Here is a 52,374-nt window from a genome sequence, read left to right as displayed (position 1 = left end):
TTGACGGCAGAACCCCCGATCAGGCCTACTTCAAACCGCCGGCGTCCGAAGCGGTAGCGGCATAACCAATGCGGAAATCCACTTAGAAAACGCCACGTAGCTGTTCAGACAAACCGAACCACCTCTTTCATCTATCCCGACAACTTCGCGGACCCGCTGGATCACTACCTGAAACTGACCGGACAGCGCACCGAGGACGGGGACGACACCACCAGCAAGCCCGAGACGGCGGGGCGGCTGCATTCCGGCTGGCTGTCGATGATGTATCCAAGGTTGTCACTAGCCCGTCAGTTGCTCAGGGAAGACGGTTTTGTCGTCGTCAGCATTGATGATGATGAATTGCCAAACCTTATACGGCTCATGGATGAGCTTTTTGGCGAAGAGAACCGCGCCGCCGTTCTTGTCTACGACAGAAACCGCAAGAATGATGCAAAGCTCTTCTCAGTCGGCCACGAATACATGGTCGTCTATGCTCGAAATCGAGCATGGCTAAAAGAGAACGACATAATTCTTCGAGCGCCCAAGGAAGGAATCGAAGAAGTCCGAGACCTATTTGAGAAGTCGCGCAAGAAGCACGGTGATGATTGGACGAAGGTGCGGGAAGACATTCTGGCTTTCTATGAAACCTATGAAGAAGACGATCCTAGAAAACCTTTGGCACGGTATCGAAAGGTTGATGAACGAGGCCCGTATAGGGACGACGGCAATATAAATTGGCCGGGCGGCGGAGGGCCACGTTACAGAATATCCCACCCAGTCACACGCAAGCCGGTCAAGTTGCCAACAAGCGGTTGGCGATATCCAACTCGCCGTCGATTTCTCGAAGTTTGCCGCGAAGGAAGGATAGCATTCGGAAAGGATGAAACGACTGTTCCGGGCGTTCGCAGCAACATGTTTGATGCCGACGTGCAGGTGATGCATAGCGTTACCTTTAGCTATGCCCAAACCGCTGCGACGCAATTCGCTGATATTTTTGGCGGCAAGAAGACCTTTGACAATCCAAAGAGCTATACCGATCTCGAACGTCTCGTGGGGTATCTTTCGGAACCCGGGGACACCGTCTTAGATTTCTTCGCCGGGTCTGGCTCTTCTTTTCATGGGCTGTTGCGGACCAATACAGGTGAGCACACGCCACGAAAAATGATTGCGGTTCAGTTTCCCGAGCCTGTGATTGAAGGTGCCGAAGCGGCGAACAATGCACTCAGCATGGGCCTGAACACCATTGCAGATATCGCCAGAGAACGGATGCGACGAGTCTTTCGGCTCCCGGAGCATAAGACTGAACAAGGGTTTCGTGCCTTCAAGCTCACGCAAAGTAATATGATGCGCTGGACTGGTGTCGAGCACAAAGACCCTGACAGCTACGCAGCGCAGCTAGAGGCCTTCACCGATAGCCTCGCGCCCGGCTGGCAACCGAAAGACGTGATCTGGGAGGTTGCCTTGCGCGAAGGCTACAGCCTGACCGCCAAGGTCGAAGAGCTGGACATCAGCACAGGCCCGACCTTCTGGCGCGTGCCGGACGAGGATCGCAGCTTCATTATCTGTCTGGACGAGGCTCTGACCCTCGATGCCGTCGCTCCCTTGGGCCTGACCAAGGACGACATGTTCGTCTGTCGCGACACCGCGCTGGACGACACGCTCGCCGCCAACCTCGCCCTGCAATGCCGGTTGAAGGTGATCTGAGGCCATGAAGTTCAAATTCGACAGCGATCAGGAATATCAGGTCGATGCGGTCGAAAGCGTCGTGGGCCTGTTCGACGGTCAGGCCTTCGTGCGCAATCAATTGACCGTGCCGACCGGCGCGACCTTTCAGGTTGTCCCCAACCGGCTGGACCTGACGCCCGATCAGCTTCTCGCCAACCTGCAAAAGGTGCAGGACGACCGGGGTCTGGACCAAGACGACAAGCTGGAAACACTTACAGCCAAGGTCGATACGCTGCGCGGCGAGGAAGACATCACCTTCCCCAACTTCTCGGTTGAGATGGAGACAGGCACCGGCAAGACCTATGTCTACATCCGAACCGCGCTGCGCCTCTATGAGACCTATGGGCTGCGCAAGTTCATCATCGTCGTGCCATCGGTTGCCGTACGCGAAGGCGTGAAGAAGGCCCTTGAAGTGACCAAGCCCCACTTCGACAAGCTCTTTGGCAAGCCGCCGTATCACTCCACCGTCTACGATTCCGCCCGCAAAAGCCAGGTGGCCGGTTTCGCGCTGTCTGACGGGATTGAGATCATGGTGATGACCATTGACGCTTTCAAACGCGCCGAGACCGTCATTCGCCAGTCACGGGAGGGGCTGGACCCGCCGATATACCAGCTTCAAGAAACGCGCCCTGTTTTGATCTTGGACGAACCGCAGAACATGGAAAGCGATCTGTCGGTTTCCGCGCTGGCCTCGCTCAACCCGATGTGCGCCCTGCGCTACAGCGCTACCCATCGAAATGCCTATAATGTAGTCTATCGGCTAACTCCCTTCGACGCCTACCGCCAAGGGCTGGTAAAACGCATCGAGGTCGCATCGGTCGTACAGCAAGACAACGAGAATCTGCCATTTCTACGGGTTGAAGAGCTGAACGCCACTAAGCGGACCGTGAGCGCCAAACTGAGTGTTCACAAACTGATGGCGACCGGGAAGATTCGAGAGAAGCCCATCAAGGTACGAAGCGGCGATAATCTGGTCGAAAAAACCGGGCGCGCTGAGTACGAAGGTTTCGTCGTGGACGAAATCAATCCCGGATCGGGTTTCATCCGCTTCGCCAACAATCAGGAACTGGCGCTTGGTGGCGAACAAGGCTCCGACCGCGAAGCGGTCTTCGAAGCTCAGATCGCATCGACCATCGAAGAGCACTTCCGCCGTCAGCGTCGGCTGAAGGAACACGGCATCAAGGTCTTGTCCCTGTTCTTCATTGACAAGGTGGACAACTACGCCCCCAACGACGGCAAGCTGAAACTGATGTTCGTGAAGGCTTTTGACGAGATCAAACAGCGGTATGCCGAATGGAAGGACGTTCAAGCCGCGGATGCACAGAAGGCCTATTTTGCAACCAAGACCAAGAAGTCTGGTGAGACCATGGTATTGGACAGCACCGGCAAGACCAAACAAGACGACGAGGCCTTCAACCTCATCATGCGTGAAAAGGAACGCCTTCTCTCTTTTGACGAGCCTGTGGCCTTTATCTTTTCGCATTCCGCGCTGCGCGAAGGTTGGGATAATCCAAATGTCTTCCAAATCTGCACATTGCGCGAAGTTGGCAGCGAGACCGAGCGCCGTCAGCAGGTTGGTCGTGGCGTGCGACTGCCGGTCAATCAGAACGGCGACCGCATTCAAGACGAACAAATCAACGTCCTGACAGTTGTCGCGAGCGAAACTTACGAGCGTTTCGTCGCAGGCCTGCAAAGGGACATCGAGAAAGAATACGGCAAGGACGGCCTGCCGCCGCCGCCTCCGAACCAACGGAAACGAACAACAATCAAGCTGCGCAAGCAATTCATGCTGAAACCCGAGTTCAAAGAGCTTTGGGAGAAAATCAAACATAAGACGCGCTACTCGGTGCAGATCGACACTCCAAAACTCGTCGCCGACACCGTTGCTGAGCTTGATGAAGCGACCATTAGAAAGCCCCGCATCACAGTTTCCAAAGCTAATATCCGCGTCGATGAGGCCGAGGATTTCTTCGAGCCAATCGTTCTTAGCGGTGCCCGAACCGCGGTCGATCTTGCCGGGCGTTATCCTTTACCGAACCTGATCGAGGTGATGGAAAGCCTGATGGCGAACACTTCACCGCCGATGCGGTTGGCCCGACGCACCCTTTTGGAGGTATTCAAGCAGACTGCCAAAAGGGCAGAGGCGACAGAAAATCCGCATGATTTTGCCATCACCGCAGTCGATATTTTAAAGTCTAAACTCGCCGATCAAATGGTGAAAGGGATCAAGTACCAAAAAGATGGCACATGGTACGAACAGACCCAGTTCGCAGAAGAAATACAGACGTGGGCAGATTATGTCGTCCCAAGCGTTGAGACAGGCGGTGTGGGTGGGACCCACATTTACGACGGCGTCCGTTGGGACTCCGAAGGCATCGAAAAGCAGTTTGCTGTCGACCTTGAGCGGCGCGCCGACGTAAAACTATACATCAAGCTCCCGGACTGGTTCACGGTCGATACTCCAATCGGCAGGTACAACCCAGATTGGGCCGTCGTGATGGATGATCCTGCGAACCATGGCGATAGTCTGTACTTGGTACGCGAGACCAAAGGCAGCCTTGATTTGAGCGAGCTGCGACCTGACGAAAGAGCTAAGATCACGTGCGGACAGCGCCATTTCGGAGGTGCACTCGGAGTGAGCTATAAGGTGATCACGAAGTCTGCCGACCTGCCTAATGGAGGTGTCTGAAATGGATATTAGCCCACCGTTCACTTTACGATTATCTTGCAAGCTTTAAAAAATGGAGGCTAGAAGATGTTTAGGAAAGTGAGGCGCTATGTCACTAATGATGTTAGCTCTGACGAGAAGGATATCTCGATTTCCATAGCGAGCCTTCTGTACGATGTCGCACGATTTCATGGCTTAGAAGTCTTGCAAAATGGTAAAGTATTCGCCGTTTATTGGTGGGAAGAAGCAGGCAAAGGGTTAGATATTTCATTCGGATCACCCTCTCCTCGCCAAAGAACGGCGGATGCGCGCACTGTGGCTGTTAGCATTAAGGAGGAACTAAATAAGCTTTTTAGACCTAGTATCATTGAAGAGCTCAAATCTAATTGGAAACCTTTCATTGACGCATGTACTTTCTCTGCACTGTATGGATTTAATAGGGATAGGAGGAAAAACTTGAATCAGCGTTACGAGCTTTTTGAAATACCAAGATTACAGCCCCTGGTAGAGGGTTATTCTCAAGCATTTCGGAATGGGTCCGAGAGTGAAAAGGTGCGGTTGATAACGGAAACAAAAAGAGGCGAAAAACCTCACATATACATGCAGACCGCCCTAACTACTGGCAAAGCCAAGAGAATCGAGAGCGAGTTTGGGGGCGAAGATTTTGATTATCTTGTTGCAACCGGAGGAATGTTTCGCTGACAACCTGTGTGCATGACGGATGATAGGAAAATTCCTTTGAGGAATTCAAGCATTATCCGCCAGAGTCGCTAAGCGGATATTGAGCTAAGAATTGCAGGAAAAGCGAAATAACGTACACGCAAGAAATGTCAGTCCCCTTTCTCTCAATCGCTTGCGACACATGCTCCTTTTCAGGGAGCTCTCTGGTAACCTTCGGTCGCTTTCTTTGGAAATATGAGGGCAAGACCTTCGACTTTAACCGGCAGATGGGGCTTTGCCGATGTTGCCAAAAAATAGTTTCCATGGAACATTTTCCAGAAGCCGAAGTGATGGGGCGCGCGAGAGAGATAAGCGCGACATATACGGGGGACCCTTTGTTCCGATACCTAGAAAAGGATGAGGCAAAGTATCTGGCAAGCCAAGATGGCTTCGATGTTCTGGAGAAGGTTCTTGCGTTAGGCCGCCCACCGGTGTGCCTCGACTGCGGAAGCACTGACATAGAACCTCTAAAAGTGCCCGAAGGCGTTGGGTTCAAAACTGACGTGCCGGTCGATCTGGGTATCGGTCATCCCGGCTGTGACGGGCGGCTCATGGTAGAGGGTTCTGGCGGCATGCGGATTGCGCTGCGACCAAAAACAAAGGTGTATGATATCTATGGGCAGCTTTTAATGACTGTCACAGAATGAAGTGGGCCAGATATTGGTCGCAATAGTGCAGGTAATACAAACACAAAAAGTACAACAGGAGCTTAAAATGAAGAAGGCTTTAACTATCGTCGGATTGTTCCTTGGTTTGAGTGGATGCGGGACGACTTACGTCTTGCCTGACATTGACGACGTTTCCTCCTCGCGCGCGAAATCCATGTTCGCCGAGGCCCAAAACGACAAGAGCCGCAAAAGGGTTTCAGTTGCACAAGCGGAGCGCCGGTTTCATCGCGTTTCTCGCCGTGTAGAGCCGGTCGCAGAAAAGTTCTGCGAGGCGGAAACCGCATCTCTCGACGGCTTCGATTGTGATGTACAACTCGCCATAGACCGTGACGCTAAAGAGCGTAACGCATACTTCACCTACCGCAACGATAAGCCAAAGATTTTCATGACTATGCCGATCCTGCAGGACATGAAAAATGATGACGAGGTCGCCTTTGTTCTGGGGCATGAATACGGTCACTTGGTTGGACAACATATCCAGAAGAAGAAGCAGCAGGCCATGGCTGGAGCTCTCATTTTAGGGGCGCTGACTGCCTATTCCAATGCTCAGGCCGCATCAGCAGGGGTGAGTTATGACCCGGATGCGGTAGGGCGTAATATGGAACTGGGCGCGGCGGTTGGGTCTCGGGCTTATTCCCAAACCTATGAATTGGAAAGCGACACGCTCGGCACGCGCATTGCCAAAGCGTCCGGTTATGATCCGGTAAAAGGGGCGAAATATTTCGCGAGGCCCGAGGACGCGCGCACTGATGCGGGTAACCTCAGTTTTTGGGGAACCCACCCGCCAGATGAAAAGCGCCTCGCCACCGTGCTTGCGGTCAGCGCGCAGATCGAGGCACAACAAGGACTGCAAAGAAAAAAGTGATTCCACTACGTTACTGTTCACAGTTCCCGCTGCAAAATTCCTGCCGACCACAGTGCGAGACGTTGTGAGACGGTTACTTGAGTGGCTCTGGAAAAACCCCGGCTCGCTCTACACGTCCCTCCTAGGCATGGGCGGGGGGTGCCCGGGGGGTGTGTCCCTGTGGGGGGAATCCGGGAATCCGGTTCCCGTTCCTCAAACTTCATGCTGAATGATAAACACCACCAACCACCCCGTGGTTAAATGGGTGGATAAATGGGTACAGGATAAACATACCCACAAGCCATTGAAATAAAAAGAGTTGTGGCGGAGAGACAGGGATTCGAACCCTGGAGACGGTTTCCCGCCTACACGCTTTCCAGGCGTGCGCCTTCGACCACTCGGCCACCTCTCCGTTGCGGCCTTCTAGCCGCAGGTGCGCGGGGTTGGCAAGGGGGCGCGGTGCAGGGTTTCTTGCCGGTGTCACTGCACCGCGCGGATGCGTTTGCGACTGTGGTCTACCATGAAGTCGACGAGGTGACGCACCTTGGGGTCCTGCCAGCGCCGGTGCGGGTAGAGGCAGCCGAAGAGCGAGGGCTGTGGCGGTGTCTGCGGCAGCACCTCGATGAGGCGACCGGCCGCGATATGGTGTGCCACGTCAAAGAGCGGCCTGTTGGCGATGCCATGACCGGCGAGCATCCAGTCGGTCAGCACGTCCGAATCGTCGGCATCGAATTTCCCCGACACGGCGAGCTTGCGCGGCCCGTCGCCGGTTTCCAGTGTCCAGAAATATTCCGGTGAGCGGGGATAGCGCAGCAGCAGGCAGTTGTGCCCGCCATCGAGCAGGTCGGCGGGCCGCCGCGGTGTACCGTGCCGGTCGAGATAGGACGGCGCGGCGCAGAGCACGCGGCGGCAGTTCTCGATCCGCCGCAGCTTGAGGTTCGACTCCTGCGGCTGCCCGACGAAGAAGGCCACGTCAAGCCGCTCGGCGAGGATGTCCACCACCCGATCCGAGAGCCGCATCTGCACCTGAATGTCGGGAAACCGCTCGACGAATGACGGCACCAGCGGCGCGATCATCCGTCGCCCGACGCCAAGCGGCACGGCGATGCGGACCACCCCGCGCGGGGCCGAGGAATAGCTCGCCACCGCCGCCTCGGCGCTCTCGACGGTGTCGAGCACCTTGCGCGCCTCGTCGTAGAACACCCGCCCCACCTCGGTGGGCGAGAGCGTGCGGGTCGTGCGGTTGAACAGCCGCACGCCGAGGCGCGCCTCGAGTTCCTTGATACGCTTGCTCGCCACCGCGGGTGTCATCCGCAGGTCGCGCCCGCCCGAGGTGATGCTGCCAAGCTCGACGACGCGGACGAAGACGCGCAAGCTGTCTATATAGGGCATGGCTTTGCTCCTTGCCGCCCGGGATATGCAGGGAGTGAACACCAGCGCGCGCCTACTTTCAACGTTTTGTTGAAAGTATTTGCCGAATGCCGCCGTATTCATCGAAAGTCGATTGCGTTATCCTGTGGGCTGTCATGAAATCCGGAGGAGGTCGAATGCCGCAGCGAGACGAGATCAGGTTTCTGCTCAACGACCGCGAGGTCGCGTTGGCCGATGTTGCTGCCACGCGCACGCTGCTGGATTTCCTGCGGCTCGACCGGCGGCTCACCGGCACCAAGGAGGGCTGCGCCGAGGGCGATTGCGGGGCCTGCACCGTTCTGGTGGGCCGCTTGGAGTCGGGCGCGCTGCGCTACGAGCCGGTCAATGCCTGCATCCGCTTCCTCGCGTCGGTGGATGGCTGTCACGTGGTGACGGTCGAGCATCTGCGCGGCGAGGGCGGCGCGCTACACCCGGTGCAGCAGGCAATGGTTGCCGAACATGGCAGCCAATGCGGCTTTTGCACGCCGGGGATCGTGATGGCGCTCTACGCGCTCTGGATGAAGACGCCCGAGCCGGACGAGGCCCAGATCGAGACCGCCCTTCAGGGCAATCTGTGCCGCTGCACCGGCTATGCCCCGATCATCCGCGCGGCGCAATCCGCCGCCCGCTACGGCACCCCCGCCGGCGACCGGCTTGTGCAGGAGCGCGACCGCGTCGCGGCCCGGCTGGCGGCGCTGCGCGATGATACGCGGGTGATGACCGGCCCCGAAGAGGACCGCGCCATCCTGCCCGCGGACGTGGACGATTTCGCCGAGGTCTACGCCGATACGCCCGAGGCGACCGTCGTCGCCGGGGCCACGGATGTGGGGCTGTGGGTGACGAAGTTCCTGCGCCCCATCGGCCCGGCCATCTTCATCGGGCATCTCGACGGGCTCCGCCGGATCGAGGTGAACGACAGCGATATCCGCATCGGTGCCGGGGTGAGCTATAGCGATTTCGCCCCGGTCATCGACGCGCATTTCCCCTGCCTTGCAGACTACTGGAGCCGCATCGCCGGGTGGCAGGTGCGCAACATGGGCACCATCGGCGGCAATATCGCAAACGGCTCGCCCATCGGCGACACGCCCCCCGCGCTGATCGCGCTCGGGGCTGGGGTCACCCTGCGCCACCGCGGCGTGCGCCGCACCCTGCCGCTCGAGGCGTTCTTTGTCGATTACGGCAAGCAGGACCGCGCGCCGGGCGAATTCGTCGAGGAAATCCGCATCCCCCGTATCGCACCCGGACAGATCGTGGCGGCCTACAAGGTGTCGAAGCGGCGCGACGAGGATATTTCCTCCGTTGCCGCCGGGTTCTCGGTCACGCTGCAAGAAGGCCGGATCGCCGCCTGTCGCCTCGCCTATGGCGGCATGGCCGCCACGCCGAAGCGCGCCTCCCAAGCCGAGGCGGCGCTCACCGGGCAGCCCTGGGGGGAGGCGGCAATCCGGGCGGCGATGGCCGCGCTGTCCGATGACTTTACCCCGCTCACCGACATGCGCGCATCGAGCGCCTACCGGATACGCGCGGCGCAGAACCTGCTGCTGCGCCTCTATCTCGAACACGAGCACGGCGCAGCGATGCGACTGAGGGCCTGAAGGAGACGCGCGATGAAAGATCAGACCGTAAGCCAAAGCCCGGTGCACCAGCCGCTCGCCCATGACAGCGCCGCCAAGCATGTCACGGGCCGGGCCACTTATACCGACGACATTCCCGAGCCCGCGGGCACGCTGCACGCCTATCTCGGCTGCGCCACCGAGACCCACGCGCATATCCGCGCGATGGACCTTGACGAGGTACGGGCCGCCCCCGGCGTGATCGGCGTTCTGACCGCCGCCGACATTCCGGGCCACAACGACATCAGCCCCACGGGCCGCCATGACGAGCCGGTCTTTCCCACCGACCTTGTGGAATACCACGGTCAACCTCTCTTTGCGGTGGTGGCCGAGACGCGCGACGCTGCCCGCCGCGCGGCGATGCACGCGCGCATCGACTACGAGGTTCTGCCCCATGCGCTCGACCCGGTGGCGGCACAGGACGCGGGATATCCCCATGTTACCGATCCGCTGACGCTGGCGCGCGGCGATGCCGGTGCCGCGCTCGCCACCGCGCCGCACCGCATCGAGGGCCGCATGGCGATCGGCGGCCAGGATCACATGTATCTCGAGGGGCAGATCGCCTTTGCCGTTCCCGGCGAGGACGAGGATGTGACGCTACATTGCTCGACCCAGCATCCCAGCGAGGCGCAGCACATGGTGGCGCATGTCCTTGGCCTGGCGTCCAACGCCGTCACCGTCAATGTCCGGCGCATGGGCGGCGGCTTCGGCGGCAAGGAAAGCCAGATGAACCTGTTTTGCGCCGTTGCCGCGCTGGCCGCGAAAAAATGGAACCGCCCGGTCAAGATTCGCCCCGACCGCGACCAGGACATGACTGCCACCGGCAAGCGGCACGATTTCGTCGTCGATTACGATCTGGGCTTCGACGACGAGGGGCGCATCACAGGCGTCGATGGCACCTTCGCCGCGCGCTGCGGATTCTCCTCGGACCTCTCGGGGCCGGTCACCGACCGGGCGCTGTTTCACGCCGACAACGCCTATTTCTACCCGCATGTGCGGCTGCAAAGCAGACCGATGAAGACCAACACCGTCTCCAACACCGCGTTTCGCGGCTTTGGCGGGCCACAGGGGGTGATCGTCGCCGAGCGCATGATCGAGGAAATCGCCTATGCACTCGGGCGCGACACGCTGGATATCCGCGAGGCGAATTTCTACGGGGATAAGGGGCGCGACGTGACCCCCTATCACCAGACGGTCGCGGACAACATCATCCTTCGCGTGGTCGAGGAACTGGAGGCCAGCGCCGAGTACCGGGCGCGCCGCCGCGCCGTGCTCGACCACAACGCGCGAGAAGGCATCATCCGGCGCGGGATCGCGCTCACCCCGGTGAAGTTTGGCATCTCCTTTACCGCCACGCATTTCAACCAGGCGGGCGCGCTGATCCACGTCTACAATGACGGCTCGATCCACCTCAATCACGGCGGCACCGAGATGGGGCAGGGATTGAACACCAAGGTGGCGCAGGTGGTGGCCGATGCGTTCGGCGTGGACATCGCCCGTATCAAGATCACCCAGACCACCACCGAGAAGGTGCCCAATACCTCGGCCACGGCCGCGTCGAGCGGGTCGGACCTCAACGGGATGGCCGCCCTCGACGCCGCCGATCAGATCAAGGCGCGGCTGGCGGCTTTCGCCGCCGAACGCTGGCAGACCACGCCCGAGGCTGTGCGCTTCGTCGCTGGTGGCGTGCAGGTGGGGGCCGAGATGATCCCCTTCGCCGATCTGGTGCGCGCGGCCTACATGGCGCGCGTGCAGCTCTCGGCCGCCGGGTTCTACAAGACGCCCGACATCCACTGGGACCGCGCCACCGGCAAGGGCCGCCCGTTCTACTACTACGCCTATGGCGCCGCGTGTTCCGAGGTCGAGATCGACACGCTGACCGGCGAATACCGCATCCTGCGTGCCGACGTGCTGCACGACGTGGGCCGCTCGATCAACCCCGCTCTCGACCGCGGACAGGTCGAGGGCGCCTTCGTGCAGGGCGTCGGCTGGCTCACCACCGAGGAACTGTGGTGGGACGAGGCGGGCCGCCTGCGCACCCACGCGCCCTCGACCTACAAGATCCCGCTCGCGTCGGACCGGCCGCGCGTGTTCAACGTCGCGCTCGCCGAGTGGTCGCAGAACCGCGAGCGCACGATCAAGCGCTCCAAGGCCGTGGGCGAGCCGCCCTTCATGCTGGGCATTTCCGTCTTCGAGGCAATCTCGATGGCGGTGGCGAGCGTGGCAGATTATCGCGAATGCCCCCGGCTCGACGCGCCCGCCACACCCGAGCGCGTGCTGATGGCGGTGGAGCGGCTGAAGGAGGGTGCGGCATGAGCCTCTCGGAGTTTCTCGACCGTCACCCCGACGCGGTGGAGGTGCGCCTCGCTCGCGTGCGCGGCTCGGCCCCGCGCGAGGAAGGCGCGGGAATGATCGTGAGCACCACCGCCTGCCACGGCACCATCGGCGGCGGACAGCTTGAATACATGATGATCGACGCGGCGCGCGCAATGCTGGCACAAGGGCAGATACGGCGTGATCTCGATATACCGCTCGGTCCCGAGATCGGGCAGTGCTGCGGTGGACGGGTGGAGGTGACGCTGCGCCTTATGGACGCCCCCGCCCGCCGCGCCGCCCGCGCCGGGGCCGAGGCAGAGGCACAGGCGCGGCCCCATGTCTACGTCATGGGCGCGGGCCATGTGGGCCGGGCGCTGGCGCAGCTGCTGGTGCAGATGCCGGTGCGCACGGTGGTGGTGGACAGCCGCCGCGCCGAGCTTGCGCTCTGCCCCGAGGAGGCAGACCGCCGCGAAAGCGCCCTGCCCGAGGCCGAGATCGACCGCGCGCCCCCCGGCAGCGCCTTCGTCATCCTCACCCACGACCATGCGCTCGATTTTCTGCTCAGCGCCGAGGCGCTGGCGCGGGGCGACGCGGCCTATACCGGCATGATCGGATCGGCCACCAAGCGTGCGCGCCTGGCCACATGGTGCCGGGATCACTGCGACGGCCTGCGTATCGACGCGCTGACCTGCCCAATCGGGGCCGCCACCGGCGGTGACAAGCGCCCCGAGGTGATCGCGGCGGGCGTTCTGGCCGAAGTTATGGCCGCGCTTGCCCGTCACGCCGCAATGCAATCCCGCGCCCTGCACGTGTCAGGCTAGCGCACAACCCCGCCCGGACCGGTCACGGAGGAGAGCACCGCCCGGGCGGCCCATCAGCGAAAGGAGACCTGCACATGCAGGGAGGGAGCTATAGCTACAAACTGTTCGCGCGCCAGGATTTCAGTGCGTTCTGGGCGCTTTTTACCGACAACCTCATCAACCTGATCGTGCTGTCGGGGATTTGCCAGTTCGTGTTCCAGATGCCCGCCGAGATCGTATTCGGCCGCATCGTGCCGGGCGCGGCGGTGGCGATTCTGGCGGGCGTGGGTGTCTATACATGGCTCGCGGCGCGCGTCGCCGCGCGCGAGGGCCGCGACGTGACCGCCCTGCCCTACGGCATTTCGACACCGGTGATGTTCGTCTATCTCTTTGGGGTGATCGGCCCGATCTACTGGTCCACGCAGGACGCGGTGCTGGCCTGGCAGGTGGGGATCGGCGCAGGCTTCATGGGCGGCATCGTTGCTGGACTCGGCGCAATCATAGGCCCGTTTCTGAAGCGGGTGACGCCGCGCGCGGGCATGCTGGGCACGCTGTGTGGCATCGCGCTTGTGTTTATCGGCACGGTGCCGCTGGCCACGGTGTTCGAGGATCCGTTCGTGGGCTTTGCCTCGATGATCATCATTCTTTGGGGGCTGGTCGGTCGGTTCCGGTTGCCCTTCAACATCCCCGCCGGTCTTCTGGCGCTCGTCGTCGGGACGGTGGTGGCCTTCGGCATGGGCAAGGCGTCGATCAGCTTCGAGGGTGTCGGTGTCTACCCGCCGCTGCCCTATTTCGGCGACCTCGTGCTGGGCATCCAGCACTTGTTCGCCAATCCCGAGCTGTTCCTCGTGTTGGTGCCGGTACAGATATACAACTTCATCGAGACCATGAACAACGTCGAGAGCGCCGAGGCAGCGGGCGATTCCTACCCCGTCGCGCTCTGCCAGGTGACCGATGGCGCGGGCACCATGATCGGCGCCGTGTTCGGCTCGCCGTTTCCCACCACCGCCTATATCGGCCACCCGGCCTACAAACGGATGGGGGCGCATGCGGGCTACGTGATCGGGGTGGGCGTCGTGATCCCGGTGGCGGCGATCTTCGGGCTGCTTGCCTTTCTCAACAACCTGATCCCGGTGGCCGCCGCCGCACCGGTGCTGGTCTTTGTCGCACTGAGCCTCATCACCAACACCGCCCACGCGATAAAGCCCGGCCATATGGCCGCCGTCACCATCGCGATGATGCCGCATGTCTCGGCCTTCCTTATGGTCAAGTGGGGCTCGCTCATGGGCGCGCTCGGGGCGAGCGGCGTCGAGGGGCTGCCAGAGCTGGGGGACGAGGCGCTGACCGCCGCCCTGCTCCAGCAGGGCGCACATTTCGAGGGCCATCTCGCGCTCAGCCAGGGGGCGATCCTCACCGGGCTGATCTGGGGGGCGATCGTCGCGAGCGTGATCGACGGGCGGTTCCGCAACGCGGGCGGTTTCGCGCTCGCGGCCTGCGCCATGTCGCTCGTCGGGATCATCCATTCGGCCACCCTGCATTGGCCCGAGCCGAGCGGCGTCAGCATGGGCTATCTCATCGCCGCCGCTTTCCTGCTGGTCTACCCGGTGCTGCACCGCGACGGCATCCGCTCCAACGTGGAGTTGCCGCTTGACGCGCCGGAGACGCTGGCCAGAGACTGAAACCGGGGCTGGTGGCCGGGAAACGCACAGAGTGCCCCGGCCACCGCCCTGAAAAAACCGGGACACCCATGACAGACAAAGTATTGCGCGGACGCCTCCTGACCTTCCATGCCGAGCCGCAGGGACCCGAGGACAGCGACGCCTACAGCTATATCGAGGACGGCGCGCTCCTGGTTGCGGAGGGACGCATCGGCGCGGCGGGGACATATGCGGACATAGCCGCACAGGCACCCGGCCTGCCTGTGACCGACCACCGGCCACACCTGATGATGGCGGGATTCATCGACCCGCATATCCATTTCCCGCAGGTCCAGGTGATCGCGTCCTGGGGCGCGCAGCTTCTTGACTGGCTCAACACGTATACCTTCCCCGAGGAAACCCGCTTTGCCGACCCGGACCATGCCGCGCGCATGGCGGCGCTGTTTCTCGATCAACTGACCGCGCATGGCACCACCACCGCCGTCGCCTATGCCTCGGTCCACCAAGCCTCGGCAGAGGCGCTGTTTTCCGAGGCAGAACGGCGCGACATGCGCATCATCGCGGGAAAGGTGATGATGGACCGCAACGCGCCCGACGGTCTGCGCGACACGGCGCAGGCGGGCTACGACGACAGCAAGGCATTGATCGACCGTTGGCATGGGCGCGGCCGCGCGCTCTACGCGATCACGCCGCGTTTCGCCATCACCTCGACACCGGAACAGCTTGAAATGGCTGGTTCCTTGGTGGCCGAACATCCCGGTTGCTATCTGCAAACGCACCTGTCCGAGAACCACGACGAGATCGCCTATACCGCCAGCCTCTATCCGGATGCGCCGGATTACCTCGGCGTCTACGAGCGCTATGGCCTGCTCTCACCAAAGGCCCTGATGGGGCATTGCCTGCACCTCTCGCCGCGCGAGATCGCGGTGATGCAGGAGACCGGCGCGCGGCCCGTCTTCTGCCCCACCTCGAACCTGTTTCTCGGCAGCGGGCTCTTTGACGATGCCGGGCTGCGGGAGCAGGGCCTTGTCAACGCCATCGCCACCGACGTGGGCGGCGGCACCAGTTATTCGATGCTGCAGACGCTCAACGAAGGCTACAAGGTGCTGCAGCTTCAGGGACAGAAGCTGCACCCGCTGCGCGCCTTTCACTGGATCACGCGGGGCAACGCCGTAGCACTGGGGCTAGAGGATCGCATCGGCACGCTGGAGGCGGGGAGCGAGGCCGATATCGTGGTGCTCGACGCGCGCGCCACCCCGGCGATGGCCTTGCGGATGGAGCAGGCCGAGACCCTTTCGGAAGAGCTGTTCATCCTTCAGATCATGGGCGATGACCGCGCCGTGGCACAGACCTACGTGGCGGGCGCGCCCCAGAAATCTGGCACCGTTTCAATAACATAGGGTGTGTCGAACCAGTGCTCTTCGAGGTTCGGCCCCTCCCCGATCCGGTCCAGCACCACGAACTGCCCCGCCGCGCCCAGCGGGGCCAACACCCCGTGCCAGACCCCGCGCAACAGGTTGACCGACTGCCCCGGCGCGGTGACGAAGGCGCGCGGGCGCACCGGCACGCCGCCGTCGTCATCGGCCACGACCACGAGAAAGCGCGCGCCGCTCACCGGCATGAATGCCTGGCTGCCCTCGGGGTGGCGCTCGACCATGTCAACGACGTGGGGCAGGTGCCGCGCCCCGGCGTCGAACAGGCTCAGCCCCGCGTGCCCGTCGCCGAAATCGAGCCGCGCGAGATCGTGGTGGCGGCCACACATTCCCTGATTGATGAGCCTGTCCGGCGCGCCGCGCGCCTCGATCACGTCGCCCCAGAGCGCGAACGCCTCGGCGGTGAGCGGAGCCACGTCCAGCGGAATCATGGCAGCATGTCCCGCAACCGCAGCTCGGCGATACGCTCCACCTGACGGCACGCCTCGGAAAACTCGGTCTCGTTGTCGTTGTCGATACGCCGCTCCATCGCGGCGCGGATCTGTGCCGTGTCGTGATCCCGCACCGCGATGATGAAGGGAAATCCGTGCTTTTCCATGTAGTTAGCGTTGAGCCTCTGGAATTCTGTGCGCGCCTCGTCGGTCAGGTGATCTAGCCCTGCCCCGGCCTGCTCGGCGGTGCTCTGGGCGGTGAGGCGGCCGGCGGCGGCGAGCTTTCCGGCGAGGTCGGGGTGGGCGGTCAGCACATCGCGGCGCTCGTCGGGGGTGGCGCGGCGGAAGGCGCGGCAGAGCGCATTATGCACCCCCGCCGCGCTATCATGCGCGGGGCCAAGCTCGAGCGCGTGGGCGCGCTCGGCCACCCAGGGCGAATGCTCGAACACACCGCCGAAGCGCGCCACGAAACTGTCGCGGTCCATCTCGCTGGGGCGCTCGCGATCGACAGGCCGGTGAACCCGCGCCCAATGCTCGGCGATGTCGATGCGGCGGGCGCACCACACCCCATCATACCCTTGAAGATGCTCGATGAATTTCCGCAGCCCGGCGATCTTGCCGGGCCGTCCGATCAGGCGGCAATGCAGTCCCACGCTCATCATCTTGGGCGCGCCGTCCTGCCCCTCGGCATAGAGCGTGTCGAAGGCGTCGATCAGGTAGTCGCCAAAGTCGCGGCCCGTGACCCAGCCGGGGGTGGCGGCGAAGCGCATGTCGTTGGCTTCGAGCGTGTAGGGGATCATCAACTGGTCGCGTCCTTCCATCCGCCGCCAGTAGGGCAGATCGTCGTCGTAGCAGTCCGACAGGTAGGCGAACCTCCCGGTTCGCGCCGCCAACCGCACGGTTCGCATGCTGCACCGCCCGGTGTACCAACCCCTTGGCAACTCCCCCGTCACCTCCTCGTGAAGGGCGATGGCCTCGGCGATCTGGCGGGCCTCTTCCTCCTCGGGCATGTCGCGATGCTCGATCCATTTCAGCCCGTGGCAGGCGATCTCCCATTCCGCCGATTTCATCGCCGCGACCTGCTCGGGCGAGCGGGCGAGTGCCGTGGCGACGCCGTAGACCGTGACCGGGATGCCCGCGCCGGTAAAGAGCCGGTGCAGCCGCCAGAACCCGGCGCGCGCGCCGTATTCATAAACCGATTCCATGTTCCAGTGGCGCTGCCCCTCCCACGGGGCGGCACCGGGAATGTCCGACAGGAATGCCTCGGAGGCGGGATCGCCATGCAGCAGGCAATTTTCGCCGCCCTCCTCGTAGTTGAGCACGAATTGCACCGCGATCCGCGCCCCGCCGGGCCATTGCGGATCGGGCGGGTGCGCGCCATAGCCGCGCAGGTCGCGGGGATAACGGGTCATGTCTGTCCTCTCCGGTGATCGGTCGCGTGTTTGGGTTGCCATTCATTTATAAAGCAGAAGAATACGGATGACTTTACGATTTTCGAAGAAAGACCATCTTCGCATCCCGTGCTGGTCCCCGCCGCCGAAACCGGGCAGAAACGGCGGGGTATACGCGCAAAGGACACGGAAAATGACTGGCTACCTGACCACCCATGTTCTCGATACCGCGCGCGGCATGCCGGCGGCGGGGCTGGCGATCGACCTCTACCGGATCGACGGCGAGACCCGCACGCACCTGTGCAGCGTCGTCACCAATGAAGACGGGCGCACCGATGCGCCGATCCTGCCGCAAGCGGAGTTTCGCCCGGGCACCTATGAATTGGTGTTTAACGTCGGGGCGTACCTCGATGCCGTTGGCGTGCCGCCGGAAAGCCCGCGTTTTCTCGATCTCGTGCCGCTACGCTTTGGCATGTCCGAGGCGGCGCATTACCATGTGCCGCTGCTGCTGTCGCCGTTCGGGTATTCGACCTATCGAGGAAGTTGAAGGCAGAGGGCGGGTTTGGCCTGAGGCGGACGTTGGGGATTTGGTGAGGAGCCGCGCAGCGCCCGACCGCCGGGTGGGCGCAGTTCGGGTTGTGTTATGCGATTTATGGCGCAAGATACTTCAATTGTCACAACTATTTGCGACGTCGAAGAGCGCCCGCCCGAGGGGGCGGTCGGGCGCTGCGCGGCGGCGCGTTCCGCGCCTTGATTCCGCGCATTGGCACCAAGACCTGAACATCCACTCAAGGCCAGACATGCCCACGCGCCCCACCCTCAGGACGCGGCGGGCAGCGACTCGCGTATCCGGCGGGTCATGAAGTCGATGAACAGCCTTGCCTTGGGGTCCTGCCGACGGCGGTGGGCATAGAGGCAAGCGAGCTGAATGGGCACCGGTGGCTCTGAATCGAGCACGCGGCAGAGCCGACCGGCGGCTAGGTGGTCCTGGACCTCGAAGAGCGGCTTGAGCACGATGCCGTGCCCTTCCAGCGCCCATTGGGTGAGCACGTCGCCGTGATCGGATTCGAACGGCCCCGAGACGGTGATCCGGCGCACGCCCTGTGGGGTTTGCAGGGGCCACTGGAATTCCGGCGCCCCGGCATAGCGCAGGTTGATGCAATCATGCTCGCTGCGCAGGCTCGCGCTCGTCCGTGGCTGTCCCTTGCGTTCGATGTATTCCGGCGCGGCGCAGAGCACACGTTCGCAATCGGCGATCTTGCGGATGCGCAGCGATGAATCCTCTGGCACCCCGAGAAAGAACGCCGCGTCGAGCCCCTCGGCGGCGAGGTCGAGCTTGCGATCCGAAAGCCGCAGGCGGATGTGGATCAGCGGATAGCGGGCGTGAAACTCTGACATGGCCCCGGCGATGATCCGTTGCCCAAGGCCGAGAGGGGCGGCGATGTGCAGGCTGCCGCGCGGGGCCTGGGTGACGTCGGAGACATCGGCCTCGGCCTCGTCAACGGACTCGAGCACCTTGCACGCGCCGCGATAGAACAGCGTGCCCTGCTCGGTCGGGTTGAGCTGTCGGGTGGTGCGCTGAAAGAGGCGGACGCCGAGATGATCCTCGAGTGCGGCGATCCGCGCCGAGGCCACCGCCGCGGAGATGCGCTGATCGCGGGCTGCGGCGGACATGCTGCCGAGTTCATAGACCCGGACGAAGGTCCTGATATTCTCGAGGTAGGCCATGCGCCGAGATTATTCGCCTTTTCTTGAAAGAGCTAGGTTTCCTTTCTCAATTCATGACAATCGCGGCATGTGGCACAAGGGGCGCGCAATCATGCGCAGGGAGGCGGAGAATGCACGATCTGGCGATCATCTGGGACTGGGCGGGTTTCGCGGTGCGGTGGCTTCATGTCGTCACGGCGATCGCGTGGATCGGCTCGTCATTCTATTTCGTGGCGCTCGACCTGGGCCTGCGGCGGGCCGACGACCTGCCGCCCGGCGCGCATGGCGAGGAATGGCAGGTGCATGGTGGCGGGTTCTACCACGTCCGCAAGTTCCTGGTGGCACCCGAAAACATGCCCGCGCATCTGACATGGTTCAAATGGGAAAGCTATGCCACCTGGCTGTCGGGTGCGGCGCTATTGATGATCGTCTACTGGGTCGGGGGCGAGCTATACCTGATCGACCCGAACAAGGCCGATCTGGCGCTGTGGCAGGGGATCGCGATCTCGGCGCTGTCGCTCTCGGTCGGCTGGCTGGTCTATGACCGACTGTGCAAATCCGGCCTTGGGGAACGGCCCACGTTGCTTATGGCGCTGCTGTTCGTGCTGCTGGTGGCGATGGGCTGGGGTTATGACCAGGTGTTTACCGGGCGCGCGGCGCTGCTGCATCTCGGTGCGTTCACCGCCACGATCATGACCGCGAACGTGTTTTTCATCATCATGCCCAACCAGCGCATCGTGGTGGCCGACCTGCGCGAGGGCCGGACGCCGGATGCGAAATACGGGCGCATCGCCAAGCTACGCTCGACCCACAACAACTACCTGACGTTGCCGGTGGTGTTCCTGATGCTGTCAAACCACTACCCGCTGGCTTTTGCCACCGAATGGAACTGGCTCATCGCGTCGCTGGTGTTCGTGATGGGGGTGACGATCCGCCACTTCTTTAACACCATGCACGCGGGCGGCGGGATGCTGTGGTGGACGTGGGCGGTGACCGCGATCCTTTTCGTCGGCATCATGTGGCTGTCGACCGCGCCGTTGCAGCACGATGAATACGGGGCCGCCGAGACGCGCCCGCTGAGCCCCGCCGAGCGCCAATTCGCCGAGACCGAGGGATTCGAGGAGGTGGCGTCCATCGTGCCCGGGCGCTGTGCCATGTGCCACGCGCGCGAGCCGTTCCAAGAGGGTATCCGCCGCGCGCCCAAGAACGTGCTGCTGGAGACCGAGGGCGATATCGCCCGCGCGGCGCGGGCGATCTATCTGCACGCGGGCGTGACGGACGCGATGCCGCCCGCGAACGTGAGCTTCATGGAAGAGGAGGAGCGCCGCCGCATCGTCGCGTGGTATCGCGCGGCGACGCGGTGACGCGGCGCGTCAGAGCGGCTCGCGTTCATTCGCATTCACGCAACCCGCTCTGACCGATTGATTTCGCGTGTCCGAGAAGCTCAAAACCGGTTCCCACTTTTGAGCGACACGCTCTAGCCGTCGGTCTCGGCGGTCTTGCGCGGCAGCACCCAGTCGGGGCGTGGGAAATGGCAGGTATAGCCCTGCGGAAAGCGGGCGAGGTAATCCTGGTGTTCGGGCTCGGCCTCCCAGAAATCGCCGACCGGTTCCACCTCTGTCACGACCTTGCCGGGCCAGAGGCCGCTGGCCTCGACATCGGCAATTGTACGCCGCGCCTCTTCACGCTGCGCATCGGAACAGTAGTAGATCGCCGAGCGATAGCTCATCCCGACATCGTTTCCCTGACGGTTGAGCGTGGTGGGGTCGTGGATCTGGAAGAAGATTTCCAACAGCCGCCGATAGCTGATCCGCGAGGGATCGAAGATGATCTCGATCCCCTCGGCATGGGTGCCGTGGTTGCGGTAGGTGGCGTTGGGCACGTCACCGCCCGTGTAGCCCACCCGCGTCGAGATCACCCCGTCGAGCTTGCGGATGAGATCCTGCATCCCCCAGAAACATCCCCCCGCCAGAACCGCGCGTTCGGTCATGTCACGTCCTCCACCTGATCGAGATAATCGCCGTAGCCTTCGGCCGCCATGTCGTCTCTGTGAATGAATCGCAGGCTCGCCGAGTTGATGCAATAGCGCAGCCCGCCACGGTCGCGGGGCCCGTCGGGAAAGACGTGGCCGAGATGGCTGTCGCCGTCGCGGCTGCGCACCTCGGTGCGGATCATGCCGAGCGAGGCGTCGCGCAGTTCCGTGACATGCGCGGGCGTGATCGGCTTGGTGAAGCTGGGCCAGCCGCAGCCCGATTCGAACTTGTCGGAACTGGCAAAGAGCGGTTCGCCCGAGACGATATCGACGTAGATTCCCGGCTCCTTGTTGTTGAGATACGCGCCGGTGCCGGGACGCTCGGTCCCGTTCTGCTGGGTGACGCGGTACTGCTCGGGGCTGAGCGCGCTGATGCGCTCGGGATCCTTGTGGTAGGGGGCCATGCTACGCTCCATGTTCCTTATCCCTTCAAGATGGGGTGAAAACGCAAAAAGACAAAGAGGCCGGGTCACGGCACTTGCCGCACATGGGGTGTGGTCATATGATCTGACCAGTTTTACCACGGGCCAGCACCATGCCATTCGAAAAAGTGACCCCCGAAAAGCTATCGACCGCGGTGACGCGGCAGATCGAAAAGCTGATCCTGCGCGGCATCCTGCGCCCGGGCGAGCGCCTGCCCGCCGAGCGCGAGCTGGCCGAGAAACTGGGCGTGTCGCGACCGTCGCTGCGCGAGGCGGTGGCCGATCTGCAGGACAAGGGGCTGCTCACGGCGCGCGCCGGGGCCGGGATCTACGTGGCCGACGTTCTGGGCAGCGCGTTCTCGCCCGCGCTGATCCGGCTCTTTGCCGAGCATGCCGAGGCGGTGTTCGACTACATCGCGTTCCGCCGCGACCTGGAAGGGCTGGCGGCGTGCCGGGCGGCGCGGCTGGCATCGGATACCGATCTGCGGGTGATCCAGACCGTGATGGACAAGATGGAAGCCGCCCACAAGAAGACCAACCCGGCGGACGAGGCGCGGCTCGACGCGGAATTCCACATGGCGATCATCGAGGCGAGCCACAATGTCATCATGCTGCACATGATGCGCTCGATGTTCCAGCTTCTGCGCGAGGGCGTGTTCTACAATCGCCAGGTGATGTTCCGACAGCGCACCACGCGGGGGGCCCTGCTCGACCAGCATCGGCGGATCAACGCCGCGATTCAGGCGCGCGATTCCAAGGGGGCACGCGAGGCGGTCGACGCGCACCTCGCCTACGTGGAAAAGGCGCTGTCGGACCAGCAGAAGGCCGATCAAAACGAAGCCATCGCGCGCCAGCGGTTCGAGCACGAGCAATCGCGCTAGGGCGGTGTGAGCCCGCGCGTGCATCGCAATCCGGGCGGCGGATCGCCCATCTGGGGGTCGCCCGCATATGCGCCACCACATCTTGCATTGCGCATTGCGCAGCGCGCGAACCTGAATTTATTCAAGAAAATTGGTGCTTTGAGCGCCGCAGTTCATGTGATACTCTCAAAGAAAATAAGCGCGGCAACAATCGTCGCCACGAGGCAGAAACAAGACAAAAAAGAGCAGAACCATGAAAATATGGGGCAGTCGGCCTCTGCTGTGGGGCCTGGTCGCGCTGGCGACGGTCTGGATGCTCGTGATCGTGCCGCTGAGCGCGACGGCAGCTCCCTACGCGGGCTACGTGATCGACGGGCGCAACGGCAAGGTGCTCTATTCCGAGAACGCCAACACGCGACTTCACCCCGCCTCTCTGACCAAGATGATGACGCTCTACATCGTGTTCGAGGCGGTGGAGAACGGTGAGATCGGGCTCGACGATCTTGTGACCATCTCGCGCCATGCCGCCTCCGAGCCGCCCAGCAAGCTGGGCCTGCGCCCCGGACAGCGGATCAAGCTGCGCTATCTCATCCGGGCCGCCGCAGTGCGTTCGGCCAACGATGCCGCCACCGCGCTGGCCGAGGCGATCGAAGGGTCGGAGGCGCGCTTTGCCCGCCGCATGAACCGCACGGCCAAGGCGATGGGGATGACGCGGACCACGTTCAAGAACGCGCACGGCCTGACCGAGAGCGGGCACCTGTCCACGGCCCGCGACATGACCATCCTCGGGCGGCACGTGCTTTATGACTATCCCGATTATTACAACCTGTTCTCGCGGATCACCGCCGATGCCGGCGTCAAACGTGTAAGCCACACCAACCGCCGCATGCTGCGCAGCTACCACGGCGCGGACGGGATCAAGACCGGCTATACCCGCGCCGCCGGGTTCAACCTCGTGGCAAGTGCCGAGCGGGGAGGCGAGCGCATCATCGCCACCGTGTTCGGCGGCAAATCCACCGCGTCGCGCAACGCGCAGGTGGCCAAGCTGCTCGACCTCGGCTTTCGCAAGGCCGCGCACCGCGTCGCCCTGGCACCGCCGGGCCGCCCGCCCTACCTGGGCAAGCTGGACCATGCGCCGGTAGCGATCGCCGCCGGAGCGGCGCGCCCGGCCTATGCCGCGCGGACGGTGCGACTTGCCACTGCCGCCGCGGTGCGCAAGAGCCTGCGGCCACGGCCCCGCCCCGGCGCCGAGCCGGTGGCGCCGGCGGCCCCTGTGATGCTGGCCGATACCGATGGCATAGAGCGCGCGGTGCGCGACGCCGCCGAGGCCACCACGACGGAGGTCGCCGCGGTCGAAGACATCCCGGCATTGCGCCCCGAACCGCGCCCCAAAACGATACCTGACACGGAACCTGCCGCAGAAACCAGGGTGGCAGCCGGGTCGGCGGAGCCGGAACGGGAGGTCGTCACCCGCGTCTCTACCTCCGATGGTCGCCATTGGGGCGTGAATGTCGGGCGTTATCCCAACGAGTTCAAGGCGCGGCAGGTGCTGCTGCGCACAGCGCTGAGCGAGATTTCCACGCTCGACGGCAGTCTGCGCAAGGTGGTGCGCCATCCCACCGGGTTCGACGCGAATTTCATGGGCATGACCCGCGAGTCCGCCGATCTCGCCTGTCGTCGGCTTCAAGCGCGCCAGATCACCTGCTTCATGATCGGGCCGGGCTGAGGCGCGTCAGTCGCCGCGCAGTGTGGCCCATGCATAGGGCGGCCACATCATCGCCCGCCGCAACCGTCCCAAAGGCCAGCGCCGGGGCGGTGTCTGCATGATTTCGGGGTAGCGAGCCCGAGGCGTGCGCCCGGTTGCCAGATCGGCGAGGATCGCGCCCGCGTGGCTGGCCATCGCGACGCCGTTGCCGTGATAGCTCAGCGCGGCGAAGGCGCCCGGCATCTCGGGGATCGGCCCGGCGAAGGGCGTGAGATCGGGGGCGAGCGACAAGAGGCCATTCCAGCCATGCGGCGTCTCGACATGTCGCCATGCCGGGAACATCGCGTCGAAATGCCGCCGGATGGTGCGGTGCATCCGCTCGTCGTGACGTGGCGAGGAGAATAGCCCGCCGCGCATCCCGAAGAGCATCCGCCGGTCGGGCATCAGCCGGAAATAATGCAGGAAGAACCTGTCATCATAGCACATCTGGTGCGTGGTCCAGCCTTGGGCGGCGAGTTCTTCTTCGGTAAGCGGGCGGGTGACGATCACGTTGGACTGTGTCGGCAGGTAGCGGCCCCGCAGCCAGCCGGGCAGATCGTCCGACGAATAGCCGTTGGTGGCCACGATCAGGCGGCGGGCGGTGATCCGGGCGTCGGGCGTGGTGAGGTGAAAGCGGCCATCGGAGCGGATCGCGGTGACCGGCGAATGGGCGTGGATGCGCGCCCCTGCCCCGGTGGCGGCGCGGGCAAGGCCGAGCGCGTATTTCAACGGGTTGAGGGCAAAGCCGATAGGCGTTGTGAGGGCCGCGAAGAACGGGCCGCGCATCCCCTCCCGTGCCAGTTCGGCGCCCGGAATGAGCGTGGGTGTTACGCCGTAATCGGCCTCGATCTGCGCGGCGCGGGCCGTGAACCCGGCGGCGGCGCGGGGCGTGTGGGCCATCGCCGTTTCGCCCTCGGAATGGGTGTCGGCAATGATGCCGTGGCGGTCGATCAGGGCGCGCACCGTCTCGACCGCGGCCATCTCGGTGCGCCGCCAATCGCGGCGGGCATCCTCGCCGTGAAACCGGCGAAGCATCGCGTCCGACGCCTTGGCCCCGCCGAGACAGCAGAACCCGCCGTTGCGCCCCGATGCGCCCCAGCCCACCGCATTGGCCTCGAACACACGCACATCCTCGCCCGCCTCTGCGAGGCGCAGCGCCGCCGACAGCCCGGTGAAGCCCGCGCCGATCACCGCCACGTCGCAGGCGATTTCGCCCTCGGCGGCGGGGTAGTCCGGGATATCGGCGGTCCCGGCCCAGAAGCAGGCGGCGCGCGGACCGGGCCCGTAGGCGTGCGCGGGGAAGATGCGTCTCATACCTGTTGCGCCGCGGCGCGCTCCTCGGCCTGTTGGCGCAAGCTGGCGCGCTTGGTGACGAGCGAGGCGGTGACGACCCCGACGGCCACGATGCCGATCATGATGGTGGATAGCGCGTTGATCTCGGGGCTGACACCCAGCCGGATCGAGGACCAGATCTTTATCGGCAGGGTGGTGGCCGAGGGCCCGGCGGTAAAGGACGCGATCACCAGGTCGTCGAGCGAGAGCGTAAAGGCCAGCAGCCATCCCGAGATCACGGCGGGCGCGATGATCGGCAGGGTGACGAGGCGGAACGCGTCGAAGGCCGAACAACCGAGATCGAGCGCCGCCTCTTCCAGCGAGCGATCGAAGGTCATCAGCCGCGAGGACACCACCACCGCAACGAAGGCCATAGAGAAGGTGGTGTGCGCCAGGATGATGGTGAGGATGCCGCGATCGAGCCCGATGCCGATGAAGAGAAGCAGGAGCGACAGGCCAGTGATCACCTCTGGCATCACCAGCGGCGCGTAGATCATGCCGGAGAACAGCGTACGGCCCGGGAACCGCCCGGCGCGCACCAGCACCAGCGCGGCCATCGTGCCCAGCACCGTGGCGATGGTCGAGGACGCCACCGCCACCTTGAGCGTGACGAGCGCGGCGTCGAGGAACGCCTCGTTCTGGATGAGCGTGCCATACCACTTGGTCGAGAACCCGGCCCAGACGGTCACCAGCTTCGACTCGTTGAAGCTGTAGACGATGAGGATCAGCATCGGCAGGTAGAGGAAGGCAAAGCCGAGGGTGAGAGAGGTGGCGTTGAACCAGGTGACCCGTCTCATGTGTGTGCCCTCGGGTGGCCGATTTCTTTGAAAGAAATCGGGGCGAAATCTTTTGAAGATTTCGGGAAACGGCATCGTATCATCCCTCGGCCTCCCGGCTTTTCTGCTCGTTGCGCTGGAACAGGATGATCGGGATGATGAGGATCAGCAGCAGCACCACCGCCACCGCGCTTGCCACCGGCCAGTCGCGGTTGTTGAAGAATTCCTCCCACAGCACCTTGCCGATCATCAGCGTGCGCGATCCGCCCAGCAGCGAGGGGATGACAAATTCACCGATGGTGGGGATGAAGACGAGGAAACAGCCCGCCACGATCCCGTTCTTCGACAGCGGCACCGTCACCAGCCAGAAGGCCGTGAGCCGCGAGCAGCCCAGGTCTTCCGCCGCTTCGAGAAGCGAGCCGTCCATTCGCTCGAGCGTCGAGTAGATCGGCAGGATCATGAACGGAAGGTACGTATAGACGATGCCGATATAGACCGCCGTGGGGGTGTTGAGGATATCCAGCGGCTCGGAAATCAGCCCTGCCCAGAGCAGAAGCTGGTTGAGATAGCCCTCGGTCGAGAGAATCCCCATCCACGAATAGACCCGGATGAGAAACGACGTCCAGAACGGCAGGATCACCAGCATCATCAGCGTCGGGCGCCAGTGATCGGGCGCGTTGGCCATGCCATAGGCGATGGGATAGCCCACGATCAGCGTGATGAACGTGGCCAGCGCCGCGATCTGGAGCGACGACAGGTAGGCCTTCCAGTAGAGATCATCGGTGGTCAGGAAGGTAAAGTTCTCGAAATCGAGCGCGGCGAGGAAATCCTTGAACCCTGCCCATCCCTCGGACAGGTCGAGCGTGGGCGTGTAGGGCGGGATCGCAAGCGCGATATCCGACAGCGAAATCTTGAGCACGATGCCGAACGGCACGAGAAAAAGCGCCAGGAGCCAGGCATAGGGTAGCGCGATGAGGGCGAAGCGGCGCATCCCGTCACTCCCTCAGCAGCACGGCGGCGGTATCGGTCCACGACAGCCACACCGTGTCTTCCCAAGTGAAATCGCGGCGCGACAGGCGGCGGGTGTTGGCGGCCTGCGCCTTGACCATCTGCCCGCCTTCGATCTCGACATGGTAGGTCGAGAGATTGCCGAGATAGGCGATGTCGATGATCGTGCCCTGCACGGCATTGCGGCGGTCCGCCGGGCGCTCGGCGGTGATCGAAACCTTTTCGGGGCGCAGCGCGAGGTGGCAGGTCTCGCCCTCGGCGAGGTCGATATCGAAGGCCGAGTAGATCGGTGCGGCCGCTTCGGCATACTGCAGCTCGTAGCCCTCGCCCGCCCGGCGGGCGCGACCGGAGATGATCGTCACGTCGCCGATGAAATCCGCGACATAGGTGGTACTCGGGTTTTCATAGATACGCGCGGGCGTGTCGGCCTGCACGATGCGGCCCTCGTCCATCACCGCGACGCGGCTGGCCACGGTCATCGCCTCTTCCTGGTCGTGGGTGACGATGACGAATGTGGTGCCGGTCTTTTCCTGGATGTCCATCAGCTCGAACTGCGTGGCCTGCCGCAGCTTGGCGTCGAGCGCGCCCAATGGCTCGTCGAGCAGCAAGAGCTTGGGCGCCTTGGCGAGGCTGCGCGCAAGCGCCACGCGCTGCCGCTGGCCGCCGGAAATCTGGTGCGGTTTGCGGCGGGCGAATTGCGTGAGCCGCGTGAGCTTGAGCATTTCCTCGACCCGCGCGGCGATCGCGTCCTTCGACATGCGATCGCGCTTGAGGCCGAAGGCGATGTTGTCCCACACGGAGAGATGCGGAAAGAGCGCGTAGGACTGGAACATCATGTTCACCGCGCGCTTGTTGGGCGGGATGGGGGCGATGTCCTGCCCGCCCAGAAGGATGGTGCCCTCGGTCGGTGCCTCGAAGCCGGCGAGCATCCGCATCATCGTGGTCTTGCCGCAGCCCGACGGGCCGAGAAGGGCGAAAAACTCTTTCTCGTAGATGTCGAATGTCTGGTTGTCGATGGCGGTGAAATCGCCGAACCGCTTGGTGACATTCTTGAACTGGATGAGCGGTTTTTCGTCGGGATCGTTCCACGGCTCGAAGACGGTCTGCCCCATGCTGCCCCCGGCATTTACGGATATGAAAAGGCCCGCGCCGGGAGGGCGCGGGCCGGTCATCGCGATCAGGTGCCGGACTTGATCTTTGTCCACAGACGGGTGACCACCCGCTGCACCTTCGCCGGGTAGGGCGTGGTGGTAAACAGGTTGTCGAGCGCCTCCTGCGAGGGATAGATCGCCGGATCGCCGATCACATCCTCGACCAGGTATTCCTGCGACGCCTTGTTGCCGTTGGCGTAGTAGACATAGTTCGACGCCGTCGCCATGTTCTGCGCGTCCATGATGAAGTTCAGGAACGTGTGGGCGCCGTCGGGGTTCGGGGCATCGACCGGAATGGCCATCTGGTCGAACCACATTTGCGCGCCTTCCTTGGGGGCGTTGTAGACGATCTCGACACCGTTATCGGCCTCGTCGGCACGGTCGCGCGCCTGAAGGATGTCACCGGACCAGCCCACCGCGACGCAGATATCGCCGTTGGCCAGCGCGTTGATGTATTCGGAGCTGTGGAACTTCTGGATGTAGGGGCGGATCGCCATCAGGATCGGCTCGACCTTGGCGATCACGTCCGGGTCATGGCTGTTCGGATCTTCGCCGATATAGTTGAGCGCCATCGGGATCATCTCGGCGGGGGCATCGAGGAAATGCACGCCGCAGTCGCCTAGCTTCTCCATGTTGTCGGGGTTGAGCACCAGCTCGAGGCTGTCGAGCGGCGCATCCTCGCCTAGTGCCTCCTGCACCTTGCCGACATTGGCGCCGATGCCGGTGGTGCCCCACATGTAGTTGATCGAGTAGGCGTTTTCCGGGTCGTATTGCTCGGTACGCTTGGTGACCACGTCCCACATGTTATCCAGATTGGGCAGCTTGGACTTGTCGAGCTTCTGGAACGCGCCCGCCTGGATCTGACGTTGCAGGAAGGTGCCCGAGGGCACCACCACGTCATAGCCCGAGCCGCCGGCGAGCATCTTGGTTTCCAGCACCTCGTTGCTATCGAACACGTCGTAGACGAGATCGAGGCCGGTCTCTTCCTCGAACTTGGTGAGCAGCGATTCGTCGATATAGTCGGACCAGTTGTAGACCCGCACTTCCTCTGCCGAGGCGACGGCGGTACCGAGTGCGAGCGTGGCGGTGGTGGTCAGTATAAGGTATTTCATGGTGATCTCCCGTTGGTTCGGCATGTTGTCTGCCTTGGCGGCATTTGATCAAAAACTACCGCGGATGGCAATATGGTAATGTTTTCACGCAGCCGTTAAACTCGCAAGCGATGAGTTTGCACAGACATCGGGGATGCCGGAGTGACATCGAGAACCGCACGTAAAACGGGCAGCGAGACCGCCCTCGCCCCGCGCCTTCCGGCGCATGAGACGATCTATCGCGAGTTGCGCGCGCTGGTGCTCTTTGGCGATCTGGCCCCCGGACAGGCGGTGACGATCCAGGGGCTGTGCGACCGGCTCGGTGCGGGCATGACCCCGGTGCGCGAGGCGCTGCGGCGGCTGATCGCCGAGGGCGCGCTGGAGTTCCAGGGCAACAGGCGGGTCTCGGTGCCGCTGCTGGATGCCGGGAATATCGGGGAATTGATCTTTGCGCGTCAATGGCTTGACCCTCACCTCGCGCGGCGCGCGACAGAACGCGCAACGCCTGCGGACCTTGACCACCTGACCGAGGTTGACGACGATCTCGACCGCGCCATCCTGCGCGGGGACATGCGCGCCTATCTCGAACTCAACTACCGCTTTCACCGTGCGCTCTATGAAATTGCGGTGGCCCCGATCCTGACGGACGTGGCAGACGGGCTATGGCTGCGCTTTGGTCCGTCGCTGCGGGTGGTGTGCGGACGGGTGGGCACCGAGGGCCTGCCTGACCGGCACAAGGACCTGCTCGCGGCGATGCGCGCGGGCGATGCCGAGGCCGCCGCCGAGGCAATCCGTGCCGACGTGGTGCAGGGGATGGAGCAGGTACGCCAATCGCTGTCGCGCCAGCCGCGGGACGACTGATTCGATTGACAGCGATAAATTTGATCATATTCTTGGTGGAAGGCGGCTGACCGGGCCGCACCCCCGATTCCCCGAGACGAAAGGGTCCGCCATGACCACGATCACCAATCACCTGCCCACCGCCGAGCTTCAGGCGCTCGACGCCGCGCATCACATGCACCCCTTTACCCATGGTGACGCGATCAACGCCAAGGGCGCGCGCATCGTCACCCGCGCGCGCGGCGTGACGCTGACCGACAGCGACGGCAACGAGATTCTCGACGCGATGGCGGGCTTGTGGTGCGTCAATATCGGCTATGGGCGCGAGGAGCTGGCCGACGTCGCAGCGCGGCAGATGCGCGAGCTGCCATATTACAACACCTTCTTCCAGACCAGCCACGTGCCCGCCATCGCGCTGGCCAAGCGGTTGGCGGAACTGGCGCCGGGCGATCTCAACCACGTGTTTTATGCCTGTTCGGGCTCGGAGGCCAATGACACCAATATCCGCATGGTGCGCACCTACTGGGCGGAGAAGGGCGAGCCGGAGCGCAATGTCATCATCGCGCGGCACAACGGCTATCACGGCTCGTCGATGGGCAGCGCGAGCCTTGGCGGCATGGGGGGCATGCACGCGCAGGGCGGTATGCCCATTCCCGACATCCACCATATCGACCAGCCCCACTGGTATGCCGAGGGCGGCGATACGGACCCGGAGGTATTCGGCCTCGCCCGCGCGCGGCAACTGGAGGAGAAGATCGAGGAACTGGGGCCGCACCGCATCGCCGCCTTCATCGGTGAGCCGGTGCAGGGCGCGGGTGGTGTGATCATTCCGCCCGACAGCTATTGGCCCGAGATACAGCGGATTTGCGACAAGTACGGCATCCTGCTCATCGCCGACGAGGTGATCTGCGGGTTCGGTCGCACGGGCAACTGGTTCGGCAGCCAGACGCTCGGCATTCGCCCCGACATCATGACCATCGCCAAGGGTCTGTCGTCGGGCTATGCGCCCATCGGCGGGTCGATCGTGTCGGACGAGGTGGCGCGCGTGCTGAATGGTTGCGAGTTCAACCACGGCTATACCTATTCGGGGCACCCGGTGTCCTGCGCCGTGGCGCTGGAGAACCTGCGCATCCTCGACGAGGAGGGGATCGTCACCCGCGTGGCCGAAGAAACCGGCCCTTACCTGAAGGAAAAATGGGAGAGCCTCGCCGCGCACCCGATTGTGGGCGAGGCGCGGATCGTGGGCATGATGGGGTCCATCGCGCTGACACCGGACAAGGGCGCGCGCGCGAAGTTCGCCTCGGAGCCGGGGACGGTGGGCTATATCTGCCGCGAGCGGTGCTTTGCCAACAACCTGGTAATGCGCCACGTGGGCGACCGCATGATCATTTCGCCACCGCTGGTGATCTCGAAGTCGGAAATCGACACGCTGATCGACCGGGCGTGGCGCTCGCTCGACGAGGCCGAACGGCAGGTCCGCGACGAGGGGCTGATGAAGGCGGCGGCGTGAGGGGTGGTTTGAGGCGCTGACGCGGCTGGCCTGTTCCTGCCATTCGCCTCCTGCGCCCCGCGCGGAATCAAGGCGTGCTTGCACGCCGCCGCGCGAGCGCCAGCCCGCCCCCCGGGCTGGCGATTGGGTAACGCTGGCGCAAAGCTCTGATCTCTCTCGGGAACCCGGAGATAAAGCACAATAGACCAGCCATCGGATCGCCATCCCGCGGGCTGGCGCTCGCGCGGCTCATCACCGCCCCACCGCTCTTGCCCCCCGCCCCCTCCCGCGCGACAGTGCGGCAAAGCAACCGGAGGGCGGCAAATGGCGAAGCTTGAGGACCGGATCGCGCAGGGGCGGGGGGACGCGCCCGCAGACCTCGTACTGCGGGGCGGGGCAGTGTTCGACCTGGTCACGGGGGCGATGATCCCCGGCGACGTCGCGATCTGCGGCGATACCATCGTCGGCGTCGGGGCCGAGTACGAGGGGCGGCAGGTGATCGACGTGGCGGGTCTCACCCTCGTGCCCGGCTTCATCGACACGCATCTGCATATCGAAAGCTCGCTGGTCACGCCGCTGGAATTCGACCGCTGCGTAACGCCCCGGGGCGTGACCACCGCGATTTGCGATCCGCACGAGATTGCCAACGTGATGGGGCTGGATGGCATCCGTTATTTCCAGGAGGCGAGTGCGCATACGCTGATGGATATCAGGGTGCAACTCAGCTCCTGCGTGCCGTCCACGGACATGGAAACGGCGGGCGCCGAGATCGGGGCCGAGGATTTGCGAGAGGTGATGGGCCACCCCTCGGGCATCGGGCTGGCCGAGGTGATGAACTATCCCGGCGTGATCCACCGCGATCCCGGCATGATGGCCAAGCTGCGGCTTTTCGAGGGGGGCCACATGGACGGGCATTGCCCGCAACTTTCGGGGCGCGATCTCAACGCCTATTGCGCCGCCGGTATCCGCACCGAGCACGAGGCGACCACCGTCGAGGAGGCGCGCGAGAAGCTGCAAAGGGGGATGCGGGTGCTGATCCGCGAAGGCTCGGTCAGCAAGGATCTCGAGGCGCTGGCGCCGCTGCTGTCGGACATCACCGCGCCTTACATGTGCCTGTGTACCGATGACCGCAACCCGCTCGATATCGCCGAGGAAGGCCATCTCGACCATATGATCCGGCGGCTCATCGCGCGCGGAGCCTCGCCGCTCGCGGCCTATCGCGCGGCGTCGCTGTCGGGGGCCGAGGCGTTCGGGCTGCGCGACCGGGGGCTGATCGCGCCGGGGCGGCGAGCGGATATCGTGGCTGTGGGATCGCTGGAGGATTGCGACGCGCGGCTGGTGTTGTGCGCGGGCCGAGTGGCCGATGAGGCCGCGTTTGGCACGCGCAGCGGGGTGGCCCCGGTGGGGCGGCGCTCGGTCATGGCCCCACGCGTGCGCGCCGAGGATTTCCGCCACGGCGGCAACCGGGCGGAAACGGATGTGATCGGCATCCTGGAGGGACGCATCCTGACAGAACACCTGCGCGAGGAGATCGCACCCGAGGACGGCGACAAGCGCCCCGACGCGGGCCGCGACCTGGTGCGGATCGCGGTGGTGGAGCGGCACGGGAAGAACGGCAACATCGCCACCGGCTTCGTGCGCGGCTTTGGCCTGCGGGCGGGGGCCATTGCCTCGACCGTGTGCCACGACCACCACAACATCGCCTGCGTCGGCATGGATTACGGCGACATGGCCGTGGCGGTGAACCGGATGGCCGAGATCGAAGGCGGCTTCGTGGTGGTGGAAGGCGGCCGGGTGCTGGCCGAATTGCCGCTGCCGGTGGCCGGGCTGATGAGTCTTGCGCCGTTCGAGGAGGTGCGCGCGCGGCTGGTGGATTTGCGCGCGGCGGCGAAATCGCTGGGCGTGACGCTGCACGAGCCGTTCCTGCAACTGGCGTTCCTGGCGCTGCCGGTGATCCCGGCGCTCAAGATCACCGACCGGGGGCTGGTGGACGTGACGCGCTTCGAATTGATCGGGTGAAAGATGTGGGACGGGGATTGGCCTGGAGGGGACATTGGGGTGAGCCGCGCCATCGCAGGTCCGCGGGCAGGCGATCCGACGGTCTTTTCAGTGCGCTTTATCCATCCATACCCGCAAAACATGCAATCGGCGCACTGGCTTGACCATATCGCCTGTCCGGGGGGCGGACCTGCGATGGCGCGGCGGGCTTCGCCCTTGATTCCGCGCCGGGACCAGAGACCCGAATGGCAGTTCCAGGCCATGCGCGACGACACAAGACACGCAAGCCCCTGCCCCCGGATAACGCCTCTCAGAACGCCTTGAAGGTCAATGTCGTCTCGGTCCGTTCGATGCCTTCGATATCGAGCAGGTTGTCGTTTATGTATTTGCCGATATCCGCGTCCTCTGGGACATAGAGCTTCATCAAGAGGTCGAACGGGCCGGAGGTGGAGTGCAGTTCCGAGTGTATCTCGCGAAGGGCGATGTCCTCGGCCACATGGTAGGAGTGGCCGGGCTTGCAGCGGATGTTGATGAAGACGCAGCGCATTTTGGCTCTCCCGCTGTGGTGATTTCTCCGCGAGTATTTCCGCTACGCGCGCGATTGTCCATGACCTCGGGGCGGGGTGAGGATGGGCCGCAGAAGCGCCAGCGGATGCGCGCGCAGGGACAGACGCAGGGAGGCGTAATCCTCGACCATTTCCTCGCCGAGGCTCATCTCGGGCAGGGTTGCCGCGGGCTCGTCGATCCGCTCGCCGTCGAGGTCGCGGGCAAAGAGCGGCAACGGCGCGGCGCTGCGAATCGCGCGCGCCTGCCAGAGCGCGTCGCGGCGCGACATCCCCAGCGCGGCAAAGGCGTCGGCCTCGGCCAGCCGCGCGATGAGCGCAGGCGCGGTGCCCGCGCGCCGCCACACGTCCTCGGGGCCCTGGTAGCCGTTGCCGCGCGCCGCCGCGATCCAGTCGGCCTCTTCGCGGGCCACGCCCCGCACCTGCCGAAAGCCCAGCCGCAGCGCCAGACCGCCGCGCCCGTCGGGCTCTAGCGTGTTGTCCCAGCAGGACGCGTTGATGCAGACGGGGCGCACCGTCACACCATGTTCGCGCGCGTCGCGCACGATCTGCGCGGGGGCGTAAAAGCCCATCGGCTGGGAATTGAGCAGCGCGCAGGCAAAGACCGCCGGGTGGTGGCACTTGATCCAGGCGCTGGCATAGACCAGCAGGGCAAAGCTGGCCGCGTGGCTCTCGGGGAAGCCGTAGCTGCCGAACCCCTCGATCTGGCTGAAACAGCGCTCGGCAAAGTCCATGTCATAGCCGTTCTCGCGCATCCCCCGCAGGAAGCGGTTGCGAAACTCGCTGACATTGCCATGCTTCTTGAACGTCGCCAGCGACCGGCGCAGGCGGTCGGCCTCTTCCGGCGAGAAGCCCGCGCCGATGATGGCGATCTGCATCGCCTGTTCCTGAAAGAGCGGCACGCCCAGTGTCTTGCCCAGCACGCGGCCCAGCTCGTCCGAGGGAAAGCGCACCACCTCTTCGCCATTGCGGCGGCGGATGAAGGGATGGACCATATCGCCCTGGATCGGCCCGGGGCGGATGATCGCCACCTGGATCACCAGGTCATAGAAGCATCGCGGGCGCATCCGGGGCAGGAAATTCATCTGCGCGCGGCTTTCCACCTGGAACACGCCGAGGCTGTCGGCGCGGCCCAGCATCTCGTAGACGCGCCCGTCCTCGGGCGGTAGCGTGGCGAGGTCGTAGCGCGTGCCGTGGTGATCGGCCAAGAGGTCGAACGCGCGGCGCAGGCAGCTCAGCATGCCCAGCGCCAGCACGTCCACCTTGAGGATGCCGAGGGTGTCGATGTCGTCCTTGTCCCAGCAGATCACCGTGCGCTCCTCCATCGCCGCGTTCTCGATGGGCACAAGCTCGTCCAGCCGGTCGGCGGCGATGACGAAACCGCCAACATGCTGGCTCAGGTGGCGGGGAAAGCCGATGATCTCGTCCACCAGATCGAGCGTCAGGGCAAGGCGGCGGTCGCGCGGGTCGAGGCCGATCCCGACGAGGCGCGCCGCATCGGGGCGACGCGCGCTGCCCGCGCCCCATATCTGTGACGAGATCGCCGACAGCATATCCTCCGACAGGCCCATCGTGCGGCCCACCTCGCGGATGGCGCGCTTGGCGCGGTAATGGATCACCGTGGCGCACAGCCCGGCGCGGTGCCGCCCGTAGCGCTCATAAATCCACTGGATCACCTCCTCGCGGCGCTCATGCTCGAAATCCACGTCGATATCGGGCGGCTCGTCGCGGGCCTCTGACACGAAGCGCTCGAACACCATGGTGCCGATCTCGGGGCTGACAGAGGTCACGCCGAGGCAGTAGCAGACCACCGAATTGGCCGCCGAGCCACGTCCCTGGCACAGGATACCGCGTGAGCGGGCAAAGGCCACCACGTCATGCACGGTCAGGAAATAGGGCTCGTAGCGCATCCGCGCGATGAGGGCCAACTCGTGCTCCATCATCGCGCGCACGCGGTCAGGCGCGCCCTGCGGATAGCGCCAGTTCAGGCCCGCCTCGGCCAACCGCCGCAGCCGCGCGGTCGGGGACTCGCCGCCCTCCGCCTCGCTGGGGTAGTCGTGGCGCAGCTCGTCGAGCGAGAAGGTCAGTCGCGCGGCCAGCGCCGTGGCGCGGTCCACCGCGTCCTCGTGCCCCGTGAACAGGCGGCGCATCTCGGCCTCCGAGCGCAGCCGTGCTTCGGCATTGGGCAGGGCGTGGAGGCCCAGCCGGTCCACCGTCAGCCCGAGCCGGATCGCGCTCAGCACATCGGCGAGGCGGCGGCGATGGGCGCGGTGCAGGATCGGGCAGGCGGCGGCGACGGTGGGCAGGCCGAGCCGCGCCGCGATCCCCGCCAGCCGGTCAAAGCGTGCAGGATCGCGCCCGTCGTAATGCGGGTGCAGGAGCAGGTGCAGCCGATCCCCGAGGCGGCCCCTCAGCCGCCGCGCCTGATCCTGCCAGCCGGGCGCGGTTTCGGGGTGCAGGAGGAGGTGCAGCCCCCCTGCCCCCTCCAGCACGTCGGCAAGGGTCAGATCGCAGCCCCCCTTGGCCGCGCGCCGCCGCCCAAGCGTCAGGAGCCGACAGAGCCGTGCCCAGCCCTGCCGGTCGCCGGGCAGCGCGGTGAGCGTGAGGCCATCGCGCAGCACCAGCCGGGTGGCGGGGATGAGGCGGGGGGTGTTGGCCCATGTGGGCAGCGCGGGTTGCGGTGCGGGCGGCCCGTGCAGCCCCTCGCGCGCCTCCAGCGCCTGCCGCTCGCGCACCTGCCGCGCGATCTCTCTCGCGCGGGCATGGGCGCGCACGATCCCCGCCACGGAATTGACATCGGCAATCGCCACGCCCGCGAGGCCCAGCGCGGCGGCACGCTCGATGTATTCCTCGGGGTGGGCGGCCCCGGTGAGGAAGGTGAAATTCGAGGTGGCGCAGAGTTCGGCGAACATCATGGGCGATTCGGTCAGGCAGCATTCCAGTCAGGATATTCATGTTTTGTTCTTTTGTGGAGTCGCCTGCCCACCCTGCGACAAAACCGGCGCGGACCGTCTTGCGGGTTCACAAATTCGTGACCGCGCATATAACCGGATGCCGGAAAGGCAGGGAACATGACGGGCAGGCGGGGCATGGGCAGAGGGTGGGCGCGCGGCGGCGCGGCGGTGCTGCTGGCGCTGATCCTCGCGCTGCGCGTCGCGGCGCTGCCGGTGGTGATGGCGGGCGGCGCACCCGGCCCGGGCATGATGGCGATCTGCACCGGGGCCGAGATCATCTATGTCCCCATCGGCGGCGGCCCGGCCGAGCCCGCGCCCGACGCCGCCCACGACCCCTGCCCCGCCTTCGGCATCACCGCCGCGCTCGCCCTGCCCGACATTGGCGTGACCGTTCCCGCCGGACGGCTGGTTTCGCTCACCCCTGTGCCCGGCCAAGCGGCACGCGTCGCAGCGCGCCCTGCTGCCGCGCACCGGCCCCGCGCCCCGCCCCTCGCCTGATCTGACCCCGACACCCTCAAGACAGATCACCGGGCCGCCCCAATGCGCGCCCGATTGCGAAGGACGACACGATGCTGAAACGATCCCTTGGCGCAGCGCTGGCCTGCGCCGGGCTGCTGGCCAGCATGGCCACGGCCCAGACCATGACCCCGATGGCCATGCAGGCGGGGGGCGCGATGCCCCACGACCACGCCCGCCACCACATGCACCGCCACGGGCCCGTCGGCCTGTCGGGCCGCCACCAGATCCCCGAGGGGCGGATGGTGCTCGTCTACCGGGCGGGGGCGATGGCCATGTCGGGCATCCGCGCGGGCACCGACGATCTCGATGCCGCGACGCTGGTGACGACCGTACCCAATGCCTTTGCCGGCATGCCGGGCCAGCCGCCCACGATCCGCATGGCCCCGGTGGAGATGACCGGCGAGATGCACATGCTGGGCGCGATGTATGGCGCGGGCGCGCGGCTCACGGTGATGGGCATGCTGCCCTATGTGAAGAAATCCATGACCATGCGGACCTATGCCGGACCCACCGGAACCGCCGTCCTGGGGCAGAGCACCACGCGAAGCGACGGGCTGGGCGATATCCGGGTCGGCGCGCTGTGGTCGCTGCACGAGGCGGGGCGCAGCCGCACCGCGCTCGGCCTGGGCCTGAGCCTGCCCACCGGCTCGATCTCGGAAACCGGGCAGATGCTCAGCCCGATGGGCACCACGCCCACCATGCGGCTGGCCTACTCGATGCAACTCGGCTCGGGCACTTATGACCTGCACCCGTCCCTGACATGGGAGGCCGGGCGCGGCGCACTCAACTGGGGTGCGCAGGCCCGCGGGATCATCCGGCTGGGCGAGAACGACGAAGGCTACCGGCACGGCCACGAGGCGGCGGTCTCGGGCTGGCTCAGCTATCGCGCGGCACCGTGGATCAGCTATTCGGGCCGACTGGAATACCGCCACGCCGGGCGCATTCACGGGCGCGATCCGCGCATCATGGGGCCGTCGCTCGGGGCCGACCCGCGCAATTACGGCGGGCGTTACGTGACGCTCCATGCCGGGGCCGACCTCGCGCCGAAAAAGGGGCTGTTCAAGGGTCACCGGATCGGGGTGGAACTGGGCGTGCCGCTCTACCAGAACCTGAACGGGGTGCAATCCAAGACGGACTGGACCCTCGCGCTGGCATGGCGCAAGCCGTTCTAGGGGGCAGAGTGGGGGGTGCGTGGCGTAAAGCGGTCGTTGGGCAGGATGCGATGAGCCGCGCGAGTGCCCGACCGCGGGCGGGTGCTCCGACGGCTTTGGTCGTCGCTTTATGGCACCATGAACGTCGAGCGATCGTGCGGGTGTGCAACGTCGCAAAAGCACCCGCCCGTCCGGGCGGTCGGGTGCTCGCGCGGCGGCGTGCAAGCACGCCTCGACTCCGCGCGGGGGTACTTGGCTACGAGCGTCCGCTCCAGACGACACCCCCCTGCCCCGCGCTACCGCCCGTGGCTGCGATCGTAGCCGTTGCGCGGGGGGCTCTGCCAATCGCCCAACGCGCCCTCGGCGGGCGCGAACACCTCGACCAGAAGCGGGAAACACGCCGCCGTGTCGCTTGTGTGCTCGGAAGAACAATCGCCGCCGGGGCAGGCGCTAAGGGCGCCCAGAAGGTCGATCTCGGCAAAGAACTCCAGATAGTCACCCGGGCGCACGGGGCTGGCCTTCATGAAATACTGCCCGGTGTCGCGGGTGAAGCCGGTGCACATGAAGACGTTGAGCACATCGTGGACATGGGGCTCGGCGTCCGCCAGCGACACGCCCAGCTCGTCAGCCAATGCGCGGGTCAGGTTGGAATGGCAGCAATGGTGATACTGAACCCCCGACAAGAGGTTGCCTGTGTAAGGATCGCAGCGCGTGCCGATCACGTCATGGACAGAGCCGCCATATTCGTCGATCCCATACCAGTCGAGCGTATCCGCGATGATCGTGGCCATCGGGCGCAGGTGTGGGAAGGACGACCAGAGCCGCTCGCCGGTGGTGACATGGGTGCCGTGCAGCGCACGGGTCTTGCCTGAATAGAACCGCTCGGACAGGTCATCGGCGTTCCACAGGTTGAGATCGCCCACCTGCGGCCCCTCGACGCTGCTGATGCGAAAGAACTGCCCCGCGCCCACGCGAAAGCAGGCGGCCTCGCGCGGCTCGACCGCCACCTCGGCCACCTTCGCAGCACCCTCGCGTGCGGCGCGGTAGAGCCCGAGATCGGGCACGGGCAGCGTGTCGTTGGGGTAGCAGATCACGGGGGCCACAGCACGGCGCGTGGCAGCATCGGCGGGGGCTTGGGTCATCGGCTATTTCCTCTGGCGACCGGGATCGTGACAGACCTTCGGCGGGTCACCGTCGGATGTAAAGACCTCGGCGCCACACGCCGCGCAGCGCCAGCGCCGACGCAGGTCGCAGCCGCTCACCCGGTATTCGCGCCAACGGCAGCCGCGCGTCGCGCGGTTGGAATAGATCATCACGAGGATGAAGGCGACGATCAGGCCGAGGATGACCAGCATGCCTCAGCCTTTCGCCATCGCCGCGACCATCTCGCCGAAGCGGCTGTAGCTGTCGGCCTGTTCCTCGGGTGTGGTGCCGGTGGCATGGTGGCCCTCGGGGGTCTTCGCATAGTCGAAATTGATGCCGGTGCCCTCGATGATCCGGTTCATCATGTTGAAGAGCGCGCAGACCTGCACCGCCTCGTAGAGCGCGGTCTCGGACCAGCCAGCGTCATAGACCGCCTGCGCGTCGGCCTGTTTGAGCCTGCTCGGCAGGGTATTGAGCTTGGCCACGTAGGCGAGGATCGGGCGCAGCTTGTCATCCACCGGCGCGGTGGCGGGATCGGCGATCAGCGCGTCGATAAGGCCCGCGTCGATGCCGAACACCTCGGCATAGGCCCGGTGCGCGCCCGCGCAGAAGGTGCAGGCATTGAGCGCCGAGACATAGGTGGCGATGAGCTCGCGCTCGCCGATGCTCAGCTCTCCCTCGCCGCGCAGCAGGCCATCGGTATAGACCATGAGCGGCTGCACGTTGTCGGGGAACCGCGCGTAGAGATCGCTCAGATGCGCGGGATCGGGGAGGCTGGGGAGGAAGGGCATGGGATCTCCTTGCGTCATGTCTGACCGCAGTCATAGACCGCGCCGCGCGGAATTTGTATGGCAAGAGGGGCCGTGCTGTCGCGGATGTGATCAAGGTCGGCGGCGCTGGGTGTGACAACTTGGACTCGATGCTTATATAAATGTTAACCGGGTACACTGAATATTTGTCGTGATCGGCAAGATCGGGTCAAAGTGTTCAAAAAGCAGGAGGATGCCTTGCAACTCGACGACAGGGTGCTGAAAAAGGTCAGGCAAGCGATCATGGATTGCTTCGACCCCGGCGTGATCAAGGATGTGCGCCTCGAATCTGTCGAGGTATCCGAAGACGACGACGAGATCAGGTTGGTGTTCACCATCGAGACGGATGCCGAGCCGAAAATGATCGGCAGAGGCTTCTTCGGCCTGACCGACAAGGTTCGCACGGCTTTGGGCGAGGAATGGCGCGGCTATTTCCCGATCTTGCAATCCGAGATCGACCGTGGCGTCGCGGCCTGATCCCGCGCTCGCCGATGGCCTGTTGAGGACCGCACGGCGGCTAATACCCCAAGGTCAGAAACCCGATCAGGCGCGGCTAAGGCGGAGCGTCAGCAGCAGCTACTACGCAATGTTCCACGGGCTGGCGCGTATGTGCGCCGACAGTCTCGTTGGCACACAACAATCGAAGCGGTCCAACAAGGCTTGGGTCGAGGTGTATCGCGGATTGGCTCACACGGCTTGTCTAGAGGCCTGCAAGAACGCGCATATGGTAAATTTCCCCCAAGAGGTCAAAGATTTCGCGGACGCTTTCAAACAACTTCAGGAAGCCAGGCACGTAGCGGACTACGATCCGACGGCAAGATTCACCAAGGATACAGCCGAGGAAAAGCTTGGTTTGGCTGAAACCTCGATTGGAGCATTGAAAAGCGTTTCGAGCAAGAACAAGAAGGCGTTCGCCACGTGGGTGCTGATCACGAGCCACGGGGCAAAGCAAGCGCGGAAACAGGCGCGGCATACTGGAGCCCAATGACCATCTACATCGACGCAGACGCCTGCCCGGTCAAGGACGAGGCCGAGCGGGTGGCCACGCGGCACGGGCTGCGGATGTTTCTCGTGTCCAATGGTGGGCTGCGCCCATCGCGCAATCCGCTGGTGGAGACGGTGATCGTGCCCGATGGGCCGGACGTGGCCGATATGTGGATCGCCGAGCGCGCCGGGCCGGGCGACGTGGTGGTGACCGGAGACATCCCGCTGGCGGCGAAATGCGTGGAGGCGGGGGCGCTGGTCCTCAAGCACAATGGCGAGGCGCTGACGCGGGCCAATATCGGCAACGTGCTGGCGACGCGCGACCTGATGGCCGACCTGCGCGCCGCCGACCCGTTCCGTCAGGGCGGCGGCAAGGGATTCACCCGGGCCGACCGGTCGCGGTTCCTCGACGCGCTGGAGCGGGCGGTGCGCAGCGTCGGACGCGCCGGGACGTGAGGGTTGGCGGCGCGGACGCGGAAATCGGGGTTACGTCTCTGAATTGACCGCGCGGGTGACCTTGCCCGCCAGGTCCTCGGCGATCCGGGCCTCGAGTGCGAGACGCACCCGCGAATTGCGCTGGACACGGCGTTTCAGGGTGGCTGCGTCCCACTCCACGAGGCGCGCACCCGGGGCCACCCGCACCGTTGCAGAGGCCGGCTTGCCTGTCAGGAAGGCGACCTCGCCGATGAACACCTCCGGGGGAAGGGTGAACTCTTGCGAATTCTTCTCTGCCCACATGCTGCCCGATTCAATGAAGTAGAGCCTGTCCGGCACCTCGCCTTCTTGCGTCAACGTCTCTGTCGTCTCGACCACCCGCCGCGTGGATGAGCGCATCAGCGACCGGAACTCGCCCGGCTCCATGCCACCCATCGTGTGGTACAGGTCCATCAGGCTGCCGGGAATGAAGAGCTTCGACCGGCTGACCAGAAGGACCACGAGCCCGTAGAATGTGGCTGTGGCCATGGCGAGGCTTGCGAACGCGGCCTCCCAGAGGGGGGTGGGCAAAACCAGAAGATAGAAAGCGATATAGATCGCGGAACCCGTGATGAAGGTGACGCGAAGGGTGATCTGGTGACGAGAGAGCATGGCCATCGTCTGGACGACCGCACCGAGCAGCACCAATTGCTCGCCAGAAAACCAGCCGCCCTCCCCGAACATGATCACCTCCCTCTGTCGCCAACATGCTCGATCTTGCTCACCAAACTGTCGCACCATGACCTGATCCTGCCCGCTTAACAAGGGTTTGACGCGGCCTCGGGGCGATCGCCGGAGCACGACTACTGGATGGATCGCCTTGCCGCGCCAGCAGGATGTCCGGGCGCGCATCTCTTGCCCCACCGGGTGACGATGTGGACAGCCCGGGGGTTTACAATGCGCCGGCGGTCCGCTCATGTATCGGCGACAGTCGGCAAGCCTTGGATATTCATGACCACCGCGACCGTTCAGCGCGCGAACCTGACCGGCGCCGCCTATGCCTTGGCGGCGGTTACGTGCTTTTCGGTCAACGATGTGGGGATCAAGTTCCTCTCGGGCGGTTACGCGCTGCACCAGGTGGTGTTCATCCGGGCGCTGGTGGCGCTCGTGGTGTTCACCTGCCTCGTCATGCCGTTCGCGGGCGGGCTGACGGTGCTGCGGACGCGCCGCCCGGTGATCCATCTCGTGCGCGGGCTGTGCGTGGTCGCGGCCAACATGTGCCTGTTCCTCGGCCTCGCGGCGCTGCCCATTGCGGACGCCACGGCGATCTTCTTCGTCTCGCCGCTGGTCATCACGGTATTCTCCGTGGTCTTCCTGCACGAGACCGTGGGGCCGCGCCGCTGGGCGGCGATCGCGGTGGGATTCGTCGGCGTACTGATCATCGTCAAACCCGGTACCGCGTCGTTTCAGGCGGCCTCGCTGCTGCCCATCGCCGCGGCGTTTCTCTATGCCACGCTGCACATGCTTACCCGCCGGATCGGCGGCACCGAGAGCGCGGCGACGATGGCGGCCTATATCCAGATCACGTTCATCGTGGCCAGCACGCTGATCGGGCTGACCATCGGCGACGGGCGCTTTGCCGGGTCGGGGCATCCGTCGCTGGAATTCCTGTTTCGCGGGTGGGAGTGGCCCGCCACCGGCGATTACCCCATCCTCGCGGTGCTGGGGGTCTCGGGGCTGTTTGGCGGGCTGTTCATCAGCCAGGCCTATCGCCTGTCGGAGGCCGCCTTTGCCGCACCGTTCGAATATGTCGCCATGCCGATGGCGATCTTCTGGGGCGTGACGGTCTTTGGCACATGGCCGGACGCCACCGCCTGGATCGGCATCGCGCTTATCGTCGGATCGGGTCTCTACCTGCTGTGGCGCGAGACCGTGCGCGACGCGCAGGTGGCCCGCCGCGCCCCGACCTATCGCCGCTGAGCAAAGGAGACACGCCATGCCCCCCACCATCATTCCCTTCGAAGAGGGCGAGCGCGCGCTCGACTGGCTGAGCCTCTGTGCCGCGCTTCAGGCAGGTCACGACCGCCCCCGCGCCGAGATCGCCGACAGCTTTCTCTATCGCGGCGACGACACGCTGCTGAACCGGGCCGCATGGATCGACGGGCTGGGCCTTGCCGTCAAGTCGGCCACCATCTTTCCGGGCAATGCGGTGCGCGACCTGCCCACCATCAATGGCGGCGTCAACCTCTATGATGACGCCACTGGCACGCTGGCCGCGATCGTGGATTTCCACCTCGTCACCAAGTGGAAAACCGCCGGTGACAGCCTCTATGCCGCCACACGGCTGGCGCGGTCCGATAGCAGGCGCATCCTGATCGTTGGCGCGGGAACGGTCGCGCAGTCGCTGTGGCAGGCCTATCGCGCCGCTTTTCCCGACGCGGAGTTCACCGTGTGGAACCGTACCCGCGCGCGCGCCGAAGAGATGGCAGAAACATGCGGTGGCATCGCCGTGGCGGACGATCTGGAACAGGCCGTGTGCGCCGCCGATATCGTGACCTCGGCCACCATGAGCACCGAGCCGATCCTCAAGGGTGAGTGGCTGCAACCGGGTCAGCATATCGACCTCATCGGTGCCTACCGCCCCGACATGCGCGAGGCCGACGACGAGGCACTGCGGCGCGCGCGGCTGTTCGTGGACAGTATCGACACCACCGTGGGCCATATCGGCGAGATCGAGATCCCGCTCTCGGCGGGAACCATCAGCCGCGATGACATCTTGGCCGATTTCTACGATCCGCGCGCGTTTCAGCGCCTCTCCAATGACGAGATCACGCTGTTCAAGAACGGCGGCGGCGCGCATCTGGACCTGATGACCAGCCGTTACATCCTCGACGCATGGCAATCGGCGCGGTGATCTGGACCACGCTGGCGCTCGGGGCGCTGGCGGGGATCGCGCCGGTTCTGCGCGAGGTGGTCCGGCCCCGGATCGACGGGGCGCGGGACACCGCGCCGGGGGCGTTCGCCGCGCTGTCGCGCGGGCGGACGCATTACCGCTGGCACGGGCCGGAGGGCGGGCCGGTGACGGTCTGCGTGCACGGGCTGACCACGCCCTCGTTCGTCTGGGAGGGATTGGTGCCGGGGCTGGTGGCCAAGGGGCACCGGGTGCTGACCTACGATCTCTATGGGCGGGGGTATTCCGACCGACCCGGCGGCGCGCAGGAGGCCGGGTTCTTCGTGGGCCAACTGGAGGAACTGCTGGTCGATCAAGGGGTTGACGGGCCGGTGACGCTCGTCGGCTATTCGATGGGCGGGGCTATCGCGGCCGGTTTTGCAGCGCGACATCCTGACCGGCTACGCGAGCTGGTGCTGATCGCGCCCGCCGGGCTGGGCCATGATCTCGGGCCGGTGGCGCGGCTGGTGGCGCGGGGCGGCGTGGTGGGGCGGTGGCTGATGCTCGCGGTCTTTCCGATGAGCTTTCGCCGGGGCTGCGAGGCCGAGCGGGAGGTGCCCACAACGGTGCCGGGGATCGTGGACCGGCAGCAGGCAGAGTTGCGCTGGCGCGGCTTCGTCCCGGCGGTGGCGCGGTCAGTGGCGGGGATACTGGCCGAGACGCAAGACGAGACCCACGCCGCGATCGCGCGCAGTGGCGTGCCGGTGCGGGCGATCTGGGGCGCGAAAGACACGGTGATCCCGCTGTCGCGAAAGGCGCGGCTGGCGGAGGTAAATCCAGATGCATATCAGTATGTTATCGAGGGTGCGGGGCACGGGCTGACCTACACCCATACCGACCGGGTGCTGGCCGCGATCATGGCGTGAGGGGCGGTGGCGCCCGGGCGCGCGTTGGTATATGCCGCGCCCCATGTCCGATTATCACCCGCCCAACACGCCGCTCGACATCCTGCATGACGACCACGAATTGCTCGTCGTCAACAAGCCCGCGGGCCTGCTCAGCGTGCCGGGCAAGGGCGCGGATCTCGCCGATTGCCTGCTCTCGCGGGTGCAGGAGGCGTTCCCCACGGCGCTGCTGGTGCACCGGCTGGACCGGGACACATCCGGCGTCATGGTCTTTGGCCTGAGCCCTCATGCGCAGCGGCATCTGGGGCTGCAATTCGAGAAGCGGCAGGTGAAGAAAACCTATGTGGCACGGGTACTTGGTGAATTGTCGCCCAAGACGGGCACGGTCGATCTGCCGATCGCCGTGGACTGGCCCAACCGCCCGCGGCAGAAGGTGTGCCATGAGACCGGGCGGGGGGCGGTGACGGAGTGGCGGGTGCTGCGGCAGGGGGATGGCGAGAGCCGGGTGCGGCTGATGCCGCGGACGGGGCGCAGCCATCAGTTGCGTGTGCATATGCTGAGCCTGGGGCACCCGATACTGGGCGATCCGCTCTATGCCACGGGAAAGGCGCGGGATTATCCGCGGCTCATGCTGCATTCCGAGGAGTTGCGGCTGCGCCACCCGGATGGCGGGGCGGGGGTGAAGTTCCGCGCCAAGGCGCCGTTCTGACCGCCCCGGAACGGGGGCTGTATCACGTCGGTATTCTGTCGGTATCGCGTCGTTGCCGCGGGCTAGCGTTTCAGCACGCGGTCGGTGAGGTTGAGCCGCCCAGCGATGATCGGGCGCAGCACCTCGGCCAGGTCCGGTTCGCGCGCCATCATCTCGGTCAGCTCGTCCAGCCGATTGGTGGCGATCAGGCTGAGCGCGTCGAGGCGCGGGGTGCCGTCGGCGTGCCGGGGCAGCGCGGCCACCGGCTGGATCAGTTCGGGCGGCGGCTCGGGGGCGAGGCGGCGGAGGGCGGCGGCGTCGAGCCCGGTCTCGACGAAGACGTAGAGCCCCACCCCGTGCGCGGGCAAAGCGTAGGTGCACAGCGCCACCTCGCGCACGTTGGCGTCGGCCATGAGCGCCGCGCGCAGGCCGGGGCCGTCACGGTCCACCCGGTCCTCGGTGCCCTCGCCGTCGGACCAGTGCATCAGCCGGCGGGTGACGAAATTGTAGGCGCGTTTGCCGGTGGCCATCCACAGCCGCGCGGGCCAGGCCTTGCGCGCCAGCATCCGGTGCTCGGACGGCGTGAGCAGACCGGGCGCGTAGGCACGCTTTTGCTTGAGCAGGTGGCGCAGGTCCTCGCGCGCCATGAGGCGAAAGAGCGGCCCGCGCCGGGGGTGGAGCGAGGCAAGCTGAAAGTCGATCACCGCCGCGCGGCCCTCGGGTGTCATCAGCCAGTTCTGCGGCTTGGCGATGTCGTTATGGGTGACACCCCGGCGCCGCATCTCGCGCAGGAGGCGGCGGGCGTCGCGATACCACGCGGCGTCGGCGGGCCGGGCGAGGTGCAGGGGGGTGCCCTGCGTCCAGCTTCGCAAGAGGCCGGTGCGATCGGCGCGGATGAGCAGCGGGCAGCCCTCGATGCCCGCCACCGCACGCAGCGCGCGCACCTCCTTGCGCGCCAGCCACCATGCCGCCGGGCGCGCCCAGAGCGGAACACCGTCGAGCTTGCGCAGCACGACCGGGAAATCCGCCACCCCGTTGAGACGGCCCGAAACCGTCTCGGAAAAGGCGTCGCGCTTGTGCACGGTCTCGGGCAGGAAGCGCGCGGTGGAAAGGTCTGGCAATGATGTCATGGCGCCGGGTCTAGTTGGTTTCACCTAGCGGGGGAAGCCCCGCGCGCCTCAGAGCCGGGCCCAGCCCGGGGGAATCAGGTCGGGATTTGAGAGCTTGGTCGTGCCGAACCAGTTGGCCGGTGCGATCACCCGCTTGTCCGGCCCCGGATCGAGCCACGCCCCCCACCACGAAAAGGTGGAATTGGCGATGACGTGATGCGCGCAGCGCGACATCAGGTGCATGTCGAACGCGCCGCGGCTCTCATCGTTGATGTCCACCACCACCTGTTCGGCCCCGAGGTCGAGGTTGTCACGCGCCCAGGCGGGATCGTTGGAAAAGACGAAGCAGGTGAGCGGGGCTCCGAGATCGCCGGTCAGCCGGTCGATGGCCTGCCGGTAATAATCCGGTGGGCAAGCGGCGTAGCTGCCCGAGGCGAGGTAATCGCCGCGCCGAACGTGCACCGAAACGGCACAGGGTGCGGCGTCGATCCGCGCCACCATGTCGGCATTGGCGGGATTGAGCGGGGTGGTGAAGGCAAGATCGTCGCGCAGCCGGTCGGCAATGGCGGCAAAGTATCGTTCGGACTGCCAGTAGCCGTGCAGGTAGGTGCCGTCGGGCAGGTCGAAGAAATCCGGATCAAAGCCGAGCCCGCGCTCACGGTGAAAGCGCGGATCGCGCCCGAAGCACCGCCACAACCCGTAGCGCAGCAGCCCGTCGGATTTGGCGGGTGGCAAGGGGACGTCGGAGAGGTAACGGGCCTGCGCGAAATGACCCATTCCGCAGGCCCTGGCGTTACCGAGATAACGGGGATCTAGCGCCAGCCCGCAGCCAAGATGGTCGGCGAGCGCGCGCCCGGCGGCATACTGGAAAAGCTGGTTGCCCAAGCCCCCGAACAGCCGCGCCACGATCATGCAAGGCCGCCCTGCGCCGGGGCGGGGCTGTGTCGCGACGCCTGCATCACCGCCCAGCGATAGCGCAGCCGCGCCCATTCACGTCCGACCTGTTGGAATGGCGTGCGCACGCCACCCTGTATGGTCGAGCCATCGAGCCGATCGGCGATATCGGTGATGCCCGAAGGGTAGATCGCGGCAGGACGTATCCCGGTGTGCCAGTGGCTCTGAACAAAGGTGTCCACGGGCCGGTCGAACGCCTCGGAGAGATGCAAGAGCCGCTCGGCGGCCGCCCGGCTCACCATCTGCGCGGTGGTGCGCAGCCCGGCCATGCGTGGCACCGAAAGCGTCGCCGGGCCGTTGGTGTCCACCACGGTGGCCGGGCCCTGCGGCGAGCGCGTCTGGAATTGCACATAACCCAGATCGGCAACGTGATCGCGTGCCAGCGCCAGCGCGGCGGCAAATGTCGCGGGCGCGATCCCGGCGTCATCCTCGATGATGAGTGCCGAGGCCAGGTCGCGGCGCAGGATTTCGGCCCATATCTGCCGGTGGCTGAGAAAGCAGCCGATCTCGCCGGTCTTGAGCCCGAACGGGTAGACGGGTGCGAACAGCCGTGCGCCGACACAGGCCGAGAGGTCGGTCGAGGACATGGTGCGCCCGTCGACGGCGGCCCACACCTCGGCCGTCATCCCGCAATTGGCGAGCAGCGCCTGCGCGTTCTCGCGACGCGCCGAAGCGCGCACGAGATGGAGGACAAAGGCGTGCTCGCTCACCGTATCAGACGCCGGGCGTCCAGCCCGACACGGCCTTGACCTCGAGGAAATCCTCGATGCCCCATTTGCCGCCTTCGCGCCCGTGGCCCGACTGCTTCATTCCTCCGAAGGGTGCGCCGGCGCCGCGCGACTTGCCGTTCATCTCGACCATGCCGGAGCGCAGGCCCCGCGCAAGCCGGTTAGCGCGCGCCGGATCGCCGGTCTGGACATAATTGGTCAGGCCATAGGGCGTGTCATTGGCGATCGCGATGCCCTCTTCCTCGGTGTCGAAAGGGATGATCGACAGCACCGGGCCAAAGATTTCCTCCTGCGCGATGGTCATGTCGTTGGTCACGTCGGCAAACACGGTGGGGCGCACGTAGAACCCCTTGTTGAAGCCCTCGGGCCGCCCGGTGCCGCCCGCCACCAGCCGCGCGCCCTCGTCTATCCCGGTCTGGATCAGGTCCTGCACCTTCTGGAACTGCGTGGCGTTGACCACCGGGCCGATATGGCGGCCCGGCTCGGACGCGGGGCCGACCTTGAGCCCCTCGGCGATGGCAGCGGCCTCTTCCACTGTGCGGTCGTAGCGGTTGCGCTCAACCAGCATGCGCGTGGGGGCGTTGCAGGACTGGCCGGTGTTGTTCATGCAGTGCAGGACGCCGCGTTTGACCGCCTTTTCATCGGCGTCGCCGAAGATCAGGTTGGCGCCCTTGCCGCCCAGTTCCAGGCTGACGCGCTTGAGCGTGTCGGCGGCGGACCTGGAGATGAGCCGACCGGCGCGCGCCGAGCCGGTGAAGGAGATCATGTCGACGTCCGCGTGCGCCGAGAGCTGGCTGCCCACCCCCGCGCCGTCGCCGTTGACGAGGTTGAACACGCCCCGGGGCAGGCCCGCCGCATCGATGATCTCGGCGAAGATCAGGGCGTCGAGCGGGGATTCCTCCGACGGTTTGAGCACCATCGTGCAGCCCGCCACCAATGCGGCGATCACCTTGAGCGTGATCTGGTTCATCGGCCAGTTCCAGGGCGTGATCATGCCCACGACGCCCACCGGTTCGTGGATGATGCGGTCGTTCGGGGCATGGTCGCCCAAGGGCGCGTCAAAGGCGAATTCGCGTGCGGCCTTGAGGAAATTGGCGGTGTGCCAGCTTCCGGCAGGCACCTGGCTGGAGCGGGCCATGTCGATGGGCGCGCCCATTTCCATGCTGATCGCCTGTGCGAGGTCCTCGGCGCGGGTCTCGTAGATCTCGAGGATCTTCTCGACATGGGCAATGCGCTCGGCGGGTGGGGTGGCCATCCATGCCGGAAAAGCGGCGCGCGCAGCGGCGACGGCGGCATCTGTATCGGCCTGTCCGCCAAGCGCAATCACCGCGCAGGGTTCTTCGGTCGAGGGGTCGATTACCGGGTGATCGCGGCCCTCGCGCGCCTCCACCCATGCCCCGTCGATGTAGAACTGGCGTTTCTCGATCATGGTTGACCTCCGTGATATTAACGACACTCTGTCAGGGCCACCGGCGGGCTACAAGCCCGTATCGACCGGGTTGGGCGGGGTTTGATCAGACCCCGCCACACGCAGCCGCGAAGATGACGAAAGGAGATCGCCATGACTTTACGTATCAACGACACCATCCCCGACCTCACCGTCGAGACCGACCTCGGGCGCTTTTCACTGCATGACTGGATCGGCGATGACTGGGCAATCCTGTTCTCGCATCCCAAGGACTTTACGCCGGTTTGCACCACCGAGTTCGGCGCTGTCGCGCAGCTTGCCGGTGAGTGGGAGAAACGCGGCTGCAAGGTGATCGGCGTCTCGGTCGACAGTGCCGAGGACCATCGCAAATGGAAGGCCGACATCGAGAAGATCGGACGCGCAGCGCCGGAATTCCCGATCATCGCCGATGCCGGGCTGGAGGTGTCCAAGGCGTTCGGGATGCTGCCCGCCGAAGCCTATCTGCCCGAGGGGCGCACCCCCGCCGACAGCGCCACGGTGCGCAGCGTGTTCATCATCGCACCGGACAAGCAGGTGAAGCTGATGATGACATACCCGATGACCGTGGGCCGCAACTTCGCCGAGGTGCTGCGCGCGCTGGATGCGCTTCAGACCACGGTGAAGCATGGTGTGGCCACGCCTGCCGACTGGACCGTCGGGCAGGACGTGATCGTGCCACCCTCGGTCGATGACGCAGCGGCGCGCGAGAAATTCGGCGATTTCGATGCCGATCTGCCCTATCTGCGCCGGGTCAAGCTGCCGGGCTGAGGGCTGCGGGGGCCGGGCGACCGGCCCCGTTTGTTCAGCGCGCCACCATCACCGGGGAATGACGTTGGTTGGGAGGCGCGTTTGGCCAGGAGCTGCCGTTGACGAACGGAATCTTGAAAGAGACCTCAGCGAAACGCCTCGTTTGAGCGGTGAGGTGGGATTTGTTTCCCCCGGGATGGTTTTGGGCCGGTTGTTAGGCTTCGGTGGTGGCCTTGACTGGCAGGTGAGATTGGTGAGGGAGCCGG

General features: G+C 65.0%; 48 protein-coding genes and 1 tRNA gene. 27 read left to right on the top strand and 22 right to left on the bottom strand.

Annotation, left to right across the window (positions count from 1 at the left end):
• Positions 1-129: 129 nt before the first annotated feature.
• The 5 genes from C6W92_RS12910 (at position 130) to C6W92_RS12890 (ending at position 6,625) form a co-directional block, all read left to right on the top strand.
• On the top strand, positions 130-1,683 hold the full coding sequence (locus C6W92_RS12910) for a site-specific DNA-methyltransferase (RefSeq protein WP_129433882.1): 1,554 nt from the start codon (positions 130-132) through the stop codon (positions 1,681-1,683).
• A gap of 4 nt (positions 1,684-1,687) precedes the next feature.
• A complete protein-coding gene (locus C6W92_RS12905) occupies positions 1,688-4,393 on the top strand; it encodes a DEAD/DEAH box helicase family protein (protein WP_129433880.1) in 2,706 nt (901 codons plus the stop codon).
• Positions 4,394-4,459: 66 nt separating this feature from the next.
• Complete coding sequence (locus C6W92_RS12900) at positions 4,460-5,074, top strand: hypothetical protein (protein ID WP_129433878.1); 615 nt, start codon at positions 4,460-4,462, stop codon at positions 5,072-5,074.
• Between the two features lie 281 nt (positions 5,075-5,355).
• The gene (locus C6W92_RS12895; protein WP_129433876.1) at positions 5,356-5,739 is read left to right on the top strand and encodes a hypothetical protein; all 384 of its coding nucleotides are present in this window, start codon (positions 5,356-5,358) and stop codon (positions 5,737-5,739) included.
• A gap of 67 nt (positions 5,740-5,806) precedes the next feature.
• Positions 5,807-6,625 carry a M48 family metalloprotease gene (locus C6W92_RS12890; RefSeq protein WP_129433874.1) on the top strand — a complete coding sequence of 273 codons (819 nt, stop codon included), beginning with the start codon at positions 5,807-5,809 and terminating at the stop codon, positions 6,623-6,625.
• Positions 6,626-6,926: 301 nt separating this feature from the next.
• Here C6W92_RS12890 and C6W92_RS12885 read toward each other — a convergent pair.
• Both C6W92_RS12885 and C6W92_RS12880 read right to left on the bottom strand, forming a co-directional pair.
• Positions 6,927-7,016, bottom strand: a tRNA-Ser gene (locus C6W92_RS12885).
• Between the two features lie 68 nt (positions 7,017-7,084).
• Positions 7,085-7,996, bottom strand: coding sequence for a LysR family transcriptional regulator (locus C6W92_RS12880; RefSeq protein ID WP_129433873.1), 912 nt, complete (start codon positions 7,994-7,996; stop codon positions 7,085-7,087).
• Between the two features lie 155 nt (positions 7,997-8,151).
• On the opposite strand from C6W92_RS12880, the gene xdhA reads away from it, so the two are divergent.
• The 5 genes from xdhA (at position 8,152) to guaD (ending at position 15,798) form a co-directional block, all read left to right on the top strand.
• Positions 8,152-9,606 carry a xanthine dehydrogenase small subunit gene (gene xdhA / locus C6W92_RS12875; RefSeq protein ID WP_129433871.1) on the top strand — a complete coding sequence of 485 codons (1,455 nt, stop codon included), beginning with the start codon at positions 8,152-8,154 and terminating at the stop codon, positions 9,604-9,606.
• Positions 9,607-9,618: 12 nt separating this feature from the next.
• Positions 9,619-11,940: a xanthine dehydrogenase molybdopterin binding subunit gene (gene xdhB, locus C6W92_RS12870; protein WP_129433869.1), complete on the top strand. Its 2,322-nt coding sequence runs from the start codon at positions 9,619-9,621 to the stop codon at positions 11,938-11,940.
• Complete coding sequence (gene xdhC, locus C6W92_RS12865) at positions 11,937-12,761, top strand: xanthine dehydrogenase accessory protein XdhC (protein ID WP_129433867.1); 825 nt, start codon at positions 11,937-11,939, stop codon at positions 12,759-12,761. Before xdhB ends, xdhC begins: the two co-directional genes overlap by 4 nt.
• A gap of 74 nt (positions 12,762-12,835) precedes the next feature.
• Positions 12,836-14,419, top strand: a complete 1,584-nt coding sequence (locus C6W92_RS12860) for a xanthine/uracil/vitamin C permease (protein ID WP_129433865.1) — start codon at positions 12,836-12,838, stop codon at positions 14,417-14,419.
• Positions 14,420-14,487: 68 nt separating this feature from the next.
• Positions 14,488-15,798: a guanine deaminase gene (gene guaD, locus C6W92_RS12855; RefSeq protein WP_129433863.1), complete on the top strand. Its 1,311-nt coding sequence runs from the start codon at positions 14,488-14,490 to the stop codon at positions 15,796-15,798.
• On the opposite strand, the gene C6W92_RS12850 is transcribed toward guaD, so the two are convergent.
• Positions 15,750-16,262: an ureidoglycolate lyase gene (locus C6W92_RS12850; RefSeq protein ID WP_129433862.1), complete on the bottom strand. Its 513-nt coding sequence runs from the start codon at positions 16,260-16,262 to the stop codon at positions 15,750-15,752. The genes guaD and C6W92_RS12850 overlap by 49 nt on opposite strands.
• The gene (puuE, locus tag C6W92_RS12845) at positions 16,259-17,674 is read right to left on the bottom strand and encodes an allantoinase PuuE (protein ID WP_129433859.1); all 1,416 of its coding nucleotides are present in this window, start codon (positions 17,672-17,674) and stop codon (positions 16,259-16,261) included. Before puuE ends, C6W92_RS12850 begins: the two co-directional genes overlap by 4 nt.
• A 172-nt stretch (positions 17,675-17,846) precedes the next feature.
• Here puuE and uraH point away from each other — a divergent pair, with 172 nt between their 5' ends.
• Positions 17,847-18,200: a hydroxyisourate hydrolase gene (gene uraH, locus C6W92_RS12840; protein WP_129433858.1), complete on the top strand. Its 354-nt coding sequence runs from the start codon at positions 17,847-17,849 to the stop codon at positions 18,198-18,200.
• Positions 18,201-18,472: 272 nt separating this feature from the next.
• On the opposite strand, the gene C6W92_RS12835 is transcribed toward uraH, so the two are convergent.
• Positions 18,473-19,381, bottom strand: a complete 909-nt coding sequence (locus C6W92_RS12835) for a LysR family transcriptional regulator (RefSeq protein ID WP_129433856.1) — start codon at positions 19,379-19,381, stop codon at positions 18,473-18,475.
• A gap of 110 nt (positions 19,382-19,491) precedes the next feature.
• Here C6W92_RS12835 and C6W92_RS12830 point away from each other — a divergent pair, with 110 nt between their 5' ends.
• Positions 19,492-20,724 carry a urate hydroxylase PuuD gene (locus C6W92_RS12830; RefSeq protein WP_129433854.1) on the top strand — a complete coding sequence of 411 codons (1,233 nt, stop codon included), beginning with the start codon at positions 19,492-19,494 and terminating at the stop codon, positions 20,722-20,724.
• Between the two features lie 113 nt (positions 20,725-20,837).
• Here the strand turns inward: C6W92_RS12830 and msrA are convergent, their stop codons facing one another.
• Together msrA and msrB are read right to left on the bottom strand one after the other, a co-directional pair.
• Complete coding sequence (gene msrA / locus C6W92_RS12825; RefSeq protein ID WP_129433852.1) at positions 20,838-21,350, bottom strand: peptide-methionine (S)-S-oxide reductase MsrA; 513 nt, start codon at positions 21,348-21,350, stop codon at positions 20,838-20,840.
• Positions 21,347-21,796, bottom strand: a complete 450-nt coding sequence (gene msrB / locus C6W92_RS12820) for a peptide-methionine (R)-S-oxide reductase MsrB (RefSeq protein WP_129433850.1) — start codon at positions 21,794-21,796, stop codon at positions 21,347-21,349. Before msrB ends, msrA begins: the two co-directional genes overlap by 4 nt.
• 131 nt (positions 21,797-21,927) lie before the next feature.
• Between msrB and C6W92_RS12815 the strand changes: the two genes are divergently transcribed.
• Entirely contained in the window at positions 21,928-22,695 is a 768-nt protein-coding gene (locus C6W92_RS12815) for an FCD domain-containing protein (RefSeq protein ID WP_129433849.1), read from the top strand.
• A gap of 232 nt (positions 22,696-22,927) precedes the next feature.
• A complete protein-coding gene (locus C6W92_RS12810) occupies positions 22,928-24,400 on the top strand; it encodes a serine hydrolase (RefSeq protein ID WP_129433847.1) in 1,473 nt (490 codons plus the stop codon).
• Positions 24,401-24,406: 6 nt separating this feature from the next.
• On the opposite strand, the gene C6W92_RS12805 is transcribed toward C6W92_RS12810, so the two are convergent.
• The 5 genes from C6W92_RS12805 to C6W92_RS12785 all read right to left on the bottom strand — a co-directional run bounded on the left by C6W92_RS12805 (position 24,407) and on the right by C6W92_RS12785 (position 29,797).
• Positions 24,407-25,732, bottom strand: coding sequence for an FAD-binding oxidoreductase (locus C6W92_RS12805; protein WP_129433846.1), 1,326 nt, complete (start codon positions 25,730-25,732; stop codon positions 24,407-24,409).
• A complete protein-coding gene (locus C6W92_RS12800) occupies positions 25,729-26,547 on the bottom strand; it encodes an ABC transporter permease subunit (RefSeq protein ID WP_129433844.1) in 819 nt (272 codons plus the stop codon). The genes C6W92_RS12805 and C6W92_RS12800 overlap by 4 nt, the downstream gene beginning before the upstream one ends.
• Before the next feature lie 79 nt (positions 26,548-26,626).
• Positions 26,627-27,517 (bottom strand): ABC transporter permease subunit, encoded by an 891-nt coding sequence (locus tag C6W92_RS12795; RefSeq protein ID WP_129433842.1) that lies wholly within the window; start codon positions 27,515-27,517, stop codon positions 26,627-26,629.
• 4 nt (positions 27,518-27,521) lie between these two features.
• The gene (locus C6W92_RS12790; protein ID WP_129433840.1) at positions 27,522-28,646 is read right to left on the bottom strand and encodes an ABC transporter ATP-binding protein; all 1,125 of its coding nucleotides are present in this window, start codon (positions 28,644-28,646) and stop codon (positions 27,522-27,524) included.
• A 65-nt stretch (positions 28,647-28,711) separates the two neighbouring features.
• Positions 28,712-29,797, bottom strand: coding sequence for a polyamine ABC transporter substrate-binding protein (locus tag C6W92_RS12785; RefSeq protein ID WP_129433838.1), 1,086 nt, complete (start codon positions 29,795-29,797; stop codon positions 28,712-28,714).
• Positions 29,798-29,938: 141 nt separating this feature from the next.
• Between C6W92_RS12785 and C6W92_RS12780 the strand changes: the two genes are divergently transcribed.
• The 3 genes from C6W92_RS12780 (at position 29,939) to ade (ending at position 34,124) form a co-directional block, all read left to right on the top strand.
• Positions 29,939-30,637, top strand: coding sequence for a GntR family transcriptional regulator (locus tag C6W92_RS12780; RefSeq protein ID WP_206735531.1), 699 nt, complete (start codon positions 29,939-29,941; stop codon positions 30,635-30,637).
• A gap of 91 nt (positions 30,638-30,728) precedes the next feature.
• Positions 30,729-32,126 (top strand): aspartate aminotransferase family protein, encoded by a 1,398-nt coding sequence (locus C6W92_RS12775; protein WP_129433834.1) that lies wholly within the window; start codon positions 30,729-30,731, stop codon positions 32,124-32,126.
• 303 nt (positions 32,127-32,429) lie between these two features.
• Positions 32,430-34,124: an adenine deaminase gene (gene ade, locus C6W92_RS12770; RefSeq protein WP_129433832.1), complete on the top strand. Its 1,695-nt coding sequence runs from the start codon at positions 32,430-32,432 to the stop codon at positions 34,122-34,124.
• 289 nt (positions 34,125-34,413) lie between these two features.
• Here the strand turns inward: ade and C6W92_RS12765 are convergent, their stop codons facing one another.
• Positions 34,414-34,650, bottom strand: a complete 237-nt coding sequence (locus C6W92_RS12765; RefSeq protein WP_129433830.1) for an Lrp/AsnC ligand binding domain-containing protein — start codon at positions 34,648-34,650, stop codon at positions 34,414-34,416.
• A gap of 42 nt (positions 34,651-34,692) precedes the next feature.
• Positions 34,693-37,578 carry an error-prone DNA polymerase gene (locus C6W92_RS12760; protein ID WP_129433883.1) on the bottom strand — a complete coding sequence of 962 codons (2,886 nt, stop codon included), beginning with the start codon at positions 37,576-37,578 and terminating at the stop codon, positions 34,693-34,695.
• Between the two features lie 177 nt (positions 37,579-37,755).
• Here C6W92_RS12760 and C6W92_RS12755 point away from each other — a divergent pair, with 177 nt between their 5' ends.
• Together C6W92_RS12755 and C6W92_RS12750 are read left to right on the top strand one after the other, a co-directional pair.
• Complete coding sequence (locus C6W92_RS12755) at positions 37,756-38,118, top strand: hypothetical protein (RefSeq protein WP_129433828.1); 363 nt, start codon at positions 37,756-37,758, stop codon at positions 38,116-38,118.
• 71 nt (positions 38,119-38,189) lie between these two features.
• Positions 38,190-39,311, top strand: coding sequence for a transporter (locus C6W92_RS12750; RefSeq protein WP_129433826.1), 1,122 nt, complete (start codon positions 38,190-38,192; stop codon positions 39,309-39,311).
• Between the two features lie 275 nt (positions 39,312-39,586).
• Here the strand turns inward: C6W92_RS12750 and C6W92_RS12745 are convergent, their stop codons facing one another.
• Genes C6W92_RS12745 through C6W92_RS12735 form a run of 3 tightly spaced genes read right to left on the bottom strand, consistent with a single transcriptional unit; the run spans position 39,587 to position 41,224 of the window.
• Positions 39,587-40,432 carry a DUF1989 domain-containing protein gene (locus tag C6W92_RS12745; RefSeq protein WP_129433824.1) on the bottom strand — a complete coding sequence of 282 codons (846 nt, stop codon included), beginning with the start codon at positions 40,430-40,432 and terminating at the stop codon, positions 39,587-39,589.
• 3 nt (positions 40,433-40,435) lie between these two features.
• Positions 40,436-40,645, bottom strand: coding sequence for a hypothetical protein (locus C6W92_RS12740; RefSeq protein ID WP_129433822.1), 210 nt, complete (start codon positions 40,643-40,645; stop codon positions 40,436-40,438).
• 3 nt (positions 40,646-40,648) lie between these two features.
• Positions 40,649-41,224 (bottom strand): peroxidase-related enzyme, encoded by a 576-nt coding sequence (locus C6W92_RS12735; RefSeq protein WP_164989234.1) that lies wholly within the window; start codon positions 41,222-41,224, stop codon positions 40,649-40,651.
• Positions 41,225-41,440: 216 nt separating this feature from the next.
• Here C6W92_RS12735 and C6W92_RS12730 point away from each other — a divergent pair, with 216 nt between their 5' ends.
• The 3 genes from C6W92_RS12730 to C6W92_RS12720 all read left to right on the top strand — a co-directional run bounded on the left by C6W92_RS12730 (position 41,441) and on the right by C6W92_RS12720 (position 42,682).
• The gene (locus tag C6W92_RS12730; protein ID WP_129433818.1) at positions 41,441-41,719 is read left to right on the top strand and encodes a hypothetical protein; all 279 of its coding nucleotides are present in this window, start codon (positions 41,441-41,443) and stop codon (positions 41,717-41,719) included.
• A 109-nt stretch (positions 41,720-41,828) separates the two neighbouring features.
• Positions 41,829-42,230 (top strand): hypothetical protein, encoded by a 402-nt coding sequence (locus C6W92_RS12725; RefSeq protein ID WP_129433816.1) that lies wholly within the window; start codon positions 41,829-41,831, stop codon positions 42,228-42,230.
• Entirely contained in the window at positions 42,227-42,682 is a 456-nt protein-coding gene (locus tag C6W92_RS12720) for a YaiI/YqxD family protein (RefSeq protein WP_129433815.1), read from the top strand. Before C6W92_RS12725 ends, C6W92_RS12720 begins: the two co-directional genes overlap by 4 nt.
• A gap of 30 nt (positions 42,683-42,712) precedes the next feature.
• On the opposite strand, the gene C6W92_RS12715 is transcribed toward C6W92_RS12720, so the two are convergent.
• The gene (locus tag C6W92_RS12715; RefSeq protein ID WP_164989233.1) at positions 42,713-43,384 is read right to left on the bottom strand and encodes a cyclic nucleotide-binding domain-containing protein; all 672 of its coding nucleotides are present in this window, start codon (positions 43,382-43,384) and stop codon (positions 42,713-42,715) included.
• Positions 43,385-43,651: 267 nt separating this feature from the next.
• Here C6W92_RS12715 and C6W92_RS12710 point away from each other — a divergent pair, with 267 nt between their 5' ends.
• The 4 genes from C6W92_RS12710 to C6W92_RS12695 are packed head-to-tail and all read left to right on the top strand — an operon-like array spanning position 43,652 to position 47,144.
• Positions 43,652-44,620, top strand: a complete 969-nt coding sequence (locus C6W92_RS12710) for a DMT family transporter (protein ID WP_129433811.1) — start codon at positions 43,652-43,654, stop codon at positions 44,618-44,620.
• Positions 44,621-44,636: 16 nt separating this feature from the next.
• Positions 44,637-45,554, top strand: a complete 918-nt coding sequence (locus C6W92_RS12705; protein WP_129433809.1) for an NAD(P)-binding domain-containing protein — start codon at positions 44,637-44,639, stop codon at positions 45,552-45,554.
• Positions 45,536-46,456 carry an alpha/beta fold hydrolase gene (locus tag C6W92_RS12700; protein WP_129433807.1) on the top strand — a complete coding sequence of 307 codons (921 nt, stop codon included), beginning with the start codon at positions 45,536-45,538 and terminating at the stop codon, positions 46,454-46,456. Before C6W92_RS12705 ends, C6W92_RS12700 begins: the two co-directional genes overlap by 19 nt.
• Positions 46,457-46,499: 43 nt before the next feature.
• Positions 46,500-47,144 carry an RluA family pseudouridine synthase gene (locus C6W92_RS12695; RefSeq protein ID WP_129433805.1) on the top strand — a complete coding sequence of 215 codons (645 nt, stop codon included), beginning with the start codon at positions 46,500-46,502 and terminating at the stop codon, positions 47,142-47,144.
• Positions 47,145-47,206: 62 nt separating this feature from the next.
• Here C6W92_RS12695 and C6W92_RS12690 read toward each other — a convergent pair whose 3' ends face one another.
• The 4 genes from C6W92_RS12690 to C6W92_RS12675 are packed head-to-tail and all read right to left on the bottom strand — an operon-like array spanning position 47,207 to position 51,343.
• On the bottom strand, positions 47,207-48,253 hold the full coding sequence (locus tag C6W92_RS12690) for a phosphotransferase (RefSeq protein WP_129433803.1): 1,047 nt from the start codon (positions 48,251-48,253) through the stop codon (positions 47,207-47,209).
• Positions 48,254-48,301: 48 nt separating this feature from the next.
• A complete protein-coding gene (locus tag C6W92_RS12685; RefSeq protein WP_129433801.1) occupies positions 48,302-49,144 on the bottom strand; it encodes an alpha-1,2-fucosyltransferase in 843 nt (280 codons plus the stop codon).
• A complete protein-coding gene (locus C6W92_RS12680) occupies positions 49,141-49,896 on the bottom strand; it encodes a glycosyltransferase family 25 protein (RefSeq protein WP_129433799.1) in 756 nt (251 codons plus the stop codon). The genes C6W92_RS12685 and C6W92_RS12680 overlap by 4 nt, the downstream gene beginning before the upstream one ends.
• A 4-nt stretch (positions 49,897-49,900) precedes the next feature.
• Entirely contained in the window at positions 49,901-51,343 is a 1,443-nt protein-coding gene (locus C6W92_RS12675) for an aldehyde dehydrogenase family protein (protein WP_129433797.1), read from the bottom strand.
• Positions 51,344-51,475: 132 nt separating this feature from the next.
• On the opposite strand from C6W92_RS12675, the gene C6W92_RS12670 reads away from it, so the two are divergent.
• On the top strand, positions 51,476-52,129 hold the full coding sequence (locus C6W92_RS12670; RefSeq protein ID WP_129433795.1) for a peroxiredoxin: 654 nt from the start codon (positions 51,476-51,478) through the stop codon (positions 52,127-52,129).
• Positions 52,130-52,374 lie beyond the last annotated feature (245 nt).

Origin of the sequence: Roseovarius sp. A46 (genome assembly GCF_004126395.1) — a bacterium.
GTDB classification, from domain to species: domain Bacteria; phylum Pseudomonadota; class Alphaproteobacteria; order Rhodobacterales; family Rhodobacteraceae; genus Roseovarius; species Roseovarius nitratireducens.
Note: the sequence above shows the minus strand (reverse complement) of the source record. Positions and strands in the feature narration are given on the sequence as shown.

Excerpts from the sequence above, each read along its gene's own strand:
- C6W92_RS12905 (WP_129433880.1), top strand. The coding sequence starts at position 1,688 with ATGAAGTTCAAATTCGACAGCGATCAGGAATATCAGGTCGATGCGGTC.
- C6W92_RS12900 (WP_129433878.1), top strand. The coding sequence starts at position 4,460 with ATGTTTAGGAAAGTGAGGCGCTATGTCACTAATGATGTTAGCTCTGAC.
- C6W92_RS12895 (WP_129433876.1), top strand. The coding sequence starts at position 5,356 with ATGGAACATTTTCCAGAAGCCGAAGTGATGGGGCGCGCGAGAGAGATA.
- C6W92_RS12890 (WP_129433874.1), top strand. The coding sequence starts at position 5,807 with ATGAAGAAGGCTTTAACTATCGTCGGATTGTTCCTTGGTTTGAGTGGA.
- C6W92_RS12880 (WP_129433873.1), bottom strand. The coding sequence starts at position 7,996 with ATGCCCTATATAGACAGCTTGCGCGTCTTCGTCCGCGTCGTCGAGCTT.
- xdhA (WP_129433871.1), top strand. The coding sequence starts at position 8,152 with ATGCCGCAGCGAGACGAGATCAGGTTTCTGCTCAACGACCGCGAGGTC.
- xdhB (WP_129433869.1), top strand. The coding sequence starts at position 9,619 with ATGAAAGATCAGACCGTAAGCCAAAGCCCGGTGCACCAGCCGCTCGCC.
- xdhC (WP_129433867.1), top strand. The coding sequence starts at position 11,937 with ATGAGCCTCTCGGAGTTTCTCGACCGTCACCCCGACGCGGTGGAGGTG.
- C6W92_RS12860 (WP_129433865.1), top strand. The coding sequence starts at position 12,836 with ATGCAGGGAGGGAGCTATAGCTACAAACTGTTCGCGCGCCAGGATTTC.
- guaD (WP_129433863.1), top strand. The coding sequence starts at position 14,488 with ATGACAGACAAAGTATTGCGCGGACGCCTCCTGACCTTCCATGCCGAG.
- C6W92_RS12850 (WP_129433862.1), bottom strand. The coding sequence starts at position 16,262 with ATGATTCCGCTGGACGTGGCTCCGCTCACCGCCGAGGCGTTCGCGCTC.
- puuE (WP_129433859.1), bottom strand. The coding sequence starts at position 17,674 with ATGACCCGTTATCCCCGCGACCTGCGCGGCTATGGCGCGCACCCGCCC.
- uraH (WP_129433858.1), top strand. The coding sequence starts at position 17,847 with ATGACTGGCTACCTGACCACCCATGTTCTCGATACCGCGCGCGGCATG.
- C6W92_RS12835 (WP_129433856.1), bottom strand. The coding sequence starts at position 19,381 with ATGGCCTACCTCGAGAATATCAGGACCTTCGTCCGGGTCTATGAACTC.
- C6W92_RS12830 (WP_129433854.1), top strand. The coding sequence starts at position 19,492 with ATGCACGATCTGGCGATCATCTGGGACTGGGCGGGTTTCGCGGTGCGG.
- msrA (WP_129433852.1), bottom strand. The coding sequence starts at position 21,350 with ATGACCGAACGCGCGGTTCTGGCGGGGGGATGTTTCTGGGGGATGCAG.
- msrB (WP_129433850.1), bottom strand. The coding sequence starts at position 21,796 with ATGGCCCCCTACCACAAGGATCCCGAGCGCATCAGCGCGCTCAGCCCC.
- C6W92_RS12815 (WP_129433849.1), top strand. The coding sequence starts at position 21,928 with ATGCCATTCGAAAAAGTGACCCCCGAAAAGCTATCGACCGCGGTGACG.
- C6W92_RS12810 (WP_129433847.1), top strand. The coding sequence starts at position 22,928 with ATGAAAATATGGGGCAGTCGGCCTCTGCTGTGGGGCCTGGTCGCGCTG.
- C6W92_RS12805 (WP_129433846.1), bottom strand. The coding sequence starts at position 25,732 with ATGAGACGCATCTTCCCCGCGCACGCCTACGGGCCCGGTCCGCGCGCC.
- C6W92_RS12800 (WP_129433844.1), bottom strand. The coding sequence starts at position 26,547 with ATGAGACGGGTCACCTGGTTCAACGCCACCTCTCTCACCCTCGGCTTT.
- C6W92_RS12795 (WP_129433842.1), bottom strand. The coding sequence starts at position 27,517 with ATGCGCCGCTTCGCCCTCATCGCGCTACCCTATGCCTGGCTCCTGGCG.
- C6W92_RS12790 (WP_129433840.1), bottom strand. The coding sequence starts at position 28,646 with ATGGGGCAGACCGTCTTCGAGCCGTGGAACGATCCCGACGAAAAACCG.
- C6W92_RS12785 (WP_129433838.1), bottom strand. The coding sequence starts at position 29,797 with ATGAAATACCTTATACTGACCACCACCGCCACGCTCGCACTCGGTACC.
- C6W92_RS12775 (WP_129433834.1), top strand. The coding sequence starts at position 30,729 with ATGACCACGATCACCAATCACCTGCCCACCGCCGAGCTTCAGGCGCTC.
- ade (WP_129433832.1), top strand. The coding sequence starts at position 32,430 with ATGGCGAAGCTTGAGGACCGGATCGCGCAGGGGCGGGGGGACGCGCCC.
- C6W92_RS12765 (WP_129433830.1), bottom strand. The coding sequence starts at position 34,650 with ATGCGCTGCGTCTTCATCAACATCCGCTGCAAGCCCGGCCACTCCTAC.
- C6W92_RS12760 (WP_129433883.1), bottom strand. The coding sequence starts at position 37,578 with ATGTTCGCCGAACTCTGCGCCACCTCGAATTTCACCTTCCTCACCGGG.
- C6W92_RS12755 (WP_129433828.1), top strand. The coding sequence starts at position 37,756 with ATGGGCAGAGGGTGGGCGCGCGGCGGCGCGGCGGTGCTGCTGGCGCTG.
- C6W92_RS12750 (WP_129433826.1), top strand. The coding sequence starts at position 38,190 with ATGCTGAAACGATCCCTTGGCGCAGCGCTGGCCTGCGCCGGGCTGCTG.
- C6W92_RS12745 (WP_129433824.1), bottom strand. The coding sequence starts at position 40,432 with ATGACCCAAGCCCCCGCCGATGCTGCCACGCGCCGTGCTGTGGCCCCC.
- C6W92_RS12740 (WP_129433822.1), bottom strand. The coding sequence starts at position 40,645 with ATGCTGGTCATCCTCGGCCTGATCGTCGCCTTCATCCTCGTGATGATC.
- C6W92_RS12735 (WP_164989234.1), bottom strand. The coding sequence starts at position 41,224 with ATGCCCTTCCTCCCCAGCCTCCCCGATCCCGCGCATCTGAGCGATCTC.
- C6W92_RS12725 (WP_129433816.1), top strand. The coding sequence starts at position 41,829 with ATGTTCCACGGGCTGGCGCGTATGTGCGCCGACAGTCTCGTTGGCACA.
- C6W92_RS12720 (WP_129433815.1), top strand. The coding sequence starts at position 42,227 with ATGACCATCTACATCGACGCAGACGCCTGCCCGGTCAAGGACGAGGCC.
- C6W92_RS12715 (WP_164989233.1), bottom strand. The coding sequence starts at position 43,384 with ATGTTCGGGGAGGGCGGCTGGTTTTCTGGCGAGCAATTGGTGCTGCTC.
- C6W92_RS12710 (WP_129433811.1), top strand. The coding sequence starts at position 43,652 with ATGACCACCGCGACCGTTCAGCGCGCGAACCTGACCGGCGCCGCCTAT.
- C6W92_RS12705 (WP_129433809.1), top strand. The coding sequence starts at position 44,637 with ATGCCCCCCACCATCATTCCCTTCGAAGAGGGCGAGCGCGCGCTCGAC.
- C6W92_RS12700 (WP_129433807.1), top strand. The coding sequence starts at position 45,536 with ATGGCAATCGGCGCGGTGATCTGGACCACGCTGGCGCTCGGGGCGCTG.
- C6W92_RS12695 (WP_129433805.1), top strand. The coding sequence starts at position 46,500 with ATGTCCGATTATCACCCGCCCAACACGCCGCTCGACATCCTGCATGAC.
- C6W92_RS12690 (WP_129433803.1), bottom strand. The coding sequence starts at position 48,253 with ATGACATCATTGCCAGACCTTTCCACCGCGCGCTTCCTGCCCGAGACC.
- C6W92_RS12685 (WP_129433801.1), bottom strand. The coding sequence starts at position 49,144 with ATGATCGTGGCGCGGCTGTTCGGGGGCTTGGGCAACCAGCTTTTCCAG.
- C6W92_RS12675 (WP_129433797.1), bottom strand. The coding sequence starts at position 51,343 with ATGATCGAGAAACGCCAGTTCTACATCGACGGGGCATGGGTGGAGGCG.
- C6W92_RS12670 (WP_129433795.1), top strand. The coding sequence starts at position 51,476 with ATGACTTTACGTATCAACGACACCATCCCCGACCTCACCGTCGAGACC.